We start from the raw sequence: 42,927 nt of genomic DNA on the forward strand, positions 1-42,927 counted from the left end.
GCCGGGTTTTTTCTTCGTTTTCTTCTTGCCTGTGTCCTTCGGCGCCTCGTCGCCGGTCGAAGGACTGTTGAAGCGCGCGCTCGTCGGGCGGGGCTCGGCCGTGTGCTTGCGCTGACGGGCCTGGACGGCCTGTTCGGCGGGCGTGAGCGGTTGTGCGCCTGAGGCGAAGCGCCCCGCATCGAAGGTCGTTGGATTGCGCCGGCCGAGCGCCTCCCGCTCCTGCGACTCTCGGTGGCGTGCCAGCCGACCCGCGCTGCGTTCGTTGCGGCGCGTGGCGTCTTCCGACGCCTTGCGGTCCGCATCGCTGCGCCGGTCGTCCACCTTCACGGTCCGCCCGCCTTCGCACGGCTGGTCGGAGTAGGTGTTGCCGCATCGCCAGGTCTGGGCTGAGGCGCCCATGGAGGCGACGGACATTGCTATTGAAAATATAGCGATTGCCGCTGTGCCTGCGGTCTCCTTGTTCTTCGTCGTCGTTCTTCTTTTTCTCATTTTTTGTTTGCTCTCCCTCCCTGCACTCCCGTGGCCGGCTAGGTGGCGGCAGGCGTCGTGCCTCCGTCGCCGGGCTCCCGCCTCGGCGGCTTGGGCCGCGGCGGTTTGCTCGTGTGAATCATCAGCGTGGCTTTTTCCATCTCGCCGGCCACCAGCGCGGGGGCGGCATGCAGGGTGCGCACGATGGCGTCTTCGATCGCTTCGCGCTGCTCCTTGAGTGGCTTCTTGAGCACCCAGTTGACGACCTCCGACTTCACGCCGGGATGGCCGATGCCCAGGCGCAGGCGCCAGTAGTCGCCGGTGCCGAGCTGGGCGTGGATGTCGCGCAGGCCGTTGTGGCCCGCGTGGCTGCCGCCGAACTTGAGCTTGGCCTGGCCGGGCACCACGTCGAGCTCGTCGTGCACCACGAGGATTTCCTCGGGGGCGATCTTGAAGAAGCGCGCCAGTGCGCCCACCGACTTGCCCGACAGGTTCATGAAGGTCTGCGGCTCCAGCAGCCAGATGCTCTGGCCGCCGATGTTCGCGCGTGCCGCAAGGCCGTGGTAACCGCGCTCGGGCACGAGGTTGAGCTTCCAGTCGCGCGCGAGGGCGTCGATCCACCAGAAGCCGGCGTTGTGGCGCGTGGCTTCGTACTCAGGGCCCGGGTTTCCGAGGCCGACAAACAGCTTGATCATGGCGGGAATTATCTCGCCGCCCCCCAAAGCAAAAGGCCCGCACGAGGCGGGCCTTCTGTTCGCGGACGGAAAGAAAGAGGATTACTTCTTCTTGGCCGTCTTGGCGGCGGGCTTGCCAGCGGCAGCAGCAGCGCCTTCGGCAGCAGCGCCTTCGGCGGCAGGTGCCGGCTCTTCCGAGACCAGCGGCGGCACGGCCGACACGATGACGGGGTTGGTCTTGCCGTGGCTCACGAACTTCACGCCCTTGGGCAGCTTGATGTCGTTGACGTGCAGCGTGGCGTTCTTCTTCAGGCCCGAGAGATCGATCTCGATGAATTCAGGCAGATCGCTCGGCAGGCAGTTGATTTCCAGCTCGGTCATCACGTGGTTCACGAGGTTGTGATCCAGCTTGACAGCGTCGGACTCTTCTTCACCCTTGAAGTGAAGCGGCACCTTCATGTTCATGCGGGTCTTGGCATCGACGCGTTGGAAGTCGATGTGTTGCACCAGCTGACGGAACGGGTGGTATTGCACGTCGCGCAGCAGCACCTTGGTGACGGCGCCGGCGAGGTCCATTTCGAGGATCGACGAGTGGAAGGCTTCCTTCTTCAGGGCGTGCCACAGCGCGTTGTGATCGATTTCGATCAGTTGCGGCTGGGTGTCACCACCGTAGACGATGCCCGGGGTCTTGCCCGTGATGCGGAGACGGCGGCTCGCACCCGTGCCCTGCTTTGCGCGCTCATAAGCGACGAATTTCATATCTAGCTCCTGTGAGAGTCCACCGCGACCAGTGCGACTCCGGTTCAAAAAGGCCTCCGAAGGAGGCCTGCTTTTTCGCTCTCAGCTCAGAACAGGTTGTCCTGGTCCGAGAACAAACTCATCACCGACTCGCCCTTGGCAATGCGCTGGATCGTTTCGGCGATCAGCGGTGCCACGGAGAGCTGGCGGATCTTTCCGCACGCGACGGCCGCGTCGGAAAGAGGGATGGTGTTGGTGACGACCACTTCGTCCAGGGCGGTGCCCTTGGAGAGGCGTTCGATGGCCGGGCCCGAGAAGATCGGGTGCGTGCAGTAGGCGTACACGCTCTTGGCGCCGCGTTCCTTCAGCACTTCGGCCGCTTTGACCAGCGTGCCGGCCGTGTCGATCATGTCGTCCATGATCACGCAGTTGCGGCCGTCGATCTCGCCGATCACGTTCATGACTTCGCTGACGTTGGCCTTCGGGCGGCGCTTGTCGATGATGGCGAGGTCGCAGTTCAGTTGCTTGGCCAGCGCACGGGCGCGCACCACGCCGCCGACGTCGGGCGAGACCACGATCAGGTCTTCGTAGTTCTTCTGGCGCAGGTCGCCCAGCAGCACGGGCGAGGCGTAGATGTTGTCGACCGGAATGTCGAAGAAGCCCTGGATCTGGTCGGCGTGCAGGTCCATGGTGAGCACGCGCTCGACGCCCACGGTTTCCAGCAGGTTGGCGACCACCTTGGCCGAGATCGGCACGCGGCTCGAACGCGGGCGGCGGTCCTGGCGGGCGTAGCCGAAATAGGGAATCACGGCACTGATCCGCTCGGCCGAGGCGCGCTTGAGCGCGTCGACCATGATCAGCAGTTCCATCAGGTTTTCGTTGGTCGGCGCGCAGGTCGACTGCACCACGAACACGTCACGGGCACGAACGTTCTGGTTGATCTCGACGGTGACTTCGCCGTCGGAGAAGCGACCGACGCGTGCGGCGCCCAGCGAGGTGCCGAGGTTGTGCGCGATTTCTGCAGCAAGGCCGGGATTGGCGTTGCCGGTGAAAACCAAAAAGTCAGGGTGATTGGCCTGCATGAGCGCGTCCGGGCAGTGCAAATGGGCTTGCGGGAAAGCCGCCAAAGGTTTCGAGTCGTGGCGGCCTGTGTGGGCCGCCGATTATTGCAGCCGGTGGACTGCAAAAGAAGCACTGCGGCCATCAGGCCGCAGTTTGAGAGATTTGGCAGGGGAGAAAGGATTCGAACCTTTGCATGCTGGAATCAAAATCCAGTGCCTTAACCAGCTTGGCGACTCCCCTACACAGGTTGATGGTTTGCACCACCCACCGATATATGTCGCATCGAACCGCAGAGCGTTCCGATTATCTCTTCAGGCTGCCCATCCCCAGAGTGGATGAACTGCCAGATTGTCGCATTGTCGAACCTGCCATCCCCGGGGGGCTTCGAGCAGTTCCGCTTCCTGCGGCAATTGCGGCATCTTCGCGAACACCGAACTTCCGGAGCCGGTCATCCGGGCCTTCAATCCTTGCAGTCCGAGCCATTCGATGGCGTCGGTGACTGCGGGGCAAAGCCGTTGGGCAACCGGCTGCAGGTCGTTGTGACCGAAGTCGTAAACCCCGTTGCCGAGGTTTGTGGCTTCTAGCTGTTCGCTATCTGCAGCAAAGCCTGAGATTATAGCAACAGGAGTTGCCCGTTCCAAATCATCCGCAGAAAAAATTAATCGGGTATCGAGTCCCACGGGTGGCTTGGCCACCACGAAGCGTGCCGGCGGCAGGTTCACGGGGGTGATTTCCTCGCCGATGCCCTCGACCCAGGCGTTGCGTCCGCCGAGGAAGAAAGGCACATCCGCACCCAGCTTCAGCCCGATCTGCGCCAGGCGCGACAGCGGCAGGTTCAGGTTCCAGAGGCGGTTGAGCGCGAGCAGGCAGGTGGCCGCGTCCGACGACCCGCCGCCCATGCCCGCCTGCGCCGGCACATGCTTGGCAATGCCGATGTGCGCGCCCTGGCCCGGCGCGGCGTGCGCCTGCAGCGCGCGGGCGGCGCGCAGCACGAGGTCGTCGGCCGGCAGCGGCGTGGTGAGGTCTTCGCGGCTGAGCTGACCATCGTGGCGCAGCTCGACGTGCAGCGTGTCGCACCAGTCGATCAGCATGAAGACCGACTGCAGCAGGTGGTAGCCGTCGTCGCGCCGCCCGGTGATGTGCAGGAACAGGTTCAGCTTGGCCGGCGCGGGAAGGTCGTAGATCGCCTTCATGAGCGTTCGAACACGATGCGCAGGTCTGCCCGGGGCGCCGGGGATTCGCGGGTGGCTTGCAGGCGGCCGTTCGACAGCTGGCCCAGGTCGGCGCGCCAGCCGGGCACGGGGTCGGCGCGGCCGTCGAGCCAGCCGAACAGGGCGCCCACCGGAATGGCGGCGCCGGTGGCGGCTTCGATCAGTGCGTCGACGGAGTCGTAACGGCGGGTCTCGCTGCCGTTCTTCAGCAGGGCTTCACCCGGCGCCCAGTGCAACTGGGCCAGCGTGCTGCCGATGGGCGTGGTCAGCGTCAGGTCGCCGGTTTCGGCCGAGCCGCGCAGCTCGAACAGTGCGGCAAAGGTCTGGACCGGTTCGCTGTCGATGCGCAGCGACATGCGCCCGCTCCAGCTGGCCGAACGTCCGGGCGCGGCAGCGGTGCCGCCCGAGAGCTGGGCGCAGCCCGCGAGCCACAGCAGCAGTGCACCGCCGCCCGCGCCGAGCGCCGCGCGGCGGGTGAAGGACCCATCGCCTCGCGCGGGAGCCGTGTGCGTGATCGATGCCATTCAGGGTTTGACGCGCAGGCGCTTGAGGGTTTCCTGCAGCGTCTCGTTTTCGGCGTCCGTCAGCAGCGATTCTTTCCAGATCGCGACCGCGCGGTCCTTCTGGCCGACCGACCACAGGACTTCGCCGAAATGCGCGCCGATCTCGGGGTCGGGCCGCGTCTTGTAGGCTGCCTCGAGGATGCGGATCGCCTCCGCCGTGTTGCCGAGCCGGAACTCGACCCAGCCCAGGCTGTCGGCAATGAACGGGTCTTCGGGCGCGAGCTGCACTGCCTTCTGGATGAGCGTGCGGGCCTCGTCGAGCCGGATCTTGCGATCGGCAAAGGAGTAGCCCAGCGCGTTGTACGCGTTCTGGCTCTCGGGCTTGAGCGTCATCAGGCGGCGCAGCAGCCGCTCCATGTCGTCCAGGCGGTTGAGCTTCTCGGCCATCATGGCCTGGTCGTAGACGAGGTCGCCGTCGTCCGGCGCGGCGGCCGAGGCCTGGGCCAGCAGGTCGTAGGCGGCCTGGTATTGCTTGGCTTCGCGCAGCAGCTGGGTTTCGGCCAGCAGTTTCTGCTTGCGTTCCTCCGCCGTGCGCTCGGGCAGCGCGCGCAGCAGCTCGCGGGCCTGGGGCAGCTTGCCCTGCTTCGCGAGCAGGCTGGCGCGGCGGCCCTGGATGGCGCTTTGGTTGTCAGAGCTGTCGATGCGCGTGATCCAGCGGTCGGCCGCCTGGAAATCCTTGCGCCGCTCGGCCAGCTGCGAGAGCACGAGATACGCCTGCGTCAGCCCGCGCTTGCGGTCGGCGACGTCGCCGGCGTCCTGGCTCTGGCCTGGTGCCGTCATCAGGTCGACGTAGCGCTTGAGCGAGGTTTCGGCCGCCGCTTCCTGTCGGGCCTGCATCTGCAGGCTGCCGAGCAGCAGCCAGGGCTCCGCCAGCTCGGGGCGCGCGGCGGTCAGGGTCTGCAGCTGCGTGCTGGCGTCGCCGAAGCGGCGGTTCTCGACCAGCGTGCGTGCGTACGCGATGCGCAGGTCGGGCGAGGCCTTGGGGTTGTTGGCGAGGTAGCGCGTGACGATCGGCTCGGCCAGCGGCTGGCCCGGGTCGATGAGCTCGAGTGCCAGCGCCGAGGGTGCCTCGGACGACGGGTCGATGGCCTGCCCCTTGCGCGCGGCGTCCAGCGCCCCCGAGGGGTCGCCAGCGTTCAGGCGCAGCCGGCCCACGGTGGCCCAGGCCAGTCCGCCGGTCGTGGGGCTCTTGAGTTCGTCGACCAGTGCCTGCTCGACCACCGAGGCGGCCAGCTTCTTGTCGGCGGCGCGGCCGTAGGTGCGCGCGATCACCGCCATCAGCAGGGGCCGTTCGATCTGCGAGGTGGCGGCCACTTCGGCGCGCAGCGGTTCGACGGTTTCGCTGATGCGGTTCAGCGCGATCAGGATCTGCAGCTCGATGCGCCGGGCATCGCGCGAATTGGGCAAGGCTTCCTGCCAGGCGCGCGCCGCGGAGATCGCGGCGTCGCCGGAGCGCGACTGCAGCGCGATTTCGACCGCGCGCTGGAACAGCTTGCCGTCGCGCAGGCGTCGGGCCGCGTCGAGCACGAGCGAATAGCCGGAGCCGGGGTCGCCGGAGCGGGCGGTGATCTCGCCCATGAGAATTTCATAGAACAGGTCGGCCGTCAGCGCCGACGGCTGCGCGGCTTCGGCGGCCGGCTTGGTGGCCGCAGGGGTCGTCCGGGGGCGCACCGGTGGCTTCGGCGGCGCCGTGCGCTCGATGACGGGAGGCGGGTTGCCGGCGGCGGTGGGTTCGAGAGACTGTGCGTGCGTTGTGTAGGCAAGCAGCACGAGAGACGCGGCCGCCGCAAGGCGGTGACGGCGGGGCGATGGGTTCATCTGACCATAATAATCCAGCCATTTGAACGAGCGCCGCATGGGGCTTCGTCGCTGCCGGAGTTTTACTTTTCATGCCTGAACTACCCGAAGTCGAAGTCACCCGGCGCGGCTTTGCCGATCGCATCGCCGGCGCGCGCATCGAGTCCGTGCGCATCGGCAAGCCGCTGCGCTGGGCGCTGATGGTGGTGCCGCAGGCGCTGGTCGGACGCCGCGTGCGCGAGGTGCGCCGCCGCGGCAAGTACCTGCTCATCGACCTGGACCGCGGGCTGCTGCTGCTGCACCTGGGCATGTCGGGCAGCCTGCGCTTCGACATCCACCTGCCGGAGCCCGGCGTGCACGACCACTTCGATCTGGTCACCGAACTCGGGACCCTGCGGCTGAACGACCCGCGCCGCTTCGGCGCGGTGGTCTACGTGGACGACGAAGAGGCGCCCTGGGCGCTGAAGCTGCTCGGCGGGCTGGGCATGGAGCCGCTGGGCGATGCCTTCGACCTCGACGCCTTCCATGCTGGACTGAAGAAACGCCGCACGGCCATCAAGCAGGTGCTGCTCGCGGGCGACGTGGTGGTGGGCGTGGGCAACATCTACGCGTCGGAGGCGCTGTTCATCGCCGGTATCCGCCCGACCCTGTCGGCGGCGCGCATCAGCCGGCCGCGCGCCGCGAAGCTGCATGCGGCGGTGCGCGACATCCTGGCGCGGGCGGTGGAGAAGGGCGGCAGCACCTTGCGCGACTTCTCGAACGTGGATGGGCAAAGCGGCTACTTCCAGCTCGAAGCGACCGTCTACGGGCGCACGGGCGAGCCGTGCCGTGTGTGCGGCACGCCGATCCGGCAGCTGAAACAGGGGCAGCGCTCTACTTATTACTGCCCCCATTGCCAGAAATCCTAGGGACGGTGGGCCCCGTGGCGGCTGCTTCGGGGCAAACTCCTGTTGGTACCCCGTTCGCCATGTGGCGATGTTATATTTGTAAATTCTTACTTACATCTTCCCCTTGAGCCGCTCTTTCAACCAACAGCTCGATCAGCACGGCGCCTGGCGGAGCAACTTCGCACGCCGCCTTCAGTGGCTGTCCCGTTGGCTGACCGACAACGAGCTGCTCGACCAGGCCGTGGCCGAACGGCTGCGCGCACTCGAAGACCAGATCCGCACCAGCAAGGTCATGGTGGCCTTCGTGGCCGAGTTCTCGCGCGGCAAGTCGGAACTGATCAACGCGATTTTCTTCGCCGGCTACGGTCGACGGATCATGCCGGCCAGCGCCGGGCGCACCACGATGTGCCCGACCGAGCTGGGTTACGACGCCGCCCTGGCGCCCAAGCTGCGCCTGCTGCCCATCGAAACCCGCCTGGAACCGCATTCGCTCGCCCACTGGCGCGAGCGGCCCACGCGTTGGACCGAGCTGCCCATCGAGGTGGGTGACGCCGAGCAATTGGCCCGGGCCATGGGCAAGGTGGCCGAAGTCCGATGGGTGAGCAAGGACGAAGCCCGCGCGCTCGGCTTCTGGAACCCTGAGACGCCCGACGACAACCCGGTGCAGGACGCCGAAGGCCGCGTCGAGATTCCGCGCTGGCGCCATGCGGTGCTCAACATGCCGCACCCGCTGCTCGAGCAGGGCCTCGTGATTCTCGACACGCCCGGCCTGAACGCGATCGGCGCCGAGCCCGAACTCACCGTGAGCCTGATCCCGCAGGCGCATGCCGTGGTCTTCATCCTGGGCGCTGAAACCGGCGTGACCCGCTCCGACCTGTCGATCTGGCGCGAGCACCTGATCACCGGCGACGACAGCCACGACACGCGCTTCGTGGTGCTCAACAAGATCGACACGCTGTGGGACACGCTGAGCACCCCGGCGCAGATCGCGCAACAGATCGAACGCCAGCGCGAAGGCGCGGCCCGGCTGCTCGAAGTGCCGCTGGCGCAGGTGCTGCCGGTGTCCGCGCAGAAGGGCCTGCAGGCCAAGATCGGCCACGACGCGGCCCTGCTCGACGCCAGCCGGCTGCCGGCCCTCGAGGCGCTGCTCGGCGAAGGCGTGCTCGGCAAGCGCGAGACCATGCTGCGACTGGCGGTCGATGCCGGCATGACCGCGCTGCGCACCGAGGCCGAGCGCCTGCTGAAGGTGCGCCAGCGCGACCTGTCGGAACAGGCGCTGGAGCTGCAGGGCCTGCGCGGCAAGAACGTGTCGGTGATCCGCCATATGCGTGCGCGCATCGACCAGGAACATGCTGAATTCGAGGGCAGCAACACCCGCATCCTGGCGCTGCGCTCGGTGCAGGGCAAGCTGCTGCGCGAGGTCTACGCTGTGCTCGGGCGCACGGCGCTCAAGGCCGACATGGTCAAGCTGGCCGCGGCGCTCAAGCGCCCCGGCGTCAAGTTCAACGTGCGCAAGGTGTACGGCGAGACCTTCGATGCGCTGCGCAACAACCTGCGCGAAGTGCAGGCGACGACGGCCGAGATCCAGTCGATGCTGCACGCCACCTTCCGCCAGCTCAACGCCGAGCAGGGCTTCACGCTGCAGGCGCCGGCCGAGCCCGACCTCAGCGGCTTCGAGCAGGAGCTGGGCCAGATCGAGCGCAGCCACATCCACTACCTGGGCGTGGGCAACCTGATCAAGCTCGCGCAGGCCGACTTCTGCGACAAGCTGGTGCGCGCGCTGGCCAGCCGGCTGCGGCTCGTCAACGAAGCCGCCATGACCGAGGTCGAGCGCTGGAGCAAGGGCGCGAGCGCGCAGATCGATGCGCAGCTCAAGGAGCGCCGCCGCAACTTCAGCAAGCGCATCGAGGCGATCGAGCGCATCCAGAACGCCGCGGGCAGCCTCGACGACCGGCTGGCCGAGATCGCCGCGCAAGAAAGCCACCTGGCCGCGCTGCAGGAGCGGCTGCACGAGTTCACCTCGCTGATCGTGCAGCACGGCAGCCAGCCGCCTGTCGCGGCTGCCGCCATCGCGGGCGAGCAACTGCGTGCGGCCTGAGCGCAACGCCGCGCGGGCGGCTGTTTCCACTTCCGTGTCGCTGCCCCCCGATTTCGCCGCACAGATCGTGCGCTGGCAGCGCAGCCACGGTCGCAGCGAACTGCCGTGGCAGAACACGCGCGATCCGTACCGCGTCTGGCTCTCGGAGGTGATGCTCCAGCAGACCCAGGTCACGACCGTGCTGGGCTACTTCGCGCGCTTTCTCGAGCGCTTCCCCGACGTGGCGGCGCTGGCCGCCGGCACCGAGGACGAGGTGTTCGGCCTGTGGAGCGGCCTGGGCTACTACAGCCGCGCGCGCAACATGCACCGCTGCGCGCAGGAGGTGGTCGCGCGCTTCGGCGGCGCCTTTCCGCACACCGCCGCCGAACTCGTGACCCTGCCCGGCATCGGGCGCTCCACGGCGGCCGCGATTGCGGCCTTCTGTTTCGGCGAGCGCGTGGCCATCCTCGACGGCAACGTGAAGCGCGTGCTGACGCGCGTGCTCGGCTTCGACGGCGACATGTCGTCGGCAGCGCAGGAGCGCGCGCTGTGGGACCTCGCCACGCAGCTGCTGCCGCCGGACGGCCAGCGCGAGGCGGTGGCGCACTACACACAGGGCCTGATGGACCTGGGCGCCACGGTCTGCCTGCCGCGCAAGCCCAGCTGCATGATCTGCCCGGTGAACGCCAGCTGCGTGGCCCTGCGCCAGGGCGCGCCCGAGCGCTACCCGGTGAAGACGCGCAAGCTCAAGCGCAGCGCCCAGTCGCTGTGGGTGCTGCTGGCGCGCGATGCCCAAGGGCGCGTGTGGCTGGAGAAGCGGCCCGCCAAGGGCATCTGGGCGGGGCTGCATTGCCTGCCGGTGTTCGACAGCCACGACGACCTGCTCGCGGCCCTGCCGTCGGGCGCGGCGCACGACACGCAGGAACTGCCACCCTTCGTGCACGTGCTGACCCACAAGGACCTGCACCTGCACCCCGTGCTGCTCCAGGGCGTCCAGCCGCAAGGCGAGGGCGCGCGCTGGGTCGAGGCGCAGGAGTGGAGCCGGCTGGGGCTTCCCGCCCCGATGCGCAAGCTGCTGGAAACCGCCGAGGCCTGAACGGCCTCCGCCCTCAGGCGTCGAGTTCGCGGTGGCGCTTGAGCGCCCCCCAGCGGGCACCGAAGGCGCGTGCCAGTTGCTCGACCAGGAACACCGACCGGTGCTGCCCGCCCGTGCAGCCGATGGCCACCGTCACGTAGCTGCGGTGGTCACGCGCCAGCGCGTCGAGCCAGTGCGTCAGGAACTGCTCGATGTCGTCGAACATGCGCGCCACGTCGTCGTGCTCGCGCAGCCATTCGATCACCGGCTCGTCGCGCCCCGTGAGTGCGCGCAGCGCCGGCACGTAGTGCGGGTTGGGCAGCATGCGCACGTCGAACACATAGTCGGCATCGAGCGGCACGCCGCGCTTGAAGGCGAACGATTCGAACACCAGCGTCAGCGCGTTCTGCGGCGCCGAGATCAGCCCCTTGATGTAGCTCTGGAGCTGCGCGGGGCGGATGAGGCTGGTGTCGATCACGTCGGCACCGTCGCGCAGGTCGGCCAGCAGCTCGCGTTCGAGTTCGATGGCCTGCACCAGCACGCGGTGCTGCTCGGGCACGTCGGTGCGGCTTTCCTGGCGCGAGAGCGGGTGGCGTCGGCGCGTTTCCGAATAGCGGCGCAGGAGCGCATCGGTGGTCGCGTCGAGGAACAGCGAGCGCAGCGAGACGCCGTCGGCGCGCAGTGCCTCGAGCTGTTGCGGCACGATCGGCAGCGATACGCCGCTGCGCACGTCCATCGCGATCGCCACGCGCGTGGCCTGCTGCTCGTGCTGCAGGGCGATGAAGGCCGTGAGCAGTTCGGGCGGCAGGTTGTCGACGCAGTAGTAGCCGGCGTCTTCCAGCGCGTGCAGCGCCACCGACTTGCCGGAGCCCGACATGCCGGTGATGAGGACGAGGTCGAGATTCATGTTCATGGGGCGGTCGCCGGCGTCTTGTGGCCCAGCATTTCGCGCGCGTGGGCCAGCGAGGTGGCCGACACCTTTTCACCGCCCAGCATGCGGGCGATTTCGCGCGCGCGGTCGTCGGCGGCGAGGCGCGACACGCCGCTTTCGGTGCGCGGGCCGTCCGTGCCGGCCGCTGTCGTCTGGCGCTTGGCGACCACGAGGTGGTGGTCGGCGCAGGCCGCCACTTGGGGAAGATGGGTCACGGCGAGCACCTGACGGTCGCGGCCGAGCTGCTTCATGAGGCGGCCCACGGTCTCGGCGACGGCGCCGCCGACGCCTGCATCGACCTCGTCGAAGATCAGCGTCTGCGCGGCGCCCAGTTCGCTGGTCGTCACGGCGATGGCCAGTGCGATGCGCGAGAGTTCGCCGCCCGAGGCCACCTTGCCGATGGCGCGCGGCGTGCTGCCGGCGTGGCCGGCCACCAGGAACGAGATTTCTTCGAGGCCGGCGCGGCCGGGCTGTGCCAGCGGCTGCAGTTCGACGTCGAAACGCCCGCCTTGCATGCCCAGGCCCTGCATCGCCTGCGTGACGGCCTGGGCCAGGCGCGGTGCCGCCTGCTTGCGGATCTTGCCGAGCGCCTTGGCTTCCTTCATGTAGGCCTGCTGGGTGTTCTGCTCGGCGCGCTCCAGACCTTCGAGGTCGCTTTGCGCGTCGAGCGCCTGCAGCTCGGCCTGCCAGCCGGCCAGCAGCGCGGGCAGCTCGGCCGGCGTGCGCTTGTAGCGGCGCGCGAGCGACATCCACAGGCCCATGCGCTCGTCGAGTTCGGCGAGGGTCTTGGGATCGGTGTCGGTGTCGCGCAGGTAGCCGTGCAGCGAGTGGGCCGCGTCCGAGGCCTGCGCCACGCAGGAGGCCAGCACCTCGCCCAGCGTGCGGAACTCGGGCTCGATGTGCTCGCAGTTCTGCAGCAGCGTCGCGGCACGCGAGAGGGCGGCGAGGGCGCCGTTGTCGTCGTCTTCGAGCGCCTGGCTCGCGCCCTGTGCGGCGTCGATGAGCGCCTGCGCGTTCGAGATGCGTGAATGGTGGGCCGAGAGCTCGTCCCATTCGTCGGCGCCCGGCGCCAGCTTGGCGACTTCGGAAATCTGCCACTGCAGCCGCTCGCGCTCGCGTTGCAGCGAGTCTTGCGCCGAGCGTGCGTGCTCGAGCGCCGAGAGCGCCTGGCGCCAGCTCTGCCAGGCGGCGTCGAGCGCGTCGGTGCGCGCGCCCGCGTAGGCGTCGAGCAGGCCGCGCACGGCCTCGGGGCGGGTCAGGCTCTGCCAAGCGTGCTGGCCGTGGATGTCGAGCAGGCGATCGCCGAGTTCGCGCAGCTGCGTGGCGGTGGCGGGGCTGCCGTTGATCCAGCCGCGGCTGCGTCCCTGCAGGTCGACCGTGCGGCGCAGCAGCAGGCCATCGCCCGCCTCGAAGCCGCCTTCGTCGAGCCAGCCGGCCAGGGCCGGGTCGGCGTCGAACTCGGCGCTCACGTCGAGCCGCTCGGCGCCTTCGCGCACGGCACCGGCGTCGGCGCGGTTGCCCAGCGCCAGCTGCAGCGCGTCGATCAGGATGGACTTGCCGGCGCCGGTTTCCCCGGTCAGCACCGTGAAGCCGGCGGACAGGTCGAGTTCAAGGGACCGCACGATCACGAAGTCGCGCAGTGCGATGCGTCGCAAAGCCATCTCAGTTCGTCCTCAAGCTGGGGGCGTGGTCCTTCATTCAGGAGCCCCCTTCGTTCCAATGGAGTTTTTTCCGCAGCGTGTCGAAGTAGCTCCAGCCGCGCGGGTGCAGGAAGCGCACCCGGAAGTCGGAGCGACGCACCACCACGCGGTCGCCGATGGCGAGCGAGGCAAGCGACTGCATGTCGAAATTGGCGCTGGCGTCGCGACCGCTCACCAGCTCGATCACGATCTCGTCGGCGTCGGGCAGCAGCACGGGGCGGTTCGACAGCGTGTGCGGCGCGATCGGAACCATCACCCAGCCCGGCACCGCCGGATGCAGCAGCGGCCCTCCGGCCGACAGCGCATAGGCCGTCGAGCCTGTGGGCGACGCGATGATCAGCCCGTCGGCGCGCTGGTTGGCCACGAAATGGCGGCCCACCGACACGCGCATCTCGACCATGCCCGATGTGGCGCCGCGGTTGACCACCACGTCGTTCATCGCGAGTGCATCGAACACGACGGCCTCGTCGCGAAGCACCTGCGCGTGCATCAGGCTGCGGTGGTCTTCTTCGTATTCGCCGGCCAGCATGGGGATCAGCGTGGCCTGGTAGTTGTCCAGCGGGATGTCGGTGATGAAGCCGAGCCGGCCGCGGTTGATGCCGATGAGCGGGATGCCGTAGCACGCGAGCTGCCGGCCGATGCCGAGCATGGTGCCGTCACCGCCGACCACGAGGCCGAGGTCGCAGCGCTGGCCGATTTCCTCGACCGACAGCGCCTGGTAGCGCGGGTGCGGCGGCGCGTCGGTGTCCTCGCAGGACGAACGTTCCACGAACACCGTGCAACCCTGCGATTCGAGGAAGGCGCCGATGCCCTCCATCACGCCGTCGCGCGCATCGGCTTGCGCCCGGGCGCCGGAAGCCTGGTATTTGCCGATCAGGGCGACGTGACGAAAGCGTGAGGTCATAGCTCACAAATTACAACACTAAAATCTTGCAATGCTGGACGACCGTGCCAAGTTGCTGTTGAAGACGCTGGTCGAGCGTTACATCGCCGATGGGCAACCCGTCGGATCGCGCACGCTCTCGCGTTCGGCGGGGCTCGATCTCTCGCCTGCGACCATCCGCAACGTCATGTCCGACCTCGAGGCGCTGGGGCTCATCGCCAGCCCCCACACCTCGGCCGGACGCGTGCCGACCACGCGCGGCTACCGGCTCTTCGTCGACACCATGCTGACCGCGCAGCGCGAGCAGATGAGCACGCCGAGCCTGGCGGCCGACCAGCCGCAGAAGGTGATCGCCAACGCCGCGCACCTGCTGTCGAACCTGTCGCAGTTCGTGGGCGTCGTGATGGCGCCGCGGCGCGTCTCGGTGTTCAAGCAGATCGAGTTCTTGCGGTTGTCGGAGCGGCGGCTGCTGGTGATCATCGTCTCGCCCGACGGCGACGTGCAGAACCGCGTGATCTTCCCGGAATCCGACTACTCGCAGTCGCAGCTGGTCGAGGCCTCGAACTACATCAACGCGCACTTCGCGGGCCTGACGATCGAGCAGGTGCGTGATCGCCTGCAGTCCGAGGTCGAAAAGCTGCGGGGCGAAATCGCCGCGCTGATGCAGGCCGCGGTGCAGGTCAGCTCCGAAGTGCTCACCGACGCCCAGGCCGACGACGTCGTGATCTCCGGCGAGCGCAACTTGCTGTCGGTGACCGATTTTTCCAGCGACATGGGGCAGCTGCGGCGCGCCTTCGATCTTTTTGAAGAGAAGGCGCAGCTGATGCGGCTGCTCGACGTATCGAGCAAGGCCGAAGGCGTGCGCATCTTCATCGGCGGCGAAAGCCAGGTCGTGCCCTTCGAGGAGTTGTCCATCGTCAGCGCCAATTACGAGGTGGACGGCCAGGTGGTCGGCACGCTGGGCGTGATCGGCCCGACCCGCATGCCGTACGACCGCATGATCCAGATCGTCGACATCACGTCGCGGCTGGTGAGCAACGCGCTGAGCCACCGCAAGTAAGCGGCCGCGCGCGGCGCATAGAATCGGGCCCGCGTGGGCCGTTAGCTCAGTTGGTTAGAGCAGCGGACTCATAATCCGTTGGTCGAGTGTTCAAGCCACTCACGGCCTACCACCACACATTCCCCCTCTGTAGACACTCAGACGAAGGCCGCATTGCGCGGCCTTTTTCCTTGCGGTTGCGAGGGCGCGAGCGAGGCCTGCGGCTGCCGCCGATTTCACCTACGGCAAACACAGGATTCCTTCAGGTTGCAATGCAACATCGAAGGCAGAATGCACCATTTGAGTGCAAATGTAACGAGCCGGGTGATCCCTGCGCACGCCGCACTGCGATTCCCGATGGCCATGACCCCGCTTTTCAAGCTCCTGCTTCCGATGTCCCTGCTCGCGCTCGCTGCATGCGGCGCCAAGCAGGCTTCCACCACCGATGACGCGCCGCCCGAAGTCGGCGTGGTGGCGCTGCACGCCAGCGACGTGGCTGTGCACACCGAGCTCGCGGGCCGCACGGCCGCCTACCGCGTCTCCGAGGTGCGGCCGCAGGTCAACGGCATCGTGCGCAAGCGGCTGTTTGAAGAGGGCGGCATGGTCCGCGCAGGCCAGGTGCTGTACGAGATCGAGCCCGGCCCGTTCGAGGCCGCGCACGAGCAGGCGCAGGCCGCGCTGGCCACGTCGCAGGCCACCATCGCCAGCCTGCGCGGCAAGGCCGATCGCTTCGGCGAACTGGTCAAGGCCAATGCCGTGAGCAGGCAGGAGCACGAAGAGGCGCAGGCCGCGCTGGTGCAGGCGCAAGCCGGCGTGAAGGCCGCGCAGGCGGCCGTGAAGGCGGCGCGCATCAACCTCGACTTCACCCGCATCACCGCGCCCATCGCGGGACGCATCGGCCGCTCCGCCGTGACCGAAGGCGCGCTCGTGGCGCCGGGCCAGGCGATGGCGCTGGCCACGATCCAGCGGTTCGACCCGATCTACGTCGACGTCGTGCAATCGAGCCTGGCGTTGACGAAGCTCAAGCGCCGCTTCATCTCGGGCGACATGGCGCCGGCCAGTACCCAGGTTCGCCTGCGCATGGAAGACGGCTTGCCTTACTCGCATGCCGGCACGCTGAAGTTCTCCGAAGTGGCCGTCGACGAGGCCACCGGCTCGGTCACGCTGCGCGCGGAATTCCCGAACCCGCAAGGGCTGCTGCTGCCCGGCATGTACGTGCGCGCGCAGGTTGAATCCGGCGTGGAGCGGCAGGCCATCCTGGCGCCGCAGCGCGGCGTGGCCCGCAACGAGAAGGGTGAGCCGACCGCGCTGGTGGTGGCGGCCGACAACAAGGTCGAGCTGCGCGCGCTCGAAGTGCGCAGCACCGAGGGCGAGCACTGGGTCGTGACCCGGGGCCTGCGCGAGGGCGACCGCCTGGTGGTCGACGGCCTGCAGCGCGCGCGCCCGGGCGAAAAAGTGAAGCCGGTGCCGGTGTCCACGGCGGGCGCATCGTCCGCCGCCGCGCCTTCTCCGGCCGATTGACGAGAAACCGCAACCTCCCGTGATCGCTCATTTCTTCATCCAGCGGCCCGTCTTCGCCTGGGTCATTGCCATCCTCATCATGCTGGCTGGCGGCGTGGCCATTCGCACGTTGCCGGTGTCGCAGTACCCGGACATCGCGCCGCCGACCGTGGTCGTGTCGGCCAACTACCCCGGCGCCTCGGCGCAGGCGGTGGAGAACAGCGTCACGCAGGTGCTCGAGCAGCAGCTCAAGGGCATCGACGGCCTCATGTACTTCAAGTCGACCAGCAGCGCCGCCGGTTGGGCCGAGATCAACGTCACCTTCCGCCAGGGCATCGACCCCGACACCGCGCAGGTGCAGGTGCAGAACAAGGTCAGCCAGGCCACCAGCCGGCTGCCGCAGGCGGTGCAGCAGCAGGGCGTGACGGTCGCCAAGTCGCAGAACAACTTCCTGTTGATCGTGGCGCTCTACGACGAGACCGGCCAGCGCACCGACACCGACATCGCCGACTGGATGGCCAGCAACCTGCGCGACCCGATCAGCCGCGTCGACGGCGTGGGCTCGGTGCAGGCCTTCGGCGCGGCGTACGCCATGCGCATCTGGCTCGACCCGCACCGGCTGGCCAGCTACCAGCTGATGCCGTCCGACGTCACGGCCGCCATCACCGCGCAGAACACGCAGGTGTCGGTGGGCGAGATCGGCGCGCGGCCGTCGGCGCCCACGCAGCACCTGAACGCCACCGTCACCGCGATGTCGCGGCTGCAGACGCCTGACCAGTTCAAGGCCATCGTGCTCAAGACGCAGGCCGACGGCGCCGTGGTGCGGCTGGGCGACGTGGCGCGCGTGGAGATCGGCAGCGAGTCGTATGCCGAGACCACGCGCCTGAACGGCCACCCGGCCGCGGGCTCGGCCGTGATGCTGGCGCCCGGCGCCAACGCGCTGACCACGGCCCGCGCGGTGAAGGAGCGCATCGCCGAGCTCGAACGCTCGCTGCCCGCGGGCCTGCGCGTGGCCTATGCGGAAGACACCACGCGCTTCGTCAAGATCTCGATCCAGTCGGTCATCCGCACGCTGCTGGAGGCCATCGCGCTGGTGGTGGTCGTGATGTTCCTCTTCCTGCAGAACTGGCGCGCCACGGTGATCCCCGCGATCACCGTGCCGGTGGTGCTGCTGGGCACCTTCGGCGTGCTGGCGGCCTTCGGCTATTCGATCAACGTGCTCACGCTGTTCGGCATGGTGCTGGCCATCGGCCTGCTGGTGGACGACGCGATCGTGGTGGTGGAGAACGTCGAGCGCGTCATGCACGAAGAGGGGCTCGATGCGAAGGCCGCCACGATCAAATCGATGAAGGAGATCACCGGCGCGCTGGTCGGCATCGCGGTGGTGGTGTCGGCGGTGTTCCTGCCCATGGCCTTCTTCGGCGGCTCGGTGGGTGTGATCTACCGGCAGTTCTCGGTGACCATCATCGCGTCGATGGTGCTGTCGGTGGTGGTGGCCATCGTGCTCATCCCGGCGCTGTGCGCGCGCTTCCTGAAGGCCGGCGTGCCGCCGCGCACGCGCGGCTTCCTGGGCGCCTTCAACCGCCGCTTCGACGCCGCGCAGGGTCGCTACGTGGGCGTGCTGGGCCGCATCCTGCGCAAGCCGCTGCGCTTCACGGCGGTGTATGTCGCCATCGTGGCCGGCATGGGCCTGCTGTACCTGAGCCTGCCCGGCGGCTTCCTGCCGGAAGAGGACCAGGGCAGCGTGATGGTGATCGCGACGCTGCCGGCCGGCGCCACCTCGGGCCGCACCGACGAAGTGAACCGCGCCATCGAAAAGCACTTTCTCGAGACCGAGAAGGACACGACCGACACCATCTTCACGCTCACCGGCTGGAGCTACAGCGGCTCCGGGCAGAACATGGGCATGGCGTTTGTCTCGCTGAAGGATTGGTCCGAACGCGCCAGTGCGGACAAGCGTGCGCACGCCATCGTCGAGCGTGCCGGCAAGGCGCTGGCCAAGCAGCAGCGCGACGCCGAGGTCTTCGGCATGGTGCCGCCGCCCATCGAAGGGCTGGGCGAATCGAACGGCTTCGAGTTCTGGCTGCAGGACACCTCGGGCATGGGCGCCGAGCGGCTGTTGCAGGCGCGCGAGAAGCTGGTGCGCGAGGCCAACAAGGACCCGCGCCTGCAGTCGGTGCGTGCCAACAGCGTGGCCGGCACGCCGCAGTTGCAGGTCGACATCGACCAGCTGAAGGCCTCGGCGCTGCGGCTGTCGCTGGACGACGTGAACACCACGCTGGGCATTGCCTGGGGTGGCAGCTACGTCAACGACTTCATCGACCGCGGCCGTGTGAAGCGCGTGTACGTGCAGGCCGATGCGCCGTACCGCTCCGCGCCGGACGACATCGGCCAGTGGTTCGTGCGCGGCAGCACGGGCGCGATGACGCCGTTCTCGGCCTTTGCCACCACGCGCTGGTCGCAGGGCGCGTCGCAGCTGGAGCGCTACAACGGCCTGCCCGCGGTGCAGATCCAGGGCGCGGCCGCGCAGGGCACCAGCTCGGGCACGGCCATGGCGGCCATCGAGACCCTCGCGAAGAAGCAGAGCGGCACGGGCCAGGCCTGGAGCGGCCTGTCGTACCAGGAGCGGCTGTCGGGCGGGCAGGCGCCGCTGCTGTTCGCGCTGTCGATCCTCGTGGTGTTCCTGTGCCTGGCGGCGCTGTACGAGAGCTGGTCGGTGCCGGTGTCGGTGATGCTGGTGATTCCGCTGGGCGTGCTCGGCGCGGTGATCGCGGCGGCGCTGCGCGGGTTGTCGAACGACATATACTTCCAGGTCGGCCTGCTCGCGACCATCGGCCTGTCGGCCAAGAACGCGATCCTGATCATCGAGTTTGCGGAAGCCGCGCTGCGCCGTGGCGTGCCGCTGCTTGAGGCGGTGGCTGAAGGCGCACGCCTGCGGTTGCGGCCAATCCTGATGACTTCGCTGGCCTTCCTGGCAGGCGTGATCCCGCTGGCGGTGGCCACCGGTGCGGGCTCGGGCAGCCAGGTCGCGATCGGCACCGGCGTGTTCGGCGGCGTGCTCGCGGCGACGGCGCTGGGCATCTTCTTCGTGCCGCTGTTCTACCTGCTGGTGAAGCGCGTGGCCGCACGGCTGATGGGGCGCAAGGTGGGCGGTGAACAGGTGGCCTGAGGCCGTCGCATCACAAGGCCGTGAAGCTTTTTTGAAGGCCTCGCCGGAACAGCGCTTTCGGCGGGGTAGAATTCAAGGCTGCGCGGCTGTAGCTCAGTTGGATAGAGTACTTGGCTACGAACCAAGGGGTCGTGGGTTCAATTCCTGCCAGCCGCACCATCTCTCGAATAGCCTGGAAGAGTTTCTCTTCCAGGCTATTTTCGTTTGGGGCCCTCACAGAGGGTTTCGCTGCCCGCATTCGCTGCGCGGCAGGCGCCCACAAAAAAAGCCGCCCGAGGGCGGCTTTTTGACGTCGATACGAACAACTGCCAGGCCGGGCCCGTGCAGCGTCGCACCATGCGTCTTACTTCTTCTTGGCGACGGCCTTCTTGGCGGGAGCCTTGGCGACGACTGCCTTCGTGACAGCAGCCTTGGTGACAGCGGCCTTCTTCGGAGCGGCGGCTTTCTTGGCAGCGGGAGCAGCAGCGGCCTTTTCAGCCTTGCGCTTGGCGGCCTTGGGGTCGATGGCGGCCTTGAAGGCAGCGCCGGCGACGAACTTCGGCACCTTGGTGGCGGCGATCTTGATCTTGGTGCCGGCCTGGGGGTTGAAGCCCGAGCGTGCAGCGCGTGCGACTTGCTTGAAAGTACCGAAGCCGACCAGCTGGACCGAATCGCCCTTCTTCACGGCAGCGACGACGCTGCTGGTGATCGTTTCGAGGACGCGTGCGGCCTCGGCCTTGCTCAGGTTGTGGGTGGTGGCGATCTTCTCGACCAGTTCGATGCGGTTCATTCAGTATTCCTTGGATGGTATGGCGCCGTGTTGCCTACGGCGGCCCAGGCTTATTCCGGGCGGGGCGGAGTGTACCGGGTCGGAAGGGCCTCTTTGGAACGGCACGGGCCGGATGCGTTGCAACAAGCCCCATTGCAGGCTGCCGTCGTCCGTATTTTCAGCTTTCGATCACAAAGGTTGGGACGGGCGAAAAAACACGCTATAATCGAAAGCTGTGCGGCTGTAGCTCAGTTGGATAGAGTACTTGGCTACGAACCAAGGGGTCGTGGGTTCAATTCCTGCCAGCCGCACCACTCTTCAAGGGTTAGCTCGTTTTTCGAGCTAACCCTTTTTCTTTGGCCGGTCATTGCACCGTGCCCGCATCAACGGCGCGTCGGTCGCGCGTCCTTCCAGAGGCCGGCCCGCCTGGCCCTGGCTTCCTCCTCTGCGAATTCGTACTGCCCGCGCTCCTGGGGTGACAGGCGTTGCGCCTGCGCGGGCTGCCAGTGTGCCAATCCGACGGTCAGCAGTGCCAGGCCTGCGTCGAGCGTTCGTGGGCCATGGGGTGCCGAATCCGGCGTCACCATCACGCGGCAGATGCGCTCGCGGGCATGGGATGTGGACGCGTCGCAGTCGACGTCCGCCGGCTTCAGGCGAACCATGTCGTGCATCTTCTGCCGGGCCTGCTCGGCGAAGGGCTGCCCCGGCTTCGGCGCCTCGATGCCCTGCAGGCGCACGCGGCGCCATGCACTGGCGCTGGCCGCGTCGCCGCAGCGGGCGGTGAGGGTGTCGCCGCTGTGGATGCTCACGACGAAGCAGGTCTGCGTCCTGGCGTGGGTGTCCACGGGAAGAAAGCCCAGTGCGGCAGCAAGGACCGCGAGAGCGTACAAATGAAGCCCCGCCGAGGCATGGCGACGGCAGGGGAAATGTCCGGTGGCGATCACGGGGGGCTCCTGTCTCCTGGGCATGGCGGTTGCGGCAAACTCACCGGCTTGTAGGGCGCGGCAAGGGCGCCCAGTATTTCCGATTTGAAGGGCTCTGCATTGAACAAGGCATTCACCAAGGAGTCGGACGCCGATGCGGACGACGACGATGACGGCGCAGGCGGCGCCGCACCCGCGCTGCCGGCGGGCAGCAAGAACTACATCACGCCCGAGGGCTACGCGCGCCTGCGCGACGAGCTGCTGCAGCTGATGGACGAGGAGCGCCCCAAGGTCGTCGAGGCCGTGCACTGGGCCGCGAAGAACGGCGACCGCTCCGAGAACGGCGACTACCTCTACGGCAAGAAGCGCCTGCGCGAGATCGACCGGCGCATCCGCTTCCTCGGCAAGCGGCTCGAGATCGCGGAGATCACCGATCCGTCGGTGCACCATGGCCGCGACCAGGTCTTCTTCGGCGCCACAGTCCGCTACGCCGACGAAACCGGCGAGGAGCGCAGCGTCACGATCCTCGGCATCGACGAGGCCGAGAGCGCCAAGTCGGAGGTCAGCTGGATCTCGCCGATCGCGCGTGCGCTGCTCAAGGCGCGCGAAGGCGACGTGGTGAAGCTCGTGACGCCTGGCGGGGCGCACGAGGTGGAGATCCTGTCGGTGAGCTATCCGGCGCCGCGCACGCCGGCGAACTGACGAAGAAGGTCAGGGCGCCGGAATCGTCCGTGCCGCGGTCAGCACCGACGCGGTCCGGCGCGCGGCGCGCAGCACGGCATCGAGGTGCGTGCGGTCTCGCACCGCGATCACGAAGCGCAGGTCGGTCGAGTCCTGCGGGGTCTCGTCGGCCATTTCCACGTGCGTGATGTCGGCCTCGGCATCGGCCAGGGTGGCCGCCACGCGGGCCAGCACACCCTTGTCGTTGCGCACGGTGATGACCACGCCGGTCTCGAAAGCACGCGTGGGCTCGTCGGCCCATTCGACGGCGAAGAAGCGCTCGCTGTCCTTGTTGCGCAGGCGCTGGCCCACGCCGCAATCGTCGGTGTGCACCACCAGCCCTTCGCCGTGCCCGAGATAGCCGACGATCTGGTCACCGGGAATGGGCCGGCAGCACTGCGCAAAGCGCACGGAAGAGTTCTCGCTGCCGTCGAGCGTCACCGCGCCTTGCGACACGGCCTCGTGCGACGTGAAGCGCTCGCGGCTCAGGAGCAGGGCGTCGGGGCGCTCGCCGATCTCGGCCAGCAGCGCCATGAGCCGCTTGGCGACGATGCTCGCGATGCGCTTGCCCAGGCCGATGTCGGTCAGCAGCTCGGCGCGGGTGCGGTTGCCGGTGAAGCGCAGCAGCTTCTCCCACAGCGCCTGGTGTTCGTCGTCTTCCTCGGGCAGCTTGCCCAGGCCTTCGGCGCGCAGCGCCTGCGCCAGCAGTTTCTCGCCCAGGCCTTCGGACTCGGCATGCGCCAGCGTCTTCAGGTAGTGACGGATCTTGGAGCGTGCCCGGCCGGTGCGCACGAAGCCCAGCCACGCGGGGTTGGGTGTGGACACGGGCGCGGTGATCACTTCGACCACATCACCGTTCTTCAGCTCGGTGCGCAGCGGCACCTGGTCGCCGTTGATGCGCGCGGCCGAGGTGTGGTCGCCGATGTTGCTGTGGATGGCATACGCGAAGTCGACCACCGTGGCGCCGCGCGGCAGCGCCATGATCTGGCTCTTGGGCGTGAAGACGTAGACGGCGTCGGGGAACAGGTCGACCTTGACGTGGTCCCAGAACTCGGCGGCGTCGCGTGTCTCGTCCTGGATGTCGAGCAGCGACTGCAGCCACTTGGTGCCCAGCCGGTCGTTGCTTGCGGCATTGGGCTCGGCAGCCTTGTAGAGCCAGTGCGCGGCGACGCCCGATTCGGCCACGACGTGCATGGCCTCGGTGCGCAGCTGGAACTCCACGCTCACGCCGGCAGGGCCCACCAGCGTGGTGTGCAGCGACTGGTAGCCGTTGAGCTTGGCGATCGCGATGTGGTCCTTGAACTTGCCCGGCAGCGGCTTGTACATCTGGTGCAGGATGCCCAGGCCGGTGTAGCAGGCGATCACGTTCGGCACGATGAGCCGGAAGCCGTAGATGTCGGTGACCTGCGCGAAGCTCAGGTGCTTTTCTTCCATCTTGCGGTAGATGGAATAGAGCGTTTTCTCGCGGCCCGCGATGCGCAGCGTCATGCTGGCGGCGGAGAAGGCCGTCTCGACCTCTTTCTGCACCTTCTGGATCAGGTCGCGTCGTCGTCCGCGGGCCTTGGCGACGGCCTTGGCCAGCGTGGCGTAGCGCCAGGGCTTGAGGTGCCGGAACGACAGGTCCTGCAGCTCGCGGTAGGTCTGGTTCAGGCCCAGCCGGTGCGCGATGGGCGCGTAGATCTCGAGCGTTTCACGCGAGATGCGGGCCCACTTTTCGCGCGGCGCATCGGCCAGCGTGCGCATGTTGTGCGTGCGGTCGGCCAGCTTGACCAGGATGACGCGCACATCGCGCGCCATGGCCAGCAGCATCTTGCGGAAGGACTCGGCCTGGTTTTCTTCGCGCGTGTTGAACTGCAGCTTGTCGAGCTTGGTGAGCCCGTCGACCAGCTCGGCAACCGGGGCGCCGAAGCGCTCGATGAGTTCCGGCTTGGTGACCCCGCAGTCTTCGATGGCATCGTGCAGCAGCGCGGCCATGAGCGCCTGGGCGTCGAGCTTCCATTCGGCGCACTGCGCCGCCACGGCGATGGGGTGGGTGATGTACGGCTCGCCGCTGTTGCGCAACTGCCCGAGGTGGGCCTCGTCGGCGAAGCGGTAGGCCCGGCGAACCAGCTCGGTGTCTTCGGGGCTGAGGTAGTCGAGGCGGGCCGTCAGCGCGGCAAAACTCGCGGCGGCCGCGTTCAGCGCCGCCGGACTCGGTTTCGGCGTGGGGGACGGAGGTTTGGCGACCGCGCTCATGGCTACCACTTTAGCGTGACCGCTCTGTGGACGCGTCCAGACGTAAAAAAAGCACCGCAATGCGGTGCCTTTTCGTTGCAGGGCTGCGTCAGAAGATCAGCCCGGCACTTTCTTGAGCATCTCGATGCCGATCTTGCCTTCGGCGATTTCGCGCAGGGCCGTGACGGCGGGCTTGTTCTTGCTCTCGATCTTGGGTGCGTGGCCTTGGCTCAGCATGCGCGCACGGTACGTGGCGGCGAGAACGAGCTGGAAACGGTTCGGGATCTGAACGAGACAATCTTCGACGGTGATGCGGGCCATGATGAATTCTTTCGGTCGGTGAGCGGGGATTTCAAGGGATGTTCAGTGCGGCGAACGTATCGGCACGTGCTCTGCGCTGTGCGGAATACCGGAGCCTCTGCGCGTGGACGATCGCCTTGAGATCGAAGAGTGCGCGCTCAAATAACTCGTTGATTATAACGAAATCGAATTTTCCGGCCTGGGCCATCTCTTCGGCCGCGTTTTTCAGGCGCAGTTCGATCACCGCCGCGCTGTCTTCGCCGCGCCGTTCCAGGCGGGAGCGCAGCTCTTCCCAGCTGGGCGGGAGGATGAAGATCATGACCGCGTTGGCAAAGGTCTTGCGGATCTGCAGCGCGCCCTGGAAGTCGATTTCGAGGATCACGTCGGTGCCCAGGGCCACCCGCTCCTCGACCGCCTTCTTTGACGTACCGTAGCGATGGCCGTGCACATGGGCCCATTCGACGAAGCCGTCGGCCGCGATGAGGGCGTCGAACTCGCTCGGCGAGGCGAAAAAGTACTCCCGACCGTGCTTTTCCTGTCCGCGCGGGGGGCGCGTGGTGTGGGAGACCGAGGGCTGAACGGCCGAGTCGAGCTCCATGAGCGCCTTGACCAGGCTCGATTTGCCAGCGCCGCTGGGCGCGGCGACCACGAAGATATTGCCGGGGTAGTCCATGGGAAGGCTCGTCGTCATTCGATGTTCTGCACCTGCTCGCGCATCTGCTCGATGAGGACCTTCATGTCCACGCCGATGCGCGTGAGTTCCAGGGCCGCCGACTTGGAGCCCAGGGTGTTGGCTTCGCGGTGCAGTTCCTGGATCAGGAAATCCAGCCGCTTGCCGATCTCGCCGCCCTTCTTGAGCAGCCGCTCGATCTCGTCGAGGTGCGAGTTCAGCCGGGTGAGCTCTTCCGCCACGTCGATGCGGATCGCGAAGGCGGTGGCCTCGGTCAGGGCGCGGTCCTGGGCGGCTTCGGGCAGCGTGCCGCCCGTGCCGGCGGTCAGGCCCATGGCCTCCTGCCAGCGCTCCAGGAAGCGGGTGCGCTGCTGTTCGACCAGCTGCGGCACCAGCGGACCGGCCTGCTGCACCAGGGTGCGCAGCTGCGCCAGGTGCGCCTCGAGCATCTTGGCCAGCCGGGCGCCTTCGCGCTGGCGGGCGGAGATCAGGGCCTCCAGGGCCTTGCCTGCCACGTCGAGCAGGTCGGGGCCCCAGTCGCCGCGCGTGGCGCCGTCGCTGCCGGCCAGGCGCAGCACGTCGGCCACGCTGAGCTCGCGGGCGCCGGGCAGCCAGGCACGGATGCCGTCCTGCACGCCGTTCAGCCGCTGAAGCAGCTTGACGGAGGGCTCGACCACGCCCGCCTGGGACGTGTTCTCGATGGCCGCGCGCACCTCGACCTTGCCGCGCTTGAGCTTGCCCGTGAGCAGCTCGCGCAGCGCGGTCTCATGCTGGCGCAACTCCTCGGGGAGCTTGAAGGTGAGGTCGAGAAAGCGGCTGTTGACCGAGCGGATTTCGACCCCGAGCCGGCCCGCGGCGGAGGGCCGTGCATCGGCTTCGGAGTGGCTGCCTGCGGGGCCGTTCTGGCCGCTGGCGTAGCCGGTCATGCTGTAAACTGGCATTGCGCCTCACTGTGGTTTTGCTTGCAAGCACCGAGGCGTCGGTACAGCGTTCGCTTGCCGCACCATCGCCTTCGGGCGAAACTCCCGGATTATGTCAAAGGTCAAGCCTACGCCCCTGTTGCCCGATACGGTCATTGGCGGATATCGCGTTGTTCGCCGGCTTTCCGCGGGCGGTTTCGGCGTGGTCTACCTCGCGATCGACCCGAACGGCCAGCAGGTCGCCGTCAAGGAATACCTGCCTTCGTCGCTCGCCACGCGGGGCCCCGGCGAACTGGCGCCGCAGGTGCCGCCCGAGAAGCTGTCGCTGTACCGCCTGGGGCTCAAGAGCTTCTTCGAAGAAGGCCGCTCGCTCGCGCAAATTTCGCATGCGTCGGTGGTCAGCGTGCTCAATTTCTTCCGCGAAAACGAGACCGTCTACATGGTCATGAACTACCTGGAGGGCGCGACCCTGCAGGATTTCGTGGTCACGGCACGCGACCTGAAGCGGCAGAAGGTGTTCCGCGAATCGACCATCCGTTCGCTGTTCGACGAAATCCTGCGCGGCCTGCGCATCGTCCACCAGTACAAGATGCTGCACCTGGACATCAAGCCCGCCAACATCTTCGTCACCGACGACGACCGCGCCGTGCTGATCGACTTCGGCGCCGCCCGCGAAGTGCTCAGCAAGGAGGGCATCTTCATCCGCCCCATGTACACACCCGGCTTCGCCGCCCCCGAGATGTACCGGCGCGATTCGTCGATGGGCCCCTGGACCGACATCTACGCCATCGGCGCCTGCATCTACGCCTGCATGCAGGGCTATCCGCCCAACGACGCGCCCCGGCGCATCGAGAAAGACCGCCTGAGCCTGTCGCTCTCGCGCCTGCGCGGCGTGTACTCCGACAACCTCATCGAGGTGGTCGAGTGGTGCATGTCGCTCGACCCGCTCTCGCGTCCGCAGTCGGTGTTCGCGTTGCAAAAGGAACTCAGCCGCGAAGGCGAGCGCCGCTACACCAAGCTCACGGTCGGCGAAAAGGTGCGCCTGTCGATCGACAACATCCGCTCCTTCGACAAGAAGAGCCTGCCGCGCGCCGCCGCGCCCACCACCCGTCCGGCCTGATCGACATGAAGTTCTCCGTGTTCCAGGTCAGCCGCAAGGGCGGCCGTCTCAAGAACGAAGACCGCATGGGCTACTGCTACACGCGGGAGTCGGGTCTGTTCGTGCTCGCCGACGGCATGGGCGGTCATCCTGAAGGCGAAGTGGCGGCCCAGCTGGCGCTGCAGACCATCGCCGCGCTGTACCAGCGCGAGGCCCGCCCCACCGTGAAGGACGTGAAGGCCTTCCTGGCCGAATCGGCCATGTCGGCGCACCAGCAGATCATGCGGTACGCGAGCCACAAGGCGATGCTCGACACGCCCCGCACCACCGTCGTCGCGGCCGTGCTGCAGAACGCCACGGCCACCTGGCTGCATTGCGGCGACTCGCGTCTGTACGTCGTGCGCGATGGCCGCCTGCTGACCCGCACGCGCGACCACTCGCACGCCGAGCGCCCCAAGCCCCACGGCGCCACCGACGCGCCGGTCAACCGCAACCTGCTGCTGACCTGCCTGGGCTCGCCCACCACGCCGCTGTTCGACGTGTCGGCGCCGCTGCCGCTGCAGCGCGGCGACCGCCTCATGCTGTGCTCCGACGGCGTCTGGGGCGTGCTCGACGACGCCGTCATCGTGCACACCCTGTCGTCCGGCAAGCCCGTGTCCGATGCCGCGCCCGACCTCGCCGAGATGGCGCTGCGCAAGGGCGGCGCCCACAGCGACAACGTGACGCTGATCGCGCTCGAGTGGGAAATGCCCGAGACGCCCGGCGACGACCGGGGCGTGTCCACCGAAACCATCGACGACGGCGTGTTTGCCTCGACCATCCAGGCCGGCATGCCGTCCGACAGCGAGATCGACGACCTCGACGAAGACGCCATCGAGCGCTCCATCGCCGAGATCAACGAAGCCATTCGCCGCTCTGCCGCCCGCAAGACCTGATCTCCTGATCGGGTCTCGCGGTTTTTCTTTTTCTTTTTCGGTTTCCTCCAGACACATGACTGCTTTCACACGAAGCGGCGGCCGCGCCGCCGACCAGTTGCGCCCCGTGCGCATCACCCGCGGCTTCACCATCCACGCCGAAGGCTCCGTGCTCATCGAGTTCGGCCAGACCCGCGTGCTGTGCACCGCCTCGGTCGAAGAAAAAGTGCCGCCGCACAAGAAGGGCAGCGGCGAAGGCTGGGTGACGGCCGAATACGGCATGCTGCCGCGCGCCACCCACACCCGCAGCAGCCGTGAAGCCGCCAAGGGCAAGCAGACCGGCCGCACGCAGGAAATCCAGCGCCTCATCGGCCGCTCGATGCGCGCCGTGTTCGACCTCGCCGCCTTGGGCGAACGCACCATCCACCTCGATTGCGACGTGCTGCAGGCCGACGGCGGCACGCGCACCGCGGCCATCACCGGCGCCTTCGTGGCCGCACAGGATGCCGTCGACAAGCTGCTGGCCTCCGGCGCGCTCAAGACTTCGCCCATCAAGGGCCACGTGGCCGCCATTTCGGTGGGCATCGTCGACGGCACGCCGCTGCTCGACCTCGAGTACACCGAAGACTCGGCCTGCGACACCGACATGAACGTCGTCATGACCGGCGCCGGCCACTTCGTCGAAGTGCAGGGCACGGCCGAAGGCGTGGCCTTCACGCGCGAAGAAATGAACCTCCTGCTCGGCCTGGCCGAGAAGGGCATCGGCGAACTCGTGAGCCTGCAGCAGCAGGCCCTGCTTTCGAACTGAACGAACGACGACCCCAACCCACAGCCACTGGCGCCCATTCGCTGGGCATCACAGCCATCTTTGACTTTCCATGAAACTGGTTCTGGCTTCCAACAACGCGGGCAAGCTCGCCGAACTCCAGCAGCTGTTTGCCGAGCTGTCCGTCACCCTGGTGCCGCAGTCGGCACTGGGCGTGGGCGAGGCTGAAGAACCCTTCCGCACCTTCGTCGAGAACGCGCTCACCAAGGCGCGCCACGCCAGCGCCGCCACCGGCCTGCCGGCCATTGCCGACGACGCGGGCCTGTGCGTCGATGCCTTCGGCGGCCTGCCGGGCGTCGACACCGCCTATTACGCCACGCAGTTCGGCTACGCCAAGGGCGACGCGAACAACGTGAAGGCGCTGCTCGAACAGCTCGATGGCGTGGTCAACCGCCGCGCCGCGCTCGTCAGCACGCTGGTCGCGCTGCGTAGCCACGACGACCCCGAGCCGCTCATTGCCGTCGGCCGCGTGGTCGGCGAGATCGCGCCCGCGCCCATCGGCGACAACGGCTTCGGCTTCGACCCCGTCATGTACCTGCCGACCTTCGGCAAGACCTTCGCCCAGCTGCCGCCCGATGTGAAGAACGCCAACAGCCACCGCGGCCGCGCCGCGCAGGCCATGCTCGCCCTGATGCGCGAGCGCTGGTTCTGACCCATGGCCACCGTCTTCCCGATCCAGCCCGCCCAAGCCGGCGGCGCCCCCCAGGCCAATGACGTGCTGCACTGGATGCGCCCCGGCCCGCTGCAACTCGCCGCGCTGCCGCCGCTGTCGCTGTACATCCACCTGCCGTGGTGCCTGCGCAAGTGCCCCTACTGCGACTTCAACTCGCACGAGTGGCGTGCCACGAGCGAAGCCGACATCGATGGCCTTCCCGAAGCCGCCTACATCGACGCGCTGATCGCCGACCTCGACGCCGCGTTGCCGCTGATCTGGGGCCGCACCGTCCACACCATCTTCATCGGCGGCGGCACGCCCAGCCTGTTCTCGCCGCAAGCCATCGACCGGTTGCTGGGCGACGTGCGCGCGCGCCTGAAGCTCGCGCCCGAGTGCGAGATCACGCTCGAGGCCAACCCCGGCACCTTCGAGCGCAACCGCTTCCGCGCCTACCGCGCGGCCGGCGTCACGCGCCTGTCGGTGGGCGTGCAGAGCTTCAACGACGAGCACCTGACGGCGCTGGGCCGCGTGCACGACCGTGCCCAGGCCATCGCCGCGGTGGAGGAGGCCGCGAGCGCCTTCGACACCTTCAACCTCGATTTGATGTACGCCCTGCCGGGCCAGACCATGGAAGGCCTCGACGCCGACCTGACCCAGGCCCTGGCGCTGGCGCCGCCGCACATCTCGATCTACCACCTCACCATCGAGCCCAACACCTGGTTCGCCAAGTTCCCGCCCACGCTGCCCGAGGACGACATCGCCTACGCCATGCTCGACCGCATCACCGAGCGCACGGGCGCGAGCGGCATGTCGCGCTACGAGGTCTCGGCCTATGCGCGCGACGGGCATCAATGCGCGCACAACCTCAACTACTGGCAGTTCGGCGACTACCTCGGCATCGGCGCCGGCGCGCACAGCAAGCTGAGCTTTGCGCACCGTATCGTGCGGCAGGTGCGTTATCGCGAACCGCGCCTGTACATGGAGAACGCGCGCGCTGGCATGGCCGTGTCGCAGAGCGACGAAGTGGCGCTGGCCGACCTGCCGTTCGAGTTCATGCTCAATGCGCTGCGGCTGAAGCAGGGCTTCACGCTGCCCCAGTTCAGCGAGCGCACGGGCCTGGCGATGACGTCGATCCAGCGCGGCCTGGAAGAGGCCGAGCGCAAGGGGCTCGTCGCGCGCGACCTGTTCCGCGTGTGGCCCACCGAGCGCGGACTCGACTTCCTGAGCGATCTGCAGACGCTGTTCCTGCCCGATGACGAGTAAGGCTGCGCCGTCAGCTTAAAATCGACGGTTCCGGAGAGTTGGGTGAGTGGTTTAAACCAGCAGTCTTGAAAACTGCCGACGTGAAAGCGTCCGTGAGTTCGAATCTCACACTCTCCGCCATCAGCCTGCTGCTCACGCAGGCCCGCGATCGGGGGCAAGCCATTTGCCCCTTCACGCAACCTACCTCCCCGACCCGTACCGCCGCACCAAAATGCGCGTTCCTGCCGCAGTCTCAAACTGCTGCCAAGCCAGCACCGCATTCCCCATTTCATTCATCGCCAGATCCGGCGAAACCGCAATTTCGTCCGTGCCCTCCTGAGCCACCGGCGTCCCCCACCCATCCGCCAGCGTGTGCCGAGCCGCAAAAAGATCGCTCGTCCCCACCCCATTCCCCTGCGCCCACGCCACCAGCGCATTGGTCGCATCGTCCACACCCAACGCAGGCAAGCTCGCCAGCGCCTGCGAAGCCGCTGCCCGCACCACACGGTCCGCGCTGAACGCCGCCCCCGGTGCCGCCGTCGCCGCCATGAGCGCGTTGTCCAGCCGCCCCCAGCTCACGACCGCCGCACCCGCCGCGTTCATGCGCAGCACAGGTGTGCTCAGCAACGCCTGCGTGGCGACGAACGGAGCGCCCACCCGCGCGGTGGTGCTCTGCCACGCGCCCGCCGAGAAGCGCGTGAACCACACGGCGCTTTCCCACTGGTTGCTGCCGCCGGGCAGGTCGGCCTGGCCCCACGCCAGCAGTGCGTTGCCTGCGGCGTCGATCGCCAGGTCGTGGGCGCCGATGGAGTGGCCGGTGCCGGTGTCGGGCACGAGTTCGGTGGCCGTGGTCCAGGTGCCGCTTGCGTTGGCGCGGTTGGTCCAGAGCGAGGCGCTGCTGCCATCGGAGCGCTTCCATACGGCGACCGATTCGCCCGACCCCGCGACCACGATGGCCGGGTCGCCGTCCACGCTGCCCACGACTTCGTTGGTCTCGATGAGCGCAGCCGTGCCCCATCCGCTGCCGGGGGTGTAGCGGTTGGCGTAGATGCTGAAGCGTGTGGCCGGGCCGATCTGCGACCACACGGCGACGGCGTTGCCGTTGGCGTCGATGCCCACGCTGGCGTTGCCGACGATGCCGGTGCCGGTCTCCAGCAGCGCGGGGCTGCCCCAGCCGCCCGTGGGGTCGACGGGCAGCGCCCACAGGTCGTAGCCGGTCACGGAGCTCAGCTGGGTCCACAGCACGACGGCGCGGCCGCTGGGCTTGTCGATGGCGATGCGGATGTCGCGCACGCCGCCGGCGTTGGCCTCGAGGCGCTGCGGCGCGGTCCAGCCGCTGCCGGGCAGGTAGCGGCTGCCCCACAACCGATCCACCTGAGGGTTGCCTTCGATCTGGCGCCACACGACCAGTGCGCGCCCTTGCGCATCGATCGCGGTCTTCGGCAGGCTGGCGCCGCCGGCCGACAGCGCCGACGCATCGCCCCAGCCGATCACCGGCGGTGCGGCCACGAAGGTGGCCGTCACGTCGAGCGCGGCGTCCATCCCCACGGTGCAGGTGCTGGCGTTGCCGCTGCATGCACCGCCCCAGTTGCCGAGCACCTGTCCCGCGGCCGGTGTGGCTGCGAGGACGACCTCGGTGCCCGCGCTGAAATCGGCACTGCAGCGGTCGGTGCAGTCGATGCCCGCGGGCTGCGACCCGACGCGGCCGTTGCCGGTGATGCCGACCTCCAGGCGATGCGTCACTGCCGCCGGCGGGGGCGCGGGCGGAAAGAGGCCGAGGGGCGGCAACGCACCGCCGCCTGATCCGCCACCACCGCCGCCACAGGCCGCCAGCAGGGCCAGCGCGCCCGTCCAGACCATCCACCGTCCGTAGCTGCTCGTCTTCGTCATGTCCGTGTTCCTCCTCATCCGCTGGCGCCGGGGCCCGGCGCCTTCTGTGCTTGCTTGTTCGTTCAAGAGGGGCGGATCGTAGGGACGGCTGCGCGTGCGGCCCATAGCACCTTCGGGCACCTGCCCGAAGGTGCTATGGGCCGTTGCAAGGTGTCCCGATAGGCTCCCTGCATGACCTCTTCACGAACGCTCTTCTGCCTGCCCTGGCTTCTCGTGGCTGCTGTTCTGACGGGTGGATGCGCTTCGCATGCCGTGACCGACGACGCCATCGTCACGAACACCTCGCGCGCGCTGGGCCTCCCGCCGCAGGCGTTCACGATCTCGAACCGGGCCGACAGCGGTGTGCAGACGACCTTCCAGGCCCGCACCGACGGTGGACGGGTCTACAGCTGCTACGTGGAGGGTTCGGTGTCGGTGGTGGGCCGGGTGGTCAGCGATGCCATCTGCCAGGAGATGCGCCAGAGCGATGCCCCCGCGTCCGCGCGCCGCTCCGCCACGCGGCCGGCGACCGCCCCCGCACCGGCCTGCAATGCGCTGCTGCGCGCCGCCGGTCGTTGCAGCTGAGGCTTCGCGAAAGCCGACGCTGCACCGATGCGCCGGCGTAGACAACAATGGCGCCCTACGAGGAGAGGGCGCGGGCCGGGCCCGCACCCGAGGATCACGGCACCATGAAACTCCTGCTTGTCGACGATCACCCGCTGTTCGGTGTCGGCTTTGCGCATGCGCTGACGCACGCCCGTCCCGACTTCGAAGTGCAGACCGCGCTCTCGCTGGCCGAGGGCGTGGCACGCGCGTCGCAATGCGCGCCCGACATCGTGCTGATCGACTACCGCCTGGGCGGTGAAGACGGCCTCGAAGGCCTGCGCCTCTTCGGCGCCCGGCATCCCCTCGTGTCGCGCCTGATGATCTCGGGAGACGAAGAATCCGCACTCGCCGCGCGCGCACGCGCCGCGGGGGCGGCCGGCTTCATCGGCAAGTCGCGCTCGGTGGCGCACATCGCGGCGGCGCTGGACGAGGTGGCCGCCGGTGGCGAGGCTTTCGATATGCTGGCCTCGCGCACCGGTCCGCAGGTCGCGAGCCTCACGCCGCGCCAGCTCGAAGTGCTGCTGCTGGTGGCGCAAGGCCGCCAGAACAAGCAGATCGCCGCCGAGCTGGAGATCGCGGAGCGCACGGTCAAGCTCCACATCACGGCGCTGCTCGACACGATGGACGCGCGCAACCGCACCCACCTGCTGGTCCAGGCGCGGCGCGCGGGGCTGTGGCTGGCGCAGGAATGAGATGAGCGCGTCGTCCCCGGTGCAGGCCCCTTCCAACGCCGACGTGGTGGCGGAGGAGGTCGCGGCGCCTGCCCCGCACGCACGCATCCGCGCGTGGTCGGCCCTGTCGGACCTGCAACTCGAGCAGCTGACGCAGATGATCCGCTCCACGCCGTGGTCGTGGATGCTGGCCGCGGTCGGCGGCTTGCTCTGCTACCTCGAATACGCAGCGGGGCCCGATGGCCCGCGGGTGGGGGCGTGGGTCGTCGTCTACGGCCTGGTCATCGCCGCGCGGATGGGCCTCTGGCTGACCTGGGCAGTGCGCCCCGGGCTGCGCGCGAACCTGGCGGCGATGGTGTGGCCCGTCATGGCCAGCAACCAGCTGCTGGCCTTGCTCTGGGGCGTGCTCAGTGCGCTGCTGTGGCACGAAGGGCCGGCGCAGGCCGAGGCCATTCTTCACATCGCGATGGTGACGGTGTCGCTGGGTGGCGCGATCCGCCTCTCGACGATCGGGCGGGCGGCCATGGCCTATGTGGTGCTCATCCTCGGCCCGCTGGTGCTGCGCGACATCTGGTTCGGCGGCAGCTACCACCTGGCCATGGCGCTGATCGTGACGCTCATCGGCGTCTACACGCTGCTGAGTTCCCGCGAGCTCTCTCGTGCGCTGCACGAGATCCAGGCGCAGCGCCGGCGCAATGCCGAACTGGTGACCGCGCTGAGCGCCGAAAACGAGCGCAGCCGCTCGGCCCGACAGATCGCCGAAGAAGCCGTGGCCGCGCGCATGCGCTTCTTCGCCTCGGCCAACCACGACCTGCGCCAGCCGCTCAACGCGATGGCGCTGCTGGCGCAGACGCTGCACACGGTCAGCACGCAGCCGCAGGTGCAGGCGCTCTCCGAGCAGCTGGTGGCCTGCGCCGACGGCATGACCGACGTGGTGGACGACCTGCTCGACATCACGCGCGCCGATGCCGGATCGATCAGCCCGCAGTGGTCGCTCTTCGCCATCGACGCGCTGCTGCGCGACTGCTGCCGGCCGCACCAGGCTGTGGCCGCGGCCAAGGGGCTGACGTTCGAACTGGCCATCGACCCCGCCACCGTCCGCAGCGACCGCGCCTTGCTCACGCGTGTCGTCACCAACCTGCTGGCGAACGCCATCCGCTACACGCACCAGGGCACGGTGCGGATCGGTGGCCGGGTCGACAACGGCCGGCTGCGGCTGGCCATCGAAGACACGGGCATCGGCATCGCGCCCGAGCACCTGTCGCACGTTTTCGACGAGTTCTATCAAGTCGACAACCCCGCGCGCGACCGGCGCCTGGGCTACGGCCTGGGCCTCGCGACCGTGAAGCGCCTGAGCGAGCTGCTCGACCTGCGCGTGACCGTGCGCTCGCAGCCGGGGCAGGGCAGCGTGTTCGACGTGCAGGTGCCGTTGGCCGATGCGGCCGAGAGCGGCCGGGCGGAGGATGCCGAACGGCTCGCCGCGTCATCGACTGCCGCGTTGGCCGCGCGCGTGCTCGTGCTCGACGACGACCAGAGTTCGTTGCAGGCGCTTCAGGGGCTGCTGGCCTCCTGGGGCGCGGAGGTCCGCGCCGCGAGCGACATGGCGGGCGCGGTGGCCTGTCTGCAGGCGGGCTTCCAGCCCGATGCGCTGGTGGTGGACCTGCGGCTGGGCCTGCAGGCGAGCGGCCTGCAGGCCATCGCGGACCTGCGCCTTGCGTTGAACGAATCCGACCTGCCCGCGTTGATCGTGACCGGCGACGTCGGCGGCGATTCGCTGGCGGCGGCACGCGAGGCCGGCCTGCCGGTGCTCGTCAAGCCGGTGCGGCCCTCGCAGCTTCGCGCCTTCCTGGGCCATGCGCAGGCCTGGCGGCGAGAGCGCGCGCCCGACTGAACGATGGATCAGCGGCCCTCCACCGCGTGCCCCGCAATCGCATCGATCACCGGCGCCCACGTCAGCTTCGGCAGCGCGTGGCCCATGCCCTCGATGGTCACCATCTTTGCGCCGGGCACGTGGCGCGCCACGTCCTTCCCGCATTCGATCGGCACCAGCGGATCGACATCGCCATGGATCACCAGCGTCGGCGCCTTCAGCGACGCCAGCCGCTCCCTGCGGCTGCCTGACGCGATGATGGCCGCGAGCTGGCGTGCGTAGCCGGCCGGGTGCAGGCCGCGTTCGAAACTGCGTTCCGCGCGCGTGGCATCGAGCGCCTCTTCGTCCGGATGCGAACCGGCGCGCAGCACCTTCATCACCTGCTGCTGGCGCGCGATGTAGCCGTCGCGGTCCAGCGGCGTGGGCGTGAGCAGCACCTGCAGCGCCTGGGGCTGGGGCGGTGGCAGGTCGGGGGCGCCGCTGGTGGCCATGATCGACACCAGCGTGCGCACGCGCGCCGGATGGCGCAGCGCGATCTCCTGGCCGATGGCGCCGCCCATCGAGGCGCCGACGATGTGGGCGCGATCGATGCCCAGCGCATCGAGCAGGCCGACCGCATCGTCGGCCATGTGGGCCAGCGTGTACGGCACCTGGCTCGCGCTCACCGGCACGCCGGCCAGCGCCTGCCCGAGCAGCTTGGCCACGTCGGGAATACCCGCGGCGCTCAGGCGCGTGGACTGTCCGATGTCGCGGTTGTCGAAGCGGATGACGCGGTAGCCGCGACCGGCCAGGCGCTCGCAGAAGGCTTCGTCCCACGCAATCATCTGCGTGCCCAGGCCCATGATGAGCAGCAGCGGTAGCGCCGCCGGATCGCCGAAGCAGTCGTAGGCCAGCTCGATGCCGTTGGACGAAGCGAACGAAGGGGAAGAGGGGTCGCGTTGCATGGGGCGTGGCGGTGAAAAGGAAGGGGAGAGAAAGCAAGAGAAGCGAAAGGCAACCGTCGCGCGTTGCGCTTTGCGCCCTGCGGCCGGGACGGTGTTTCGTGGACGATCTTTCCGTGGGGCACCAGCGTGAGAAAGGTTCGTTCAGACCAACCGGGAGTGACTTCGGGACAATTTGGCGCTATCGGGAAACTCCGAGTCTGCGCGTGCAGAACGCTTCGATATCCTGCGACGACCTTGGAGTGCGAGGCCAGTGGCGGCCTCGCCATCGAAGGCATGTGTTCTGAAGGGATTGAATCGTCGTGCATCGTTCGCCACCCGACTTCGCGTCACGCGTCTACGGACCCCAGCGCGTCGCAGCCATCGTCGCCACCCTGGTCGAAGAAGGCATCGCACCGGAACAAACCCTGAGTGGAAGTGGCCTGACGGAAGACCAGCTGCGCGCACCGGCGACGCGGATTTCCTACGAGCAGGCAGCCGTGGTCTTCCGCAACGCGGTGCGCCTCGCGCCCGGCCCCAGCATCGCCTTTCGCGCGGGCATCCGCATGCACCTCACGGCCTACGGCATGTACGGCTACGGGTTGCTGAGCAGTCCCACGCACGCCGACCTGATGGACTTCACCATCAAGTACAACCGCGTCATGGGCCCCGTGGCCGGGCCGGTGTCGTACACCTGCAGCGGCGGCACGGCCGTGCTGCCCTACGAGGTGCTGCTGTCGTCCGATCCGCAAGACCCGCTGTACCGCTTCGCGCTCGAGTTCGCCTTTGCGGTGCACCTGCGGCTGGGGCGCGATCTCTTCGGGCCGTCGTTCGGTCTTTCCGCATTGCATGTGCGCTTTGCCGAGCCCGAAGATTTGAGCGCCTACCGCACGCTGTTCGGCTGCCCCGTGGCGTTCGGCCAGCCGCGCGACGAACTGCATGTGGGCTCGCCGTGGGTGGGCCATCCCTCGCGGCTGCCCGACTCGGTCACGCATGCGATGGTGAGCGAGATGTGCCAGCAGGTGCTGGCCGACCTGCCGCGCTCGGGCGGTGTCTCGTCGGTGGTGCGGCGCACGCTGATCGACCACATGCCGTGGCGCTTTCCGACCATCGAGCCGATGGCTTCGGAGCTGTCGATCCATCCGCGCACCTTGCGCCGACGCCTCGAGACCGAAGGAACGACCTACCGCGGCATCCTGGCCGACGTGCGTCGCGTGCTGGCCATCGAGTACCTGCGCACCACGCGCATGACCACCGAGGAAATCGCCGAGCGGCTGGGCTACAGCGACGCCTCGAACTTCCGCCACGCCTTCGTGCGCTGGACCGGCCGCAGCCCGCAGGACTACCGCGCGGCGAAGGCCTGAGCCTCGCCTGCGCGATGCCGCATCGGGCATCGTGAACCACCGCTGATTCGCACGCGCGCGCCTTCGTGCGGCGTTCGCGTGGCCGTCGATCCACACATCTGTTCGCAGTTGTGCGTCGCGCCTGCGCGGCGTTCGAACACGCGTCCCGAAATCACCGCGAAGTGGTCGCATCGCACCTTTCCTTGTCGACGTCGCCGCGAAAAGATGGCGCCCAGAGCAACGACAACAAAGTGCCCGATCCGAGCCTCGCTGAAGGCCCGGACGAGGCCGACAGGAGACAACAACATGGATGCACCTCGCGCGTGCCGGCATGCCCGGCACGGACTGGACGTACGCGGCGGGTTCACACCATGCATGCGTGCCGCCGCACAGGCCGGGCGTCGCCGTTGCGCGGCGCCTTCACCCCTTTTCCCCGACCTCGATCCTCTCTCGAACGACCGCCCGACCGGGTAGCCGTGTGCATCGCGTCTGCACGTCGGGCTTTTTCTTCGCCTCTCTTTTTTCTCTTTCCCTTTCCCTCCACTCCCGAGATGACCATGACCGAATCTTCTTCGATGGCCCCGCCGTCCCGCCGCCTGCTGATGCTCGAGTGGCGCGCCGTGGCGGAGCTGTCCGCGTTCTTCACCATGGCCCCGATGCTGCGCATGGCGCCCGCGGGCGACGGGCATCCCGTGCTCGTGCTGCCCGGCCTCTCGGCGAGCGATGCCTCGACGCAACCGCTGCGCGCCTTCCTGCGCGACCGCGGCTACCGCGCGCACGGATGGAAGCTCGGCCCCAACTTCGGCCCGCGCCCCGGCGTGGAAGACCAGATGCAGGAGCGCCTGGCCGAACTGCACGAGCGCTACCAGCGCAAGGTGAGCATCGTCGGCTGGAGCCTGGGCGGCGTGTTCGCACGCGAGCTGGCGCGCCGCGCGCCTTCGCAGGTGCGCAGCGTCATCACGCTGGGCAGCCCGTTCGCCGGCGAGCCGCGCGCGAGCAACGCGTGGCGGCTGTACGAGATGGTGAGCGAGCGCAAGGTCGAGGACTGGCCCGAGCGCGAACGCATGCGCACGCCGCCGCCCGTGCCGGCCAGCGCCATCTACAGCCGCAGCGACGGCATCGTGGCCTGGCAGGGCTGCCGCGAACGCGAGACCGCGACCTCGGAAAACATCGAGGTCGAGGGCAGCCACTGCGGCCTCGGCCACAACCCCGTGGTGCTCTACGCCATTGCCGACCGGCTCGCGCAGCCCGAGGGCCAGTGGAAGCCGTTCCGCCGCGAAGGCCTGCGCCGCCTGCTGTACCTCGACCCGCACCGCGACGTGCGCAAGGCCGCCTGACGCGCCGCATCACCAACCCACTCATTCACTTCCTGGAGACGCACATGAACAGCAAGCCCTGGCTGGCTTCCTACCCCGAAGGCGTGGCGTGGGACCACGCGATCACGCCCACCTCGGTCCAGCAGATCCTGGCCGACGCCGTGGCCGGTTTTCCCGACCGGCCGGCCATCGACTTCATGGGCAAGCGGCTGAACTATCGCGAGCTTGGCGCGCTGGTCGATCGCGCCGCCAAGGGCTTGCAGGCCCTGGGCGTGCGCCCCGGCGTGCACGTGGGCCTGTTCCTGCCCAACACGCCGCACTACCTGGTCGCGCTGTTCGGCGTGCTGCAGGCGGGCGGCACGGTGGTCAACTACTCGCCGCTCGATGCCGCGAAGGTGCTCGAGCACAAGATCGAGGACAGCCAGACCGACTTCCTCATCACGCTCGACCTGGCCGCGCTGTACCCGCAGATGGCCGCCATGCTCGGCAAGACGCGTCTCAAGAAGCTCATCGTCGGCAACCTCGCCGAGATGACCGGCGCGCCCGAGCAGGTGGCCGCGCAGATGAAGGCGAAGAACGAAACGGTCGAGATCTCGGGCGACGAGCACCACCTGCGTTTTTCCGAACTTCTCGACAACGACGGCCGCTACACGCCGCACCCCATCGGCGATCCGCGCGAGGCGCTGGCCATCCTGCAGTACACGGGCGGCACCACTGGCCTGCCCAAGGGCGCGATGCTCACGCACGCCAACCTGTCGTCGGCCTGCGAGCAGGTGGTGATCACGCAGTCGGGCACGCCGCCCGTGCTGCAGATGGGCACCGAGCGGCTGCTCGCGGTGCTGCCGCCGTTTCACATCTACGCGCTCACGGTCAACCTGCTGCTGGGCGTGCGCCTGGCGGCCGAGATCGTGCAGCACCTGCGCTTCGACCCCAAGGCCGCGCTGCGCGACATCGCCGAGAAGAAGCTCACCACCTTCTGCGGCGTGCCCACCATGTTCACCGCGGTGATCGGCGACCCCGACACGCCGCAGTACGACCTGCACTCGCTCAAGCTGTGCAACTCGGGCGGTGCGCCGCTGCCGATGGAGGTCGGCGAGCGCTTCCGCGCCATCACCGGCACCTGGCTGGCCGAAGGCTGGGGCATGACCGAAACCTCGCCCACCGGCACCTTCTCGCCCGCGCACGGCCAGCGCAAGGCGGGCTCGTGCGGCATTCCGCACCCGGGCGTGGTCATCAAGATGCTCGACCTCGAAGACCCCACGCGCTACGTGCCGCTGGGCGAGAAGGGCGAGATGTGCATCCAGGGCCCCAACGTGATGAAGGGCTACTGGAACAAGCCCGAGGCCACGGCCGACAGCACCACCTTCGACGGCTTCTTTCGCACCGGCGACGTGGGCTACATGGACGAGGACGGCTTCGTCTTCATCGTCGACCGCTGCAAGGACATGCTGCTGTGCAGCGGCTACAACGTCTATCCGCGCGTGCTCGAAGAGGCCATCTACCAGCACCCGGCCGTGCATGAGGTGGCGGTGATCGGCGTGCCCGACGAATACCGCGGCCAGTCGCCCAAGGCCTTCGTCACGCTCAAGCCCGGCGCCGAGGCCTTCGACATCAAGGCCCTGCAAAGCTTTCTCAAGGAGCGCGTGGGCAAGCACGAGATGGTGCAGGCCCTGGAGATCCGCGCCGCGCTGCCCAAGACGGCGGTGGGCAAGCTCTCCAAGAAAGACCTCGTGGACGAAGAGCTGCGCAAGCAGGCCGTCGCCGCGGCCACCGCCTGAGCGCGCGCATTCCCCAATTCCCACCGATCCCACCGACGAAAGAGGCCACGCCATGGACCACCTGAGCAGCATGGACGCGTCGTTCCTGCACCTTGAAACCCCCGAGACGCCGATGCACGTCGGCAGCCTCATGCTCCTGGACCTGCCCGAGGGCTACCGGGGCGACTACTACGAAGACGTGAAGGGCATGCTGGGCAAGCGGCTGCACCTGGCGTCGGTGCTCACGCGCAAGCTCGCGCAGATGCCCTTCGAGCTGGCCGAGCCGGTGTGGATCGACGACGACGACATCGACCTGGACTACCACGTGCGCAGCCTCACGCTGCGCCGCCCCGGCACCATGGAGCAGCTGCACCACCTCGTGGCGCGCCTGCATTCGAGCCTGCTCGACCGCAGCCGCCCGCTGTGGGAGATGTACGTCATCGAGGGCCTGGAGAACGGCCAGGTGGCCTTCTACACCAAGGCCCACCACAGCGGCGTCGATGGCAAGGCCGGCACCGAGCTGGCCAAGGTGCTCTACGACACCACGGCGCAGATGCGCGAGGTGCCGCCCGCGCGCCGCAAGCGCGGCAGCGGCAGCCACTACCAGCTCGGCGTGGCCGAGCTGCTGCAGGCGGCGGTGTCCAACTCGGCGCGCCAGTACCGCAAGCTCGCCGAGCTGCTGCCGGCGGCCGCGCGCGCGCTCACGGCGGCCGGCAGCGTGCTCGCGAGCCAGCAGACCGGCAAGGGCGAGCGCCGCCTGAGCCTGGGCATGGCGCCCAAGAGCATGTTCAACGACGCCATCACCAACCAGCGCTCGTACAGCACGATGTCGCTGCCCTTCGATGAACTGAAGGCGCTGGGCAAGCGCGTGGGCGGCACCGTCAACACCATCGTGATGGCGATGTGCAGCGAGGCGCTGGCGCGCTTCCTGAAAGAGCGCAACCTGCTGCCGAAAGAAGCGCTGATCGCCGGCGTGCCCGTGAGCCTGCGCGCGGAGGGCGACGACTCGATGAACAACCAGGTGTCGATGGTGCGCGTCGACCTGGCGACCGACATCGGCGACGCGGCCGAGCGCTTCAAGGCGATCCATGCCTCGTCGGAGGCGGCCAAGGCCGTGGTGCGCGAGCTCAAGCCCGTGCTCGGCGTGGACATGCCGATCACCGGCTCGCCCTGGCTCATGACCAGCCTGGCGTCGCTGTACGGCCGCTCCAACCTGGCACGCCGCGTGCCGCCCGCAGCCAACGTGCTGATCTCGAACGTGCCGGGGCCGGGCGCCACGCTCTACGTGGCGGGCGCGCGGATGATGCACTTCTATCCGGTGTCGATCCCGTACCACGGCAGCGCGCTGAACATCACGGTGCAGAGCTACGCGGGCTCGCTCGACTTCGGCCTCACGGCCTGCCGCCGCATCCTGTCGCAGGAAGAGTCGTACGAGCTGATCGGCCACCTGCGCGCGGCGCTGCGGCAGATCGAGCGGCTGCCCAGCGTCGAGAGCGCGGCCAAGCCGGTAGTCGCGAAAGAGCTGCCAGCCGAGGCCGTGCCCGCCAAGGCCCCGCGCCGCGCGAAGGCG

General features: G+C 68.3%; 36 protein-coding genes, 5 tRNA genes and 1 pseudogene. 23 read left to right on the top strand and 19 right to left on the bottom strand.

The features are described from left to right. From VBO01S_RS16125 to VBO01S_RS16160, 8 genes and pseudogenes are all read right to left on the bottom strand, one after another. Positions 1-327, bottom strand: a pseudogene (locus VBO01S_RS16125) (hypothetical protein); the annotation flags it as partial. A 200-nt stretch (positions 328-527) separates the two neighbouring features. Further along, on the bottom strand, positions 528-1,163 hold the full coding sequence (gene pth / locus VBO01S_RS16130; RefSeq protein ID WP_062476271.1) for an aminoacyl-tRNA hydrolase: 636 nt from the start codon (positions 1,161-1,163) through the stop codon (positions 528-530). Positions 1,164-1,244: 81 nt separating this feature from the next. Beyond that, positions 1,245-1,901: a 50S ribosomal protein L25/general stress protein Ctc gene (locus tag VBO01S_RS16135; protein WP_062476274.1), complete on the bottom strand. Its 657-nt coding sequence runs from the start codon at positions 1,899-1,901 to the stop codon at positions 1,245-1,247. 86 nt (positions 1,902-1,987) lie between these two features. Next, positions 1,988-2,962, bottom strand: a complete 975-nt coding sequence (locus tag VBO01S_RS16140; RefSeq protein WP_062476346.1) for a ribose-phosphate pyrophosphokinase — start codon at positions 2,960-2,962, stop codon at positions 1,988-1,990. Positions 2,963-3,105: 143 nt separating this feature from the next. Then, positions 3,106-3,182, bottom strand: a tRNA-Gln gene (locus VBO01S_RS16145). 71 nt (positions 3,183-3,253) lie between these two features. Then, positions 3,254-4,135 (bottom strand): 4-(cytidine 5'-diphospho)-2-C-methyl-D-erythritol kinase, encoded by an 882-nt coding sequence (gene ispE, locus VBO01S_RS16150; RefSeq protein ID WP_062476277.1) that lies wholly within the window; start codon positions 4,133-4,135, stop codon positions 3,254-3,256. Continuing rightward, positions 4,132-4,677, bottom strand: coding sequence for a lipoprotein insertase outer membrane protein LolB (locus VBO01S_RS16155; RefSeq protein WP_157627377.1), 546 nt, complete (start codon positions 4,675-4,677; stop codon positions 4,132-4,134). Before VBO01S_RS16155 ends, ispE begins: the two co-directional genes overlap by 4 nt. Beyond that, positions 4,678-6,534, bottom strand: coding sequence for a tetratricopeptide repeat protein (locus tag VBO01S_RS16160; RefSeq protein WP_062476350.1), 1,857 nt, complete (start codon positions 6,532-6,534; stop codon positions 4,678-4,680). 71 nt (positions 6,535-6,605) lie between these two features. Between VBO01S_RS16160 and mutM the strand changes: the two genes are divergently transcribed. From mutM to mutY, 3 genes are all read left to right on the top strand, one after another. Then, positions 6,606-7,421, top strand: coding sequence for a bifunctional DNA-formamidopyrimidine glycosylase/DNA-(apurinic or apyrimidinic site) lyase (gene mutM / locus VBO01S_RS16165; protein ID WP_062476280.1), 816 nt, complete (start codon positions 6,606-6,608; stop codon positions 7,419-7,421). A gap of 103 nt (positions 7,422-7,524) precedes the next feature. Further along, positions 7,525-9,498 carry a dynamin family protein gene (locus VBO01S_RS16170; protein WP_062476283.1) on the top strand — a complete coding sequence of 658 codons (1,974 nt, stop codon included), beginning with the start codon at positions 7,525-7,527 and terminating at the stop codon, positions 9,496-9,498. Positions 9,499-9,538: 40 nt separating this feature from the next. Continuing rightward, a complete protein-coding gene (mutY, locus tag VBO01S_RS16175) occupies positions 9,539-10,573 on the top strand; it encodes an A/G-specific adenine glycosylase (protein WP_174543670.1) in 1,035 nt (344 codons plus the stop codon). Positions 10,574-10,586: 13 nt separating this feature from the next. On the opposite strand, the gene rapZ is transcribed toward mutY, so the two are convergent. From rapZ to VBO01S_RS16190, 3 genes are read right to left on the bottom strand one after another with little or no spacing between them, the layout of a single operon-like run. Continuing rightward, positions 10,587-11,459, bottom strand: coding sequence for an RNase adapter RapZ (gene rapZ / locus VBO01S_RS16180; RefSeq protein WP_062476353.1), 873 nt, complete (start codon positions 11,457-11,459; stop codon positions 10,587-10,589). 2 nt (positions 11,460-11,461) lie between these two features. Then, complete coding sequence (gene recN, locus VBO01S_RS16185; RefSeq protein ID WP_062476288.1) at positions 11,462-13,144, bottom strand: DNA repair protein RecN; 1,683 nt, start codon at positions 13,142-13,144, stop codon at positions 11,462-11,464. A 37-nt stretch (positions 13,145-13,181) separates the two neighbouring features. Continuing rightward, positions 13,182-14,087 (bottom strand): NAD kinase, encoded by a 906-nt coding sequence (locus VBO01S_RS16190; RefSeq protein ID WP_062476290.1) that lies wholly within the window; start codon positions 14,085-14,087, stop codon positions 13,182-13,184. Positions 14,088-14,118: 31 nt separating this feature from the next. On the opposite strand from VBO01S_RS16190, the gene hrcA reads away from it, so the two are divergent. The 5 genes from hrcA (at position 14,119) to VBO01S_RS16215 (ending at position 19,933) form a co-directional block, all read left to right on the top strand. After that, a complete protein-coding gene (hrcA, locus tag VBO01S_RS16195; RefSeq protein ID WP_062476292.1) occupies positions 14,119-15,126 on the top strand; it encodes a heat-inducible transcriptional repressor HrcA in 1,008 nt (335 codons plus the stop codon). A 35-nt stretch (positions 15,127-15,161) separates the two neighbouring features. Continuing rightward, a tRNA-Ile gene (locus VBO01S_RS16200) sits at positions 15,162-15,238 on the top strand. Positions 15,239-15,498: 260 nt separating this feature from the next. Beyond that, positions 15,499-16,626: an efflux RND transporter periplasmic adaptor subunit gene (locus tag VBO01S_RS16205; protein WP_255221131.1), complete on the top strand. Its 1,128-nt coding sequence runs from the start codon at positions 15,499-15,501 to the stop codon at positions 16,624-16,626. A gap of 19 nt (positions 16,627-16,645) precedes the next feature. Continuing rightward, positions 16,646-19,774: an efflux RND transporter permease subunit gene (locus tag VBO01S_RS16210; protein ID WP_062476295.1), complete on the top strand. Its 3,129-nt coding sequence runs from the start codon at positions 16,646-16,648 to the stop codon at positions 19,772-19,774. Positions 19,775-19,856: 82 nt separating this feature from the next. Continuing rightward, positions 19,857-19,933 (top strand) — tRNA-Arg (locus tag VBO01S_RS16215). A gap of 184 nt (positions 19,934-20,117) precedes the next feature. Here the strand turns inward: VBO01S_RS16215 and VBO01S_RS16220 are convergent. Next, positions 20,118-20,543 carry an HU family DNA-binding protein gene (locus VBO01S_RS16220; RefSeq protein WP_062476298.1) on the bottom strand — a complete coding sequence of 142 codons (426 nt, stop codon included), beginning with the start codon at positions 20,541-20,543 and terminating at the stop codon, positions 20,118-20,120. A 216-nt stretch (positions 20,544-20,759) separates the two neighbouring features. On the opposite strand from VBO01S_RS16220, the gene VBO01S_RS16225 reads away from it, so the two are divergent. Continuing rightward, positions 20,760-20,836: transfer RNA gene (locus VBO01S_RS16225), tRNA-Arg, on the top strand. 69 nt (positions 20,837-20,905) lie between these two features. Here VBO01S_RS16225 and VBO01S_RS16230 read toward each other — a convergent pair. Next, positions 20,906-21,466 carry a thermonuclease family protein gene (locus VBO01S_RS16230; RefSeq protein ID WP_255221132.1) on the bottom strand — a complete coding sequence of 187 codons (561 nt, stop codon included), beginning with the start codon at positions 21,464-21,466 and terminating at the stop codon, positions 20,906-20,908. Positions 21,467-21,565: 99 nt separating this feature from the next. On the opposite strand from VBO01S_RS16230, the gene greB reads away from it, so the two are divergent. Beyond that, positions 21,566-22,147: a transcription elongation factor GreB gene (gene greB / locus VBO01S_RS16235; protein ID WP_062476302.1), complete on the top strand. Its 582-nt coding sequence runs from the start codon at positions 21,566-21,568 to the stop codon at positions 22,145-22,147. A gap of 9 nt (positions 22,148-22,156) precedes the next feature. On the opposite strand, the gene VBO01S_RS16240 is transcribed toward greB, so the two are convergent. From VBO01S_RS16240 to VBO01S_RS16255, 4 genes are all read right to left on the bottom strand, one after another. Next, positions 22,157-24,400, bottom strand: a complete 2,244-nt coding sequence (locus VBO01S_RS16240) for a RelA/SpoT family protein (RefSeq protein WP_062476305.1) — start codon at positions 24,398-24,400, stop codon at positions 22,157-22,159. Between the two features lie 96 nt (positions 24,401-24,496). After that, positions 24,497-24,700 carry a DNA-directed RNA polymerase subunit omega gene (gene rpoZ, locus VBO01S_RS16245; protein WP_013543330.1) on the bottom strand — a complete coding sequence of 68 codons (204 nt, stop codon included), beginning with the start codon at positions 24,698-24,700 and terminating at the stop codon, positions 24,497-24,499. Positions 24,701-24,731: 31 nt separating this feature from the next. Then, positions 24,732-25,352, bottom strand: a complete 621-nt coding sequence (gene gmk, locus VBO01S_RS16250) for a guanylate kinase (protein ID WP_062476362.1) — start codon at positions 25,350-25,352, stop codon at positions 24,732-24,734. A 14-nt stretch (positions 25,353-25,366) separates the two neighbouring features. Beyond that, complete coding sequence (locus VBO01S_RS16255) at positions 25,367-26,290, bottom strand: YicC/YloC family endoribonuclease (RefSeq protein ID WP_062476308.1); 924 nt, start codon at positions 26,288-26,290, stop codon at positions 25,367-25,369. A gap of 91 nt (positions 26,291-26,381) precedes the next feature. Between VBO01S_RS16255 and VBO01S_RS16260 the strand changes: the two genes are divergently transcribed. The 6 genes from VBO01S_RS16260 to VBO01S_RS16285 all read left to right on the top strand — a co-directional run bounded on the left by VBO01S_RS16260 (position 26,382) and on the right by VBO01S_RS16285 (position 31,146). Then, positions 26,382-27,389, top strand: coding sequence for a serine/threonine protein kinase (locus VBO01S_RS16260; protein ID WP_056573330.1), 1,008 nt, complete (start codon positions 26,382-26,384; stop codon positions 27,387-27,389). Positions 27,390-27,394: 5 nt separating this feature from the next. Continuing rightward, a complete protein-coding gene (locus VBO01S_RS16265) occupies positions 27,395-28,303 on the top strand; it encodes a PP2C family protein-serine/threonine phosphatase (protein WP_062476311.1) in 909 nt (302 codons plus the stop codon). 55 nt (positions 28,304-28,358) lie between these two features. Next, a complete protein-coding gene (rph, locus tag VBO01S_RS16270) occupies positions 28,359-29,090 on the top strand; it encodes a ribonuclease PH (RefSeq protein ID WP_062476315.1) in 732 nt (243 codons plus the stop codon). A 70-nt stretch (positions 29,091-29,160) separates the two neighbouring features. Further along, the gene (locus VBO01S_RS16275) at positions 29,161-29,760 is read left to right on the top strand and encodes a non-canonical purine NTP pyrophosphatase (RefSeq protein ID WP_062476318.1); all 600 of its coding nucleotides are present in this window, start codon (positions 29,161-29,163) and stop codon (positions 29,758-29,760) included. A 3-nt stretch (positions 29,761-29,763) separates the two neighbouring features. Then, positions 29,764-31,026 (top strand): radical SAM family heme chaperone HemW, encoded by a 1,263-nt coding sequence (hemW, locus tag VBO01S_RS16280; protein WP_062476321.1) that lies wholly within the window; start codon positions 29,764-29,766, stop codon positions 31,024-31,026. 32 nt (positions 31,027-31,058) lie between these two features. Continuing rightward, positions 31,059-31,146 (top strand) — tRNA-Ser (locus VBO01S_RS16285). Positions 31,147-31,206: 60 nt separating this feature from the next. On the opposite strand, the gene VBO01S_RS16290 is transcribed toward VBO01S_RS16285, so the two are convergent. Beyond that, positions 31,207-32,895 (bottom strand): InlB B-repeat-containing protein, encoded by a 1,689-nt coding sequence (locus VBO01S_RS16290; protein ID WP_062476324.1) that lies wholly within the window; start codon positions 32,893-32,895, stop codon positions 31,207-31,209. 171 nt (positions 32,896-33,066) lie between these two features. Here VBO01S_RS16290 and VBO01S_RS16295 point away from each other — a divergent pair, with 171 nt between their 5' ends. The 3 genes from VBO01S_RS16295 to VBO01S_RS16305 all read left to right on the top strand — a co-directional run bounded on the left by VBO01S_RS16295 (position 33,067) and on the right by VBO01S_RS16305 (position 36,042). Further along, complete coding sequence (locus VBO01S_RS16295; protein ID WP_062476327.1) at positions 33,067-33,459, top strand: hypothetical protein; 393 nt, start codon at positions 33,067-33,069, stop codon at positions 33,457-33,459. A 104-nt stretch (positions 33,460-33,563) separates the two neighbouring features. Next, positions 33,564-34,172, top strand: coding sequence for a response regulator transcription factor (locus tag VBO01S_RS16300; RefSeq protein ID WP_062476330.1), 609 nt, complete (start codon positions 33,564-33,566; stop codon positions 34,170-34,172). 1 nt (position 34,173) lies between these two features. Further along, positions 34,174-36,042, top strand: a complete 1,869-nt coding sequence (locus VBO01S_RS16305) for an ATP-binding response regulator (RefSeq protein WP_062476332.1) — start codon at positions 34,174-34,176, stop codon at positions 36,040-36,042. An 8-nt stretch (positions 36,043-36,050) separates the two neighbouring features. Here the strand turns inward: VBO01S_RS16305 and VBO01S_RS16310 are convergent, their stop codons facing one another. After that, positions 36,051-36,965 carry an alpha/beta fold hydrolase gene (locus VBO01S_RS16310; RefSeq protein WP_062476335.1) on the bottom strand — a complete coding sequence of 305 codons (915 nt, stop codon included), beginning with the start codon at positions 36,963-36,965 and terminating at the stop codon, positions 36,051-36,053. 299 nt (positions 36,966-37,264) lie between these two features. Here VBO01S_RS16310 and VBO01S_RS16315 point away from each other — a divergent pair, with 299 nt between their 5' ends. The 4 genes from VBO01S_RS16315 to VBO01S_RS16330 all read left to right on the top strand — a co-directional run. Beyond that, complete coding sequence (locus VBO01S_RS16315; protein WP_095746631.1) at positions 37,265-38,305, top strand: AraC family transcriptional regulator; 1,041 nt, start codon at positions 37,265-37,267, stop codon at positions 38,303-38,305. A gap of 536 nt (positions 38,306-38,841) precedes the next feature. After that, complete coding sequence (locus VBO01S_RS16320; protein WP_095948796.1) at positions 38,842-39,621, top strand: esterase/lipase family protein; 780 nt, start codon at positions 38,842-38,844, stop codon at positions 39,619-39,621. A 44-nt stretch (positions 39,622-39,665) separates the two neighbouring features. Continuing rightward, complete coding sequence (locus VBO01S_RS16325) at positions 39,666-41,378, top strand: long-chain-fatty-acid--CoA ligase (protein ID WP_062476340.1); 1,713 nt, start codon at positions 39,666-39,668, stop codon at positions 41,376-41,378. A 52-nt stretch (positions 41,379-41,430) separates the two neighbouring features. After that, the coding region (locus VBO01S_RS16330) for a wax ester/triacylglycerol synthase family O-acyltransferase (protein WP_062476343.1) at positions 41,431-42,927 on the top strand (1,497 nt) is incomplete at its 3' end.

Origin of the sequence: Variovorax boronicumulans NBRC 103145, assembly GCF_001591345.1 — a bacterium.
GTDB lineage: Bacteria > Pseudomonadota > Gammaproteobacteria > Burkholderiales > Burkholderiaceae_C > Variovorax > Variovorax boronicumulans.

Bases quoted from the DNA above. Each gene is read 5' to 3' on its own strand.
- VBO01S_RS16190 (WP_062476290.1), bottom strand. From the start codon at position 14,087: ATGACCTCACGCTTTCGTCACGTCGCCCTGATCGGCAAATACCAGGCT.
- VBO01S_RS16325 (WP_062476340.1), top strand. From the start codon at position 39,666: ATGAACAGCAAGCCCTGGCTGGCTTCCTACCCCGAAGGCGTGGCGTGG.
- recN (WP_062476288.1), bottom strand. From the start codon at position 13,144: ATGGCTTTGCGACGCATCGCACTGCGCGACTTCGTGATCGTGCGGTCC.
- hrcA (WP_062476292.1), top strand. From the start codon at position 14,119: ATGCTGGACGACCGTGCCAAGTTGCTGTTGAAGACGCTGGTCGAGCGT.
- VBO01S_RS16290 (WP_062476324.1), bottom strand. From the start codon at position 32,895: ATGACGAAGACGAGCAGCTACGGACGGTGGATGGTCTGGACGGGCGCG.
- VBO01S_RS16240 (WP_062476305.1), bottom strand. From the start codon at position 24,400: ATGAGCGCGGTCGCCAAACCTCCGTCCCCCACGCCGAAACCGAGTCCG.
- mutM (WP_062476280.1), top strand. From the start codon at position 6,606: ATGCCTGAACTACCCGAAGTCGAAGTCACCCGGCGCGGCTTTGCCGAT.
- VBO01S_RS16140 (WP_062476346.1), bottom strand. From the start codon at position 2,962: ATGCAGGCCAATCACCCTGACTTTTTGGTTTTCACCGGCAACGCCAAT.
- rapZ (WP_062476353.1), bottom strand. From the start codon at position 11,459: ATGAATCTCGACCTCGTCCTCATCACCGGCATGTCGGGCTCCGGCAAG.
- rph (WP_062476315.1), top strand. From the start codon at position 28,359: ATGACTGCTTTCACACGAAGCGGCGGCCGCGCCGCCGACCAGTTGCGC.
- pth (WP_062476271.1), bottom strand. From the start codon at position 1,163: ATGATCAAGCTGTTTGTCGGCCTCGGAAACCCGGGCCCTGAGTACGAA.
- VBO01S_RS16160 (WP_062476350.1), bottom strand. From the start codon at position 6,534: ATGAACCCATCGCCCCGCCGTCACCGCCTTGCGGCGGCCGCGTCTCTC.
- VBO01S_RS16155 (WP_157627377.1), bottom strand. From the start codon at position 4,677: ATGGCATCGATCACGCACACGGCTCCCGCGCGAGGCGATGGGTCCTTC.
- gmk (WP_062476362.1), bottom strand. From the start codon at position 25,352: ATGGACTACCCCGGCAATATCTTCGTGGTCGCCGCGCCCAGCGGCGCT.
- hemW (WP_062476321.1), top strand. From the start codon at position 29,764: ATGGCCACCGTCTTCCCGATCCAGCCCGCCCAAGCCGGCGGCGCCCCC.
- VBO01S_RS16220 (WP_062476298.1), bottom strand. From the start codon at position 20,543: ATGAACCGCATCGAACTGGTCGAGAAGATCGCCACCACCCACAACCTG.
- VBO01S_RS16320 (WP_095948796.1), top strand. From the start codon at position 38,842: ATGACCGAATCTTCTTCGATGGCCCCGCCGTCCCGCCGCCTGCTGATG.
- VBO01S_RS16265 (WP_062476311.1), top strand. From the start codon at position 27,395: ATGAAGTTCTCCGTGTTCCAGGTCAGCCGCAAGGGCGGCCGTCTCAAG.
- VBO01S_RS16275 (WP_062476318.1), top strand. From the start codon at position 29,161: ATGAAACTGGTTCTGGCTTCCAACAACGCGGGCAAGCTCGCCGAACTC.
- ispE (WP_062476277.1), bottom strand. From the start codon at position 4,135: ATGAAGGCGATCTACGACCTTCCCGCGCCGGCCAAGCTGAACCTGTTC.
- VBO01S_RS16255 (WP_062476308.1), bottom strand. From the start codon at position 26,290: ATGCCAGTTTACAGCATGACCGGCTACGCCAGCGGCCAGAACGGCCCC.
- VBO01S_RS16135 (WP_062476274.1), bottom strand. From the start codon at position 1,901: ATGAAATTCGTCGCTTATGAGCGCGCAAAGCAGGGCACGGGTGCGAGC.
- VBO01S_RS16260 (WP_056573330.1), top strand. From the start codon at position 26,382: ATGTCAAAGGTCAAGCCTACGCCCCTGTTGCCCGATACGGTCATTGGC.
- VBO01S_RS16310 (WP_062476335.1), bottom strand. From the start codon at position 36,965: ATGCAACGCGACCCCTCTTCCCCTTCGTTCGCTTCGTCCAACGGCATC.
- VBO01S_RS16205 (WP_255221131.1), top strand. From the start codon at position 15,499: ATGTCCCTGCTCGCGCTCGCTGCATGCGGCGCCAAGCAGGCTTCCACC.
- VBO01S_RS16295 (WP_062476327.1), top strand. From the start codon at position 33,067: ATGACCTCTTCACGAACGCTCTTCTGCCTGCCCTGGCTTCTCGTGGCT.
- VBO01S_RS16305 (WP_062476332.1), top strand. From the start codon at position 34,174: ATGAGCGCGTCGTCCCCGGTGCAGGCCCCTTCCAACGCCGACGTGGTG.
- rpoZ (WP_013543330.1), bottom strand. From the start codon at position 24,700: ATGGCCCGCATCACCGTCGAAGATTGTCTCGTTCAGATCCCGAACCGT.
- VBO01S_RS16300 (WP_062476330.1), top strand. From the start codon at position 33,564: ATGAAACTCCTGCTTGTCGACGATCACCCGCTGTTCGGTGTCGGCTTT.